The organism is Pseudomonas sp. ICMP 3272, from assembly GCF_001466905.1.
GTDB classification, from domain to species: Bacteria; Pseudomonadota; Gammaproteobacteria; order Pseudomonadales; family Pseudomonadaceae; genus Aquipseudomonas; species Aquipseudomonas amygdali.
This window is the reverse complement of sequence record NZ_LKEK01000049.1, coordinates 1-57,671: the sequence shown is the minus strand read 5'-3', so window position 1 is coordinate 57,671 and position 57,671 is coordinate 1. Positions and strand designations below refer to the sequence as shown.

The window sequence follows — 57,671 nt, the reverse complement described above, 5'->3', positions numbered from 1 at the left end:
ATATGAAGAAATTGATCTTGGCGGGTCGTGGCTCTAGAGCTTGTTTTTTTTGGACGCTACCCCCATCTTGGCTTCAAGCTAATTCCATCTGTCCCGGCCAATTGGCCGCCGTAGAGGCGAAATCATGAAGACCACTATTGAATTGCCTCTCTTGCCATTGCGTGATGTCGTGGTTTATCCGCACATGGTTATCCCGCTGTTCGTGGGGCGCGAGAAGTCTATCGAAGCCCTTGAAGCGGCAATGACGGGCGACAAGCAGATTCTGCTGCTCGCGCAAAGAAACCCGGCTGACGACGATCCTGATGAAAAGGCGTTGTACAACGTCGGCACTATTGCCACCGTATTGCAGTTGCTCAAGCTGCCTGATGGCACCGTCAAGGTGCTGGTCGAAGGTGAGCAGCGTGGTTCGGTAGAGCGTTTCATCGAAGTCGATGGTCATTACCGCGCCGACGTCGCGTTGATCGACGAAGTCGATGCCCCGGATCGCGAATCCGAAGTATTTGTGCGCAGCCTGCTGGCTCAATTCGAGCAGTATGTGCAGCTTGGCAAGAAAGTCCCCGCAGAAGTCCTCTCGTCGCTCAACAGCATCGATGAGCCCGGTCGCCTGGTTGACACCATGGCAGCGCACATGGCGCTCAAGATCGAGCAGAAGCAGGAAATTCTCGAGATTATCGACCTGTCGGCCCGTGTCGAGCACGTGCTGGCCTTGCTGGATGCCGAAATCGACTTGCTGCAGGTTGAAAAGCGCATTCGCGGTCGTGTGAAAAAACAAATGGAGCGCAGCCAGCGCGAGTACTACCTGAATGAGCAGATGAAGGCCATTCAGAAAGAACTGGGCGATGGCGACGAAGGCCATAACGAAATTGAAGAGCTGAAAAAGCGCATCGACGCTGCCGGGCTGCCCAAGGACGCTCTGACCAAGGCGACTGCCGAGCTGAACAAGCTCAAGCAGATGTCGCCGATGTCGGCCGAGGCGACTGTGGTGCGCTCCTACATCGACTGGCTGGTTCAGGTGCCGTGGAAGGCCCAGAGCAAGGTGCGTCTGGACCTTGCGCGCGCTGAAGCGATCCTCGATGCCGACCATTATGGTCTGGATGAGGTCAAGGAACGCATTCTCGAATACCTCGCCGTGCAAAAGCGCGTGAAGAAGATTCGTGGCCCTGTGCTGTGTCTGGTAGGTCCGCCGGGTGTGGGTAAAACTTCCCTGGCCGAGTCCATCGCCAACGCAACCAATCGCAAATTCGTGCGTATGGCACTCGGTGGCGTGCGTGACGAGGCTGAAATTCGTGGTCATCGCCGGACTTACATCGGTTCGATGCCAGGAAGATTGATACAAAAGATGACAAAGGTGGGCGTCCGCAACCCGCTGTTCCTGCTTGATGAAATCGACAAGATGGGCAGCGACATGCGCGGCGATCCGGCGTCGGCATTGCTTGAGGTCCTGGACCCTGAGCAAAACCATAATTTCAATGATCACTACCTCGAGGTCGACTACGATCTTTCCGATGTAATGTTCCTGTGCACGTCGAACTCGATGAATATTCCGCCAGCCTTGCTGGACCGGATGGAAGTCATTCGCCTGCCGGGTTACACCGAAGACGAGAAGATCAACATCGCCGTCAAATACCTCTCGCCCAAGCAGATTCAGGCCAATGGCTTGAAGAAAGGCGAGATCCAGTTCGACGAGGAAGCAATCCGCGACATCATTCGCTACTACACCCGTGAAGCGGGCGTACGCGGTCTAGAGCGCCAGATTGCCAAGGTTTGCCGCAAGGCGGTCAAAGAACACGCCATGGAAAAACGCTTCTCCGTGCAGGTTACTGCCGAGATGCTCGAACACTTCCTGGGCGTGCGTAAATTCCGCTACGGACTGGCCGAGCAACAGGATCAGATCGGTCAGGTCACAGGCCTGGCGTGGACTCAGGTGGGCGGTGAATTGCTGACCATCGAGGCTGCGGTTGTATCGGGCAAGGGCCAGTTGATCAAGACCGGTTCGCTGGGTGATGTCATGGTCGAATCCATTACCGCCGCGCAGACCGTGGTGCGCAGTCGTGCCCGTAGTCTGGGCATTCCAGCCGATTTCCACGAGAAACACGACACGCATATCCACATGCCGGAAGGCGCGACGCCCAAGGATGGACCAAGCGCTGGCGTAGGTATGTGTACTGCCCTGGTATCGGCGCTTACACAGATCCCGGTACGTGCCGATGTGGCAATGACGGGCGAGATTACCCTGCGCGGGCAGGTGCTGGCGATTGGTGGTCTGAAGGAAAAACTTCTGGCTGCGCATCGCGGCGGAATCAAGACGGTGATCATTCCGGAAGAAAACGTGCGTGATTTGAAGGAGATTCCTGACAATATCAAGCAGGATCTGCAAATCAAGCCCGTTAAATGGATTGACGAAGTCCTGCAAATTGCGCTGCAATACGCGCCGGAGCCGTTGCCGGACGTGGCTACAGATCTGGTCGCAAAGGAAGAAAAACGCGAGTCTGACTCTAAGGACAGAATTAGCACGCATTAAGACTGGGCAGGCTTCCTTGACAGCTTTTTAGAGCCCTTGTTATAAAGCGGCTCTTTAAAGCAAGCACCAGCAAGCCTTCCAGCGCTCGTTTTGCTTAACACCTAAAACTTAGAAACATACTCAATATAGAGATAAGGGGACTTAGAGTGAACAAGTCGGAACTGATTGATGCTATCGCTGCATCTGCTGATATCCCGAAAGCTGCTGCTGGCCGTGCGCTGGACGCAGTGATCGAATCCGTCACTGGCGCTCTGAAGGCTGGCGACTCGGTTGTTTTGGTTGGCTTTGGTACGTTCTCCGTGACTGATCGTCCTGCTCGCATCGGTCGCAACCCTCAGACTGGTAAGACGCTGGAAATCGCTGCTGCTAAAAAACCAGGTTTCAAAGCCGGTAAAGCCCTCAAAGAAGCTGTCAACTAAGCCTCTCGATGCCTTTGCCCGCTGGCTCAGGTCTGTCCTGATCCAGTAGCGGAGCGGTGGTGCATTCGGTTGCAACACCGAGGGGTTCGAGCCCTACCGCTCCGTCAGTTACGAGAAGGCGCATCCTCGGATGCGCCTTTCTTCTATCCGCTTTCTACCCACGCTCCGCGGTTGGTTAGTCAGTTCAACCGTTTTGGGGGACGCAATGCTGCAGAACATCAGGGACAATTCACAAGGCTGGATTGCCAAGACAATTATCGGAATCATCATCGCTTTGATGGCCTTCACCGGCATCGAGGCGTTGTTTACCGCTACCAGCAACAAGCAGAACGCGGCTGAAGTGAACGGCGAGGACATCTCTCAGAATGAGTTGAGCCAGGCCGTCGACATGCAGCGCCGCCAGTTGGCTCAGCAGCTCGCGCAGCAGTTGGGCAAGGATTTCGATCCTGCGATGCTGGATGAAAAACTGTTGCGTGAATCAGCCCTCAAAGGTTTGATCGACCGCAAGCTGCTGCTGCAAGGCGCAACGGATGCGAAATTCTCGTTTTCCGACGCGGCACTGGATCAGCAGCTTTTGCAGACGCCCGAGTTTCAGGTCGATGGCAAGTTCAGTGCTGACCGTTTCGATCAGGTGATTCGCCAGCTGGGTTACAGCCGTCTGCAGTTCCGCCAGATGCTTGGCCAGGAAATGCTCATCGGTCAGGTGCGTGCAGGTGTTGCCGGCAGTGCCTTCGTCACCGATGCACAGGTTGACGCTTTTGCCCGTCTGGAAAAGCAGACCCGTGATTTCGCTTCGCTGACCCTGCCTGCCGATACCACGGCTGTCAAAGTGACGGACGACGAAGTCAAGGCTCACTACGACCAGCATGCCAAGGAGTTCATGAGCCCTGAGCAGGTTGTGCTTGATTACATCGAATTGAAGAAGTCGTCTTTCTTCGACAAGGTGCAGGTCAAGGATGAGGACTTGCAGGCGGCTTATCAGAAAGAAATCGCCAATCTGTCAGAACAGCGTCGTGCTGCGCACATCCTGATCGAGGTGAACGACAAGCTGAACGACGAACAGGCCAAGGCGAAGATTGAAGAAATTCAACAGCGTCTGGCCAAGGGTGAAGATTTTGCGGCGCTGGCCAAGGAATATTCGCAGGACCCTGGTTCGTCCAGCAAGGGCGGTGATCTTGGTTACGCAGGCAAGGGTGTCTATGACCCTGCGTTCGAAGACACATTGTATGCCTTGAACAAGGACCAGGTGTCGCAGCCTGTGCGTACCGATTTCGGCTGGCACCTGATCAAGCTGCTGGGCGTCGAGGCTCCATCGGTGCCGACATTTGCCAGTCTGAAAGACAAACTGACCACCGATTTGAAATCGCAGCTGGTCGAGCAGAAGTTTGTCGAAGTGACCAAGCAGCTGGAAGATTCTGCGTTTGAATCGTCCGACCTGTCTCAACCGGCACAGGATCTGGGCCTGAAGGTTCAGACCACTGCGCCATTCGGTCGTGAAGGCGGTGAGGGTATTACAGCCAACCGCGCGGTCATCCAGGCTGCGTTCAGCCCGGAAGTGCTGGAAGAGGGCTCCAACAGCAACACGCTGGAGCTGGATCCGGAGACCGTCGTGGTGGTGCGCTCCAAAGAGCACCTGCAACCTCAGCAGTTGCCGCTTGAGAGCGTTGCCAGCTCGATTCGCGCTCAACTGGTCAAGGAGCACGCCACGGCTGCTGCCAAGGCCAAGGGCGAGGCTCTGCTGGCCGGGCTGCGTGATGGCAAGATCCCGTTGGCTGCGAAGCAGGATGGACGTGACTGGAAATCGATGGAAGCAGTCACTCGCAGTCAGGAAGGCGTTGATCCTCAAGTACTGCAGACGCTGTTCCGCATGCCCAAGCCTGATGGCAAGGGCAAGCCGGAATTCGCCAGCATTACTGCAGCCGATGGCAGCTTCGTGATTGTGCGTCTCAACGGCGTGAATCAGGCTGCTGCACCGACTGATGCGGAAAAGGCGCAATACCGTCGCTTCCTCGCGTCGCGTGCGGGTCAGCAGGATTTCGCTGCGTACCGCGCACAGCTGGAAAGCAAGGCGAAGATCGAGAAGTTCTAAGTATCTCGAAACCCGCACAAAAAAGAAGGCCGCTCACTGAGCGGCCTTCTTTTTGAGTGCAGGAAAGTTGCCTGCCGGAAAATGCCGCTCGCGAGGAGCGGCGCTTGCCGTCTTACTCTTCCATGCTGCCCATCGCGGTGGTGTTGAAACCGCCGTCGACGTACATGATCTCACCACTGATGCCCGACGCCAGGTCAGAGCACAGGAACGCGCCGGCATTGCCGACTTCGTCGATGGTCACGTTGCGGCGCAGAGGGGTCTGCGCTTCGTTGGCAGCCAGCATTTTGCGGAAGTTCTTGATACCCGAAGCAGCCAGTGTGCGGATCGGGCCGGCCGATACGGCATTGACGCGAGTACCTTCCGGGCCGAGGCTGCCGGCCAGGTAACGAACGCCTGCTTCCAGGCTGGCCTTGGCCATGCCCATGACGTTGTAGTTGGGCATGGTGCGCTCTGCGCCCAGGTACGACAGGGTCAGCAGGCTGCCATTGCGGCCTTTCATCATTTCGCGACCAGCCTTGGCCAGGGCCACGAAGCTGTAGGCGCTGATGTCGTGAGCGATGCGGAAACCTTCGCGAGTGGTGGCGTCGGTGAAGTCGCCGTCGAGCTGGTCACCCGGAGCAAAGCCGACCGAGTGAACGATCACGTCCAGGCCGTCCCACTTCTTGCTCAGCTCTTCAAAGACCTTGGTGATCTCTTCGTCGCTGGCCACATCGCAAGGGAAGCACAGCTCAGGACCTGAGCCCCAGCCTGCGGCGAACTCTTCGACACGGCCCTTGAGCTTGTCGTTCTGGTAGGTGAAAGCAAGCTCTGCACCTTCACGATGCATGGCGGCAGCAATGCCGGATGCGATGGACAGTTTACTGGCGACACCGACGATCAGGACGCGCTTACCGGCGAGAAAACCCATGTGTTGTTCCTCTTCAGGTTAATCGACAGCTACCGGTGCCAAAAAGGCGGCTTCCAGCAGCTGCTGTGTATAAGGATGTTGCGGTGCGGCGAAGATGTCCTGCGCTGCACCCTGTTCGACCACTTGGCCTTGCTTGACCACCATCAACTGGTGGCTCAGCGCTTTGACGACAGCCAGGTCATGGCTGATGAACAAATACGTCAGATTGTACTTGGCTTGCAGCGAGCGAAGCAGCTCGACGACCTGACGCTGTACGGTCCGGTCGAGGGCTGATGTCGGCTCGTCCAGCAAGATAAGCGCCGGTTTCAATACCAGCGCACGTGCAATGGCGATCCTCTGCCGTTGGCCACCGGAGAACTCGTGAGGGTAGCGGTGCCGGGTATCCGGATCCAGGCCAACCTCCCTGAGTGCTTCGATGATCGCCGTCTGTTGCTCGGCGGGCGTGCCCATACCGTGGATTCGCAAGCCTTCGCCAACGATTTCACCCACTGACATACGCGGGCTCAAACTGCCAAACGGGTCCTGGAACACCACCTGCATCTGCCTGCGCAGCGGACGGATCTGCTGTTGCGACAGAGATTCTAGCGCGTTGCCCTTGAAACGTATGGTGCCCTGGCTGCCGATCAGTCGAAGAATCGCCAGCCCCAGCGTCGATTTGCCAGACCCGCTTTCACCCACGATGCCCAGTGTTTGCCCTTGCGGCAGGCTGAAGCGTATGCCGTCCACCGCTTTGACGTGGTCGACCGTGCGCTTGAGCAGGCCCTTCTTGATCGGGAACCAGACTTTCAGGTCCTCGACTTCAAGCAGCGGAGCGCCGGCCGGGTTGGTCGAAGGACCGCCGCTGGGCTCTGCGCTGAGTAACACTTTGGTGTAAGGATGTTGCGGCGAACGGAACAATTCTTCGCACGATGCCTGTTCGACGATGCAACCGCGCTGCATGACACATACTCGGTTGGCTATTTGCCTGACCACGTTCAAATCGTGGCTGATAAGCAGCAACGCCATGCCCAGACGAGCCTGCAATTGCTTGAGCAATTCAAGAATTTTCAGCTGTACCGTGACATCCAGTGCAGTGGTCGGTTCGTCGGCAATCAGCAGCTCCGGCTCGTTGGCCAGTGCCATCGCTATCATCACACGCTGGCGCTGGCCGCCTGACAGCTCATGTGGCAAGGCTTTGAGACGTTTGTGTGGCTCTGGGATGCCTACCAGCTCAAGAAGCTCCAGCGTGCGTTTGGTGGCGTCCTTGCCGCTCAGACCCTTATGCAGGCCAAGTACCTCGTTGATTTGTTTTTCGACCGAGTGCAGCGGGTTCAGCGAGGTCATCGGTTCCTGGAAGATCATGGCGATACGGTTGCCACGGATCGAGCGCAGTTTTTTCTCTTCCACCTTCAGCAGGTCTTCACCGGCGTAGCGGACAGTGCCGCTTGGATGACTGGCAATGGGGTAGGGCAGCAGGCGCAGTATCGAGTGCGCTGTCACTGATTTGCCCGAGCCGCTTTCGCCGACCAGTGCGAGGGTTTCACCCCGACGGATGTCAAAGCTGATGTTCTCGACCACCCGTTGCCGTGAGTCGCCCGTCACGAACTCGACCGCCAGATCGCGGATTTCGATCAGATTGTCATTGCTCATCTTATTTCCTTGGGTCGAAAGCATCGCGGGCGGATTCGCCGATGAACACCAGCAGGCTCAGCATGATGGCCAGCACAGCGAACGCGCTGATGCCCAGCCAGGGTGCCTGCAGGTTGGATTTGCCCTGCGCCACCAGTTCGCCCAGCGAAGGCGACCCGGCGGGCAGGCCGAAGCCCAGGAAGTCCAGTGCAGTCAAGGTGCCGATGGCCCCGGTGAGGATGAACGGCATGAAGGTCATGGTCGAGACCATGGCGTTGGGCAGGATATGGCGGAACATGATCGCGCCGTTCTCCATGCCCAGGGCCCGCGCGGCCCTTACGTATTCCAGATTCCTGCCACGCAGGAACTCGGCACGCACCACGTCCACCAGGTTCATCCAGGAAAACAGCAGCATGATGCCCAGCAGCCACCAGAAGTTGGGTTGCACGAAGCTGGCGAGAATGATCAACAGATACAGCACGGGCAGGCCCGACCACACTTCCAGAAAACGCTGGCCCAGCAGGTCGACCCAGCCGCCATAGAAACCCTGCAGGGCACCGGCGATGACGCCGATGATCGAACTGAGGATGGTCAGGGTCAGGGCGAACAGCACGGAAATCCTGAAGCCATAGATCACTCGTGCCAACACATCACGGCCCTGATCGTCGGTGCCCAGCAGGTTTTCCCGGGACGGTGGCGCAGGGGCGGGGACTTTCAGGTCGTAGTTGATGCTCTGGTAACTGAACGGGATGGGCGCCCACAGGGTCCAGCCATCCTTCGCCGCGAGCAATTCCTTGATGTACGGGCTCTTGTAATTGGCTTCCAGCGGGAATTCGCCGCCGAAGGTGGTCTCCGGGTAACGCTCCAGCACCGGGAAGTACCAGTGGCCGTCGTAGCGCACGGCGAGCGGTTTATCGTTGGCGATCAGTTCGGCACCCAGGCTCAGGCCGAACAGGATGAGGAACAGCCACAGTGACCACCAGCCGCGTCGGTTGGCTTTGAAGCGTTCGAAGCGACGGCGATTGAGAGGAGACAGCTTCATATCAATGCTTCCTGCTTTCGAAGTCGATGCGCGGGTCTACCAGGGTGTAGGTGATGTCGCCGATCAGCTTCACCACCAACCCCAGCAGGGTGAAGATGAACAGGGTGCCGAACACCACCGGGTAGTCGCGGTTGATAGCGGCTTCAAAGCTCATCAGACCCAGGCCGTCCAGTGAGAAGATCACTTCCACCAGCAGCGAACCGGTGAAGAAGATACCGATGAACGCCGACGGGAAGCCGGCGATCACCAGCAGCATCGCGTTGCGAAACACATGGCCGTAGAGCACCTTGTGGTTGCTCAGGCCCTTGGCTTTGGCGGTGGTGACATATTGCTTGCTGATTTCATCGAGAAAGCTGTTCTTGGTCAGCAGGGTCATGGTGGCGAAGTTGCCGATCACCAGCGCGGTGACTGGCAGCACCAGATGCCAGAAGTAGTCGAAGATCTTGCCCAGGGTGCTCAGTTCGTCGTAGTTGTTCGAGGTCAGCCCGCGCAGCGGGAACCAGTTGAAGTAGCTGCCACCGGCAAACACCACGATCAGCAGAATCGCGAACAGAAACGCCGGGATGGCGTAGCCGACGATGATCGCCGAGCTGGTCCACACGTCGAACTGACTGCCGTGGCGAGTGGCTTTGGCGATCCCCAGCGGGATCGACACCAGGTACATGATCAGCGTGCTCCATAACCCCAGAGAGATGGAGACCGGCATCTTCTCGACGATCAGGTCGATCACCTTGGCATCGCGAAAGAAGCTGTCGCCGAAATCCAGCGTGGCGTAGTTCTTGATCATGATCCACAGGCGTTCCGGTGCCGATTTATCGAAACCGTACATGCGTTCGATTTCTTTGATCAGTGCCGGGTCCAGGCCCTGCGCGCCACGGTAGTTGGAGCCTGCCACCGAGACCTCGGCACCGCCACCCGCAATTCGGCTGGTAGCGCCATCGAAGCCTTCGATCTTGGCGATCATCTGCTCGACCGGTCCACCGGGTGCGGCCTGAATGATGACGAAGTTGATGACCAGAATGCCGAGCAGGGTAGGGATGATCAGCAGCAGCCGTCGCAGAATATAAGCCAGCATGTTATTGCTCCGCGTTCGCAGGCTTGGCCTGATCAGTGGCTGACGGGGTCGCGGTGGCGGGTTTGACATCCGGCTTCGCCCACCAGGTCATCAGGCCGATATCGGAAAGCGCCTTGGCCTTGGGATGATCGATGTGGTTCCAGTAGGCCACCCGCCAGGTTTTGATGTGCCAGTTGGGTACAACGTAAAAGCCCCACAGTAATACGCGGTCCAGCGCTTTGGTATGGATGATCAGGCTTTCCCGGGAGTCGGCGTTGATCAGACCGTTGACCAGCGTGTCGACTGCCGGGTCCTTGAGGCCCATGAAGTTGCGGCTGCCCGGATTGTCTGCGCTGGATGAGTCGAAGTACACGCGCTGCTCGTTACCGGGTGAGCTGGACTGCGGATAGCCAGTGACGATCATGTCGTAGTCCCGCGAGCGCAGGCGGTTGATGTATTGCGACACGTCGGCGCGGCGAATCACCAGCTCGATGCCCAGATCACTCAGGTTACGTTTGTAAGGCAACAGAATGCGCTCGAACTCGGTCTGGGCGATCAGAAACTCCAGCTTCACCGGGTTGCCCTGGGCATCGACCATCTTGTCGTCGACGATCTTCCAGCCCGCTTCCTGCAACAGCTGGAAGGCCCGGCGTTGCTGTGGACGGATCATGCCGCTGCCATCGGTGACCGGCAGGCTGAAGGGTTCGGTGAACACTCGATCCGGGATCTTGCCGCGCAACGGTTCAAGGATTTTCAGTTCTTCGGCAGACGGCAGACCGCTGGCGGCCATTTCCGAGTTGTCGAAATAGCTTTTGGTGCGGCTGTACGAGCCGTTGAACAGCTGTTTGTTGGTCCACTCGAAGTCCAGCAGCAGAGTCAGCGCCTCACGGACCCTGACGTCTTGAAACACCGGCTTGCGCAGGTTGAAGACAAAACCCTGCATGCCCGTCGGATTGCCATTGGGCAGCTCTTCCTTGATCAGCCTGCCATCCCGGACTGCTGGCGTGTCATATGCAGTTGCCCAGTTCTTGGCGCTGGTTTCCACCCAATAATCGAACTGCCCGGCTTTGCCCGCTTCCAGCGCGACGGTGTTGTCGCGATAGTAGTCGGTGGTCAGCACATCGAAGTTGTAGAAGCCCTTATTGATCGGCAGGTCCTTGGCCCAGTAATCCTTGACCCGTTCATAGCGCACCGAGCGCCCGGCTTTTACATCGGCGACCTTGTACGGCCCGCTGCCCAGCGGGAAGTCCAGGTTGCCCTTGCTGAAGTCGCGATCTGCCCAGAAATGTTTGGGCAGCACGGGTAACTGGCCAAGAATCAGCGGCATCTCCCGATTGCCCTTGTGCTTGAATTTGAACAGCACGCGCAGCGGGTCTTCGACGACCACCTGATCGACGTCGGCGTAGTAACCCTTGTACATGGGCGACCCGTGCTCCATCAGTGTCTTGAAGCTGAACTCCACGTCTTCTGCACGCATCGGGTGGCCGTCATGAAAGCGCGCTTCCGGGCGCAGGTAGAAGCGTACCCAGCTGTTGTCCGGGGCTTTCTCGATTTTACCGGCAACCAGCCCGTACTCACTGAACGGTTCATCCAGGCTTGCACGGGCCAGGGTGTCGTAGATCAGGCCGATGTCATCTGCCGGCACGCCCTTGTTGATGAACGGGTTGAGGCTGTCGAAACCGCCGAAGCCTGCCTGGCGGAACGTGCCACCCTTGGGGGCATCCGGGTTCACGTAGTCGAAGTGCTTGAAGTCGGCCGGGTACTTGGGCGGCTCGTCGTACAGCGTCACGCCATGCTGAGGCGCAGCCTGTACCGTGCAGGCGAGGCTGGCCAACAGCAGGCCGGCCGCTTGCGCGCGCAGGGAATGCAATGGGTTCATCGGGGCTTCTCCAGAGTCTTGAGCCACCACGCACGCAGCCCCAGGGTGTAGGGCGGGGTGGTGACCATGGCGAATCGGTTGCGATAGGCAAGCCGATGATTGTTCAGATACCAGTTGGGAATGCTGTAGTGCTGAGCCAGCAGCACGCGGTCCAGCGCTCGCGCAGCCGCGACCTGTTCATCGCGGGTTTGCGCGCCGAGCAGTTTGTTCAGCAGGGCGTCGACCACCGGGTTGGCAATGCCGGCGTAGTTCTTGCTGCCGTTGATCGCGGCCTGGCTTGAATGAAAATATTGCCACTGCTCAAGACCAGGGCTCAGCGTCTGTTGCAGGGTCATGAGAATCATGTCGAAGTCGAAACGGTCCAGGCGTTGTTTGTACTGGGCGCGATCGACGGTGCGCAGCCCTGCATCGATACCCAGGCGCCGCAGGTCTTCGATGTAGGGTTGCAGGATGCGTTCGAGGTTGGGGTTGACCAGCAGGATCTCGAAACGCAGCGGTTGCTTGTCGGCGTTGAGCAAGCCCTTGTCCGACAGCGTCCAGCCAGCATCGGCAAGCAGTTTCAAGGCCTTGCGCAGGGTGTCGCGCGGGATGCCGCCGCCATCGGTTTTCGATGGGGCAAATGGCTGGGTAAACAGACTGGCGGGCAACTGATCACGATAAGGCGCCAGTAATAACCATTCAGCCCCGCTCGGCAGGCCGGTCGCTGAAAACTCGCTGTTGGGGTAATAGCTGGTCGAGCGCTCATAAGCGTCGCTGAACAGTGTGCGGTTGGTCCATTCGAAATTGAACAGCAGCCCCAGTGCTTCGCGTACGCGGATATCGGCGAAGGCCGCGCGCCGGGTGTTCATGAACAGGCCTTGGGTCTGGGTTGGGATGCGGTGCGGAATCTGCGCCTTGATTACCTGACCGTTTGCGACTGCCGGGAAGTTATAGCCATTGGCCCAGTTCTTGGCCTGATGCTCGATGTAGATATCGAATTCGCCGGCCTTGAATGCTTCGAACGCCACATCGCTGTCGCGGTAGAACTCGACTTCCACCCGGTCGAAATTGTATTTGCCGCGGTTGACCGGCAGGTCCTTACCCCAGTAATCCTTGACCCGCTCGAACACCAGCTGACGTCCGGGCTGCACGCGGGTGATGCGGTAGGGGCCACTGCCCAGCGGCGGTTCGAAGGTAGTCGCCTTGAAGTCTCTGTTCTTCCAGTAATGCTGGGGCAGCACTGGCAGTTCCCCAAGACGCAGAATCAGCAACGGATTGCCAGAGCGCTTGAAGACAAACCGGATGCGATGACGATTGAGGATGTCGACGCGCTGCACTTCCTGCAAGGCGGTGCGGTATTGAGGATGACCGTCCTTGAGCAGCGTTCGGTAGGAAAACGCGACGTCGTAGGCGGTGATGGGCTTGCCATCATGAAAGCGCGCCTGCGGGCGCAGGTTGAACACCACCCAGCTGCGGTCCTCGCTGTATTCAACGGACTGGGCGATCAGCCCGTAACTGGAGGTCGGTTCATCGCCGGACGGGTCGTACTGCCCTGTGCCCACCATCAACGGCTCGTTCAGTTCATTGACGCCGTATTGCAGGAAGTTTCCGGTCGAGACCGGGCTGCTGCCCTTGAATGTGTAAGGATTGAGCGTGTCGAACGTACCAAACGCCATCATTCTCAAGGTGCCACCTTTCGGCGCCTCGGGATTGACCCAGTCGAAATGAGTAAAGCTGGCCGGGTACTTGAGAACACCAAACTGCGCATAGCCATGACTTTCTGTGATGGCTGCGTTGGCGCAGAAGCTCAAGGCCAGGCTGATGGTTAGCAGGAAGGGACGTATCACGATCCGGGCGACTTGGGCTTTCGAGTCGCTAACAGTAACAGCTTGTTCCAGCTGGAAAAAGACTACCGGTGACTGCGCCGCCGGGGCTGCATCGGCCGCCCGCCCCAGGGTTATCGAAGGGCGAGTGGCCGCAGTCATCAATGCGGCAGGTAAACGGTCAGGGTCTGGCCGGGTTTGAGGGCCTGCCCGCTACGTGGATTCCAGCGCTTGAGATGTTGCATCTCGACATTGAAGCGCTTGGCGACCAGGTACATCGAGTCGCCTTTCTGGATCTTGTACTGCATGGATTTCTTTTCGCCATCTTTGGCGCTGGCGACCGCTTTGCTGCTGGATTTACTGCCGGTTTTGCTGGTGTCCTGCATGACCAGCGCCTGCCCGACCTTGAGCTTTTTGCCGGTCAGCTTGTTCCAGCGTTGCAGGTCTTCGACATCAACCTTGTTGGCTTGCGCGATGGTGGTCAGGTTGTCGCCGCTTTTGACCTTGTAGGTGCGGGTGCGGGCAGGCTTGTCATTGTTGGCCAGCGCTTCGAATACCGGTTGTGACGTCTGGACTCCCGGTTTGACCGGAATGCTCAGCGACTGGCCGATCTTCAGCCGGTTGCCTGCCAGCTTGTTATTGCTCTTGAGCGAGCTGACCGTCACCTGATAGCGACTCGCCAGGCTTTCCAGAGTATCGCCCTTGCGTACGCGGTAAGGCTGCCAGGCAACCAGTTCTTCCTGTTTCATGGTCAGCAGGCTGGCAGTCAGCAGTTGCGCCTTGGACGTCGGCACCAGCAGATGCTGAGGCCCATCGACCGTCAGGCGCTTCTTGTAGGCAGGGTTGAGCTGGATAAGCTCGTCTTCGTCAATATCGGCAGCGCTGGCGACTTTGGACAGATCGACGCGCTTGTTGAGTTCGACGACTTCGAAATAGGGCTGGTTGGCGATCGGATTGAGGTTGACGCCATAGGCTTCCGGCGACAGTACCACCTGGGACAAGGCCAGCAGCTTGGGCACATAGTCACGGGTTTCCTGCGGAAGTGGCAGGTTCCAGTAGTCGGTCGGCAGGTTGAGCTTGTCATTGCGCTCGATGGCACGGCTCACTGTGCCTTCGCCCGCGTTGTAGGCCGCGAGGGCCAGCAACCAGTCACCATTGAACATGTCATGCAGACGGGTCAGGTAATCCAGTGCGGCAACGGTCGAAGCCTGGATATCGCGACGTCCGTCGTAAAAACTGGTCTGGCGCAGGTTGAAGTAACGCCCGGTAGAAGGGATGAACTGCCACAGGCCTACAGCCTGGCTGCGTGAAACGGCCATCGGGTTGTAGGCACTTTCGATGACCGGCAGCAGGGCCAGCTCCAGCGGCATGTTGCGTTCTTCAAGGCGCTCGACGATGTAATGCATGTACAGGCTGCCACGCTCGCCAGCGTTTTCCAGAAAGGAAGGGTTGTTGGCGAACCACAGGCGCTGCTGATCGATACGGGGGTTCTGATCGTTGCCTTGTTGCAGTTGAAAGCCCTGACGCATGCGCTCCCACACATCTTGTGGCGGGGCGAGGGGAGTAGTGGGCTTGTGAGACAGGAAAATCGGTTTTTGCTTGATGCCGGCGGCCAGATTAGGCGTGCGATGGCTGCTGACCGGGTCGACGCTGGCAGTGCTCTGGCAACCGGCCAGAAGCGCACTCGCGGTGACAGCCATGGCCTGAGCCAACCGAGTTAATGCGTCCGAATGTGAAGGCTTGCTGATAGATGACGACATTGTTCGGGGGGTACATCCAGACGAAAATGTCGGGCGATTCTAGGAAGCAGCCTGCCGTCGGTCAACCTTTCAGAATTTTATTGCGGTTTTATGGTCGGGTCAGAACTTATCTTTCCATGCCCTCAAGCTGGCAAAGACCGCACTCTGCGAGGTGTTTTGCCCGCCGCTCCGTTCGTCCGCTTTTTCTTTAACAGATGTTTCCCGGGTTCGCAGGAACGGGTTGGTGCGTTTTTCCAAGGCCAGGTTTGAAGGAAGGCTGATGCGATTTTCGTTGCGCCAGCGGGTGACTTCGGCGAGGCGTTGGGCAATATCCTGATTATCTGGCTCGACGGCCTGGGCGAAGCGCAGATTACTCAGCGTGTATTCGTGGGCGCAATAAATCAGCGTGCTGTCCGGCAGTTTGGCCAGACGGTCGAGGGAGTCATGCATCTGCTCTGGCGTACCCTCGAACAGGCGCCCACAGCCTGCAGCGAACAGTGTGTCGCCGCTGAACAGCAAGGGCGTTGTAGCGTCTTCATGATAGAAGGCGATATGACCGAGCGTATGACCGGGAACTGCATGCACCACAAACTCAAGGCCAAGCACTGTCAGTCGGTCATGGTCGACCAGTGCGATATCGCGTGCCGGAATAGTCTCAGCCGCAGGGCCGAGTACGCGTGCCCGGGTCGCCTGCTTGAGTTCCGCCACGCCGCCGACATGATCATTATGGTGGTGGGTGATGAGAATATCGGTCAGCCGGTAGTCCGGATGCTCCGCCAGCCAGCCCAGCACCGGTTTCGCGTCGCCAGGATCGACCACGGCGCATTGCTGGCTCGAAAGGTCTTGTAACAACCATATGTAGTTGTCATTGAAAGCAGGAAGGGCGTGGATCTGTATCATGGCGCAGTTCGCATAGCGGCGGACAATGGTGCATCTTAGAGTCTGTTGCCGCTGTACGCGAGCACCTCTGGAGGAGAACTCATGACCGATGAAGCGTTCGCTCAGGCTGATCCTGAGTGGCTTGCATTGATCCGCGCTGCCCGTGAATGGCTTTCGGGGCCGCTGGGGCAGCTTCTGCTCGAAGAGGAACGGCGTATTCTCGACGAAGAACTGGGGCGGTATTTCGGCGGCTATCTGGTGCATTACGGCCCGTCGGCGCAAGCACCGCCGGTTGCCCCGCAGGTGCAGCGCAATGTGCGGCTCGGCGCACCGTTGCCGGGCGTCGAGATTGTCTGCGAAGAGCAGGCCTGGCCACTGAGCGAGCACGCGGCGGATGTCGTGGTACTGCAACACGGCCTGGATTTCTGCCTCTCGCCCCACGGGCTGCTGCGCGAAGCGGCCAGCAGTGTTCGGCCGGGCGGGCACTTGCTGATTATCGGCATCAACCCCTGGAGCGCCTGGGGTATGCGCCACGTATTCGCTCGGGATGCGCTGCGCAAGGCGCGCTGCATCTCATCCTCGCGGGTCGCCGACTGGCTGAACCTGCTGGGCTTCGCGCTGGAGAAACGGCGCTTCGGATGCTATCGTCCGCCCCTTGCTTCAGCGGCATGGCAGTCACGCCTTTCTGGGCTCGAAAGCCTCGGCGAGGGACGTCAGAGCCCCGGTGGCGGCTTCTATCTTCTGGTGGCGCGCAAACTGGTGGTAGGCCTGAGGCCTGTACGTCAGGTACGCCGCGACCCTATCGGCAAGCTGATTCCCATGCCGATGGCCAAGGTCAGTCGCAACACTCAGGATCATTCCTGAGCAATGCCATGCTGCACACGAAGCCCATCATTCTGGAAAGGTCGTAATGAGCGATAGCGTTGAACTCTTCACCGACGGTGCCTGCAAGGGCAATCCTGGCCCGGGCGGGTGGGGCGCCCTGCTGGTGTGCAAGGGTGTCGAAAAAGAGCTATGGGGTGGCGAAGCCAATACCACCAACAACCGCATGGAGCTGACGGGTGCCATTCGCGGGCTCGAAGAGCTCAAGCGTCCTTGCGAAGTGACGCTGGTGACCGACTCTCAGTACGTGATGAAAGGCATTACCGAGTGGATGGTCAACTGGAAGAAACGCGGCTGGAAAACCGCGGCCAAGGAGCCGGTCAAAAATGCCGATCTGTGGCAGCTTCTGGATGAACAGGTCAACCGGCATACCGTGAAATGGCAGTGGGTACGAGGCCATATCGGCCATCCCGGCAACGAGCGTGCCGACCAGCTCGCCAACCGTGGCGTTGACGAAGTGCGTGGCATAAAGAGCTGATAGTCGTCAGTCGACGTTCAATCAAAGACTCTGTACGAAATCGAGAATGACATTGCCTGCCGCGTGCGGTGCCACGAGCACGCGGCCCGGTATGTCACGATACGGTGTTTCATGACCCTGTATTTCATGGCCCTGTATTTCATGACCCCGTATTTCATGATAAGCCACGTCATTACGCGCCAGTATCGCGCGTAATGCACTGAGGCTCGTGGTGTGCAGCCGAATGGCAATCGCATGGGGGCGCTCACTGGCAATTGCGGGTAGTTCGACGCCCGGAAATTCCAGGGCAGCTGTCGCCGCGTCTATGGCACGCAATACGCCGCATCGGGTATCAGCCTCCAGCACAGTACCGTTGTATTTCACTGCATCGCCATAGATAGCTCGCCAGCGGGGTTCAAGCCGTTTGGGGTCTGCCAGATAAGTGATTGCCAGAATCCCGTCTGCGCCATTGGGGTGGTTCTGCCAGCCACGCACCCAGATCAGTTCAGGACGATGCTGATGGCAGATAAAGTTGGAGGCGTCCGGGAGTTCCGGGTCGATGAAGAGCGCCAACGAAACAACAGCTTCATCGTCGCGACCATCGGGGAGCGTCATTTTTCGACGAAAATCAATACGGCCCTGGCTTTCAAGCCCTGCAGCCGCCATACGCGCGTGGTCAGCGTCGGCATCTTTACTGTGCAGCGCCACCAGCGAAACGCCTTCCTCGCCTCGGTCGAGGAATTGACCCAACTGACGTCCGAAGCAGAAACCGTTTACCGGGTTGGTGCCGAATTTCGAAGCATCTTCGACGCCGATCAATTCGATGAAGTTACTGGGAAACATCATCAACGAGGTGACGGTTCCCCAAGGGTGGTAGCTGACCGGCGAAGGTGCGAAGCCGATTCTGCGGTAGAGCTCCAGAGCCTCGGCATGATTGCGCACGGTGACAAGAGGATGATCGATACCCTGCGCAAATTGAGCAACGGCTGTCATGGTAATAGCTCTTGATTAGCCTTTGGATTTTGTCGTAAAGGTCGCCAGAAAAGCAGGGGCATTACCCACCACCTTTGCCGGTGTGCCAGCGACGACCGTTCCAGCGCCCACAGCTTTGAGTACGACCGAGTTGGCCGCCACAATGGCATTGGCCCCTACTTCGATGTTCCCCAGAACGGTTGCTCCGGCGCAAATCAGTGCGCCTCTGCGGATTTTCGGGTGTCGGTCGCCTGCTTCGTTGAGAGTGCTGCCCAGCGTGACACCGTGCCAAAGGCTCACTTGATCTTCGACTACAGCGGTTTCCCCGATGACAAGGCCGATGCCGTGGTCGACAAACAAGGATTTGCCGAGCCGCGCCGCCGGGTGAATATCGATGCTCCAGGTGTTGGCCGCCCAGTTCTGTACTAGCACCGCGCTTTGCTCATCGCCCTCAGCCCACAGTGCATGGGCGATGCGGTATGCCTGAACGGCCTGTATGCCACGGAAGGTCAGAAAGGCCGTGAGGTGATCCGGGCAGGCAGGATTGACTGTTTCCAGATGGTTGATATCGGCAGCTGCTGCCTGAGCGATGGACGGCCTGGCCTTTATGATCGCCTTGAACCAGTCTTCCAGCGCCACGTTACTCGCTTGGGCCTGCATCTGTCGGGCAAGGTTCGCAGCGAGCGCATCCTCGAAAGTCGAATAGGCCAGCAGGTGGCTTGTCGCATAATCGCCGAGTACCGGGTTGCGCTCGGTCAGTTGCCGGGCTTGATCGCGAAGGCGCTGCCAAAGAGGGCTCATATCGATCTCCTGTTGCCGATGGGTCGAGTATGGACACGCGGCAGACGCGTCAGCAATCATCGCAAACTCGGAACTCTGTTGCCTTTATCGCAACTCATGGTGCAACTCGGGAGGCGTGCGAGTTCCGGGTAAAATCGCCGAATCCGTTGTATCCCTGCAGCGCCCGCTGACGTTTATCCCTTTCAATTGCGGATGGATCCGACAGGCTCGCAGCTTCCATGGCGTGTTAGAATCGCGGCCTGTAGATGAGGCGACAGTCAATGGCATTGCAAAACCTGGATAACAGATCAATCGTTCTCGATACCGAAACCACCGGTATGCCGGTGACAGATGGTCACCGGATCATCGAGATCGGTTGTGTCGAGTTGATTGGCCGGCGCCTGACCGGTCGGCATTTTCACGTGTACCTGCAACCTGATCGCGAAAGTGACGAAGGCGCGATTGGTGTTCACGGTATCACCAACGAATTTCTGGTCGGCAAGCCCCGGTTTGCCGAAGTCGCCGATGAATTTTTCGAATTCATCAAAGGCGCGCAACTGATCATTCACAACGCAGCGTTCGATGTTGGCTTCATCAACAACGAATTTGCCTTGATGGGTTCGCAGGACAGGGCTGATATCACCCAGCACTGTTCGATCCTCGACACCCTGATGATGGCCCGCGAGCGCCATCCGGGGCAGCGCAACAGTCTGGATGCCCTGTGCAAGCGCTACGGCGTCGACAACTCGGGCCGCGAGCTGCACGGCGCACTGCTCGACTCTGAAATTCTGGCCGACGTCTACCTGGCGATGACCGGCGGGCAGACCAGCCTGTCGCTGGCTGGTAATGCCTCTGACGGCAACGGCTCCGGCGAAGGCTCTGGCAACCGAGGCAGCGAAATCCGCCGTTTGCCTGCCGATCGCAAACCTTGCCGCATCATTCGTGCTTCGGAAAGTGAACTGGCCGAGCATGAAGTCCGTATGAGCACCATTGCCAAGGCATCCGGTGCACCTGCTTTGTGGGTACAAATGCTGGAAGCCGCAGCGCAGACGTCCTCCTGACAGCAACCAGCGAGTGGTGACATGAACCTGGCAAACCCTGCCTTGAGCATTCGGATCGCAGACGAATGCTTCGAGGACTACATTCTCAATAGCGAATTCACGTTTACAGTGCTTGGCTATGCCCAACCGCGTATCGGCGAAAGCGTTGATTCATGGCAGGTTGAGCTGGTCGAGCCGTACAGCAAGAATTATGGTATCGATTCTCAGGAGTTTGCCGATCATCGCGATGCCGCCACGAGTTCGGTGATGGTAGCCTGGCTGGATGACCGCCCGGTTGGCCATATCGTGATGAGCACTCACTGGAGCGGGTTCGCCTACATCGATGAATTGGCGGTAGACGAGTCGGCGCGTCGTCATGGGGTCGCGCGCTCATTGCTCGATGTCGCTCAATTCTGGAGCCGCAAGCGCAATCTGCCCGGCATCGTTCTGGAAACCCAGAACAATAACCTGGGTGCCTGCAGGTTGTATGAGCGTTGTGGATACGTGGTAGGCGGGGTGGATCATATGCGCTATAGAGGCATAGATCCCAACACACGTGAAACGGCGATTTTCTGGTATCTGATCTTTTCTGACTAGCAACTTCCCGCTGGCAGCGGCAGCTCGAGCGGGAGTTCTGCCTGTATTACGACGGTGTACGGGTGATTTTTACGCCTGATTGCACCAGTTGAAAGTCTTCACCGCCCAGATGCTTGACCCGGTCACCAATTGCCAGTCTGTAAGTGATTACCGGCTGCCCGCCCTGCACCTCACCCGGCTGCGATTCCTGGAATTCATGGACCGGGTAGACGCGACCTTCGGCGTCTCTGGCATGAAATTGTCCGACGAGAACTGAAGCCATTTGCTCTGTAACCTCTGAAACTGAATATAACTGCTGGTTTACGAATCCATCGAGGCTAGTAGACCACTGATCCATAGGTGAGTTTGCCGACGGGAAAAAAATAATCCGAGCGGTTCTGGCGCGTCGGGGAATTGACCAGAGCAATGGTCGTCTAAACGCGGCTGTTGTTGTATACCTGATCTTCCCTATTAATCAGATGACGGATATTTTCATGAGCCAGGTTCATACCATTGCCGTATTGGTCGGCAGTCTGCGAAAAGACTCCATCAACCGAAAAATTGCGCTTGCCCTCGCGGAGCTGGCACCTGCCAGCCTTAAACTTAATATCGTCGAAATTGGCGATTTGCCTCTGTATAACGAAGACATTGATGGCGCTTCTCCGCCGCCAGCCTACAGTGCATTTCGCGACCAGTTGGGCGCTGCCGACGGCGTGCTTTTTGTAACACCGGAATACAACCGTTCGGTGCCGGGTGCCCTGAAAAATGCCATTGATGTGGGCTCGCGTCCTTACGGCAAAAGCGCTTTCAGCGGCAAACCCGGCGCGGTCATAAGCGCTTCTCCGGGTGCTGTCGGTGGCTTTGGTGCCAACCATCACCTGCGCCAGTCTCTGGTATTTCTGGACGTGCTGTGCCTTCAGCAGCCTGAGGCATACCTGGGTGGCGCTGGAAGCTTTTTCGATGAAGCGGGCGCACTGTCCGACAAGACACGGCCATTTCTGGAGAAGTTCATCAACGCCTTCGCTGCATGGGTTGAAAAGAACGTCCAGCCTTCCGTTAATTGATGTGAGCGACGTGCGCCTGCGGACCCATTGCTTTATGTAACGCAGGCGCGTCGTGCTACCTCAATAAGCTGTTTCCTTTTCCTCTGCCACGTGCCCCGGCGCAGTGAGCGATGAGGGCTATTCAAAGGAAACAGCACATGCCAACAGTACTTCCCTATTTTTTCAGCGACTCTCTGCGCAGCCGATTCACACAGGACATTCATGACGCAGTCGGCAGCTCGCGCATCAGCAGTGAAGATGGCAAGTGGCTGCAATTATTGGTCGGAGTAAGTGTCGAGCCCAACAGCGATGCACCCCGTCCAAGAGCTGATCGGCTGATCATAGGCGACAATTCGCCCGATAACGCCGAACTTGCGGGTGCCTTGTTAATCAGCGACCCCACGCCAGGTGCCGCGCCAGTCTTTTTGAGTACCCTGACCTTCGGGGTTGAGCGATTCGAGAGCCGCACTTCGCTGCTAATTGCCTTGCAGCAGCGGTTTGGCGACGTCAGCGATATATCGACTATCGAGGCAGAGCGTGTCGAGGGCTCGCTCTTCGAAGCGCGTACGCTGGCGATCATGCGCCAGCAGGCCGGGCATCTGGAACGCCTGTTGGTCCAGTTGCAGAAGCTGCCGGACCTGCGAGCTGCGGCAGGCAAGGCCTTGCAGACGGCGTTAGTGCAGAGAGGCGTCGCAGACAGCGTCGACGTTTTCAGTCAGGTGGTGCAGATTCTGGGCACTGACCCCGGAGCCAATCCGGTGGTGTCATCGGTAGTGGGCACTCAGTATCTGGCTGATGCTGCTGTGCAGGCATTTTCCCTGAACGTTCTTCCGACGGGTCTGATACGGCAATTTCTGGATGCGCGGGGCCTTGTCTTGCCGCAAGCGCAGAGCGAGCTTTTCGAGCTGGCGCTGGCTGACGTGGTTTCGGGAGTCCACGCTGCATACGAGCAATTGCTGTCTGATTACTGGATGTCAAAACGGCAGGACGGCCGTACAGTAAGAGACTTTATTGGTCATGCGCTCGCTGAGTGCTTTCTTCAGCATCTTTTATCGAGCCGGGCACATGGCACGATGACTGAAGCAGAGTATCGCTGTTTGCTCAGCCTGTTACCCTCGCAACCTGGCAATGCACAGTCGATACGCGTTCAACGGTTGTCAGTCACCGTTGCTGGACAGGAGCCTGTCAAGCTGGTGGGCGTGTTCCTGATTGATTTTCCCGCAGAACAGCCGTCGAGTGCGTTTCTCTACTTCTCGCTGTCGGGCTTCTTGCGCTTTGATGATCCGGCTCGTGCAATAGCGCACGTACTGAGCGACCCCTCACGTGCCGAGCTGCTGTTTTATTCATCCTTGAACGATCACCTTGCCATTAAAGAGAAGGGTAAGGTCGAGTCGTATCAGGATGCGTTCGCCAACGTGTTTTTCAGTGAATTCGCTGACTCTGTGATCGCTCTGCAAAAGCGCAATCTGCGTTATGTCCTGGGCCTGCCACCGATCCAATATGAAAAAAATCCGGTTCGGGTTGATGATGCACTGGATATTCGCGGACTCCTGGATGGCCGGCTATCAAACCTCCACGACTCAGGGCGCTGGCGTCCGGAAGTGCTGCCTTTTGGCCAAACCTGGGGGGCCTCGATCCAGGCTAACGTGGGGGAGCATCCGGATCTTGTTTCCGAGCCTTCTTACAACTGGATTGGCAAACTGAAGAAGCTTGATGTGTTGCTTGAGCGCGTTGATGTTCTGCATGCCGGTGTAGAGGGCTGCATGCGCCACGCGCTGAACCGTTATCTGGCTGTAATTGGAGGACCACCTCTGGATGCCCGGGCCCTTTGGATCTTGCCGGCTGCCGTGGATGCGGTGCCTGTGCGGCTGCTTTCTTTGGCGCTTGACCGCGTTTGCGGCTACACGCAGGACCCCCTGTCAGACAGCGTGGTGGTGGCAGGGCTGATAACTCCGGTTCTGAATCGGCCGTTGCAACGTCTGCCGTTGGCATTGCTCGAACAAATACTGGTCTGTGTACAGGAAGAGTTTGCTCGCCGTTTCGAAGAGCAAATCAGCCAATTCTATTCACGTACGGTTCGTCAGCTGGATAGCAGCGAGCGCCCCGGTGTGATATCCGGCCTGGTCCGCGAGTATGCACTGCGCCTGGAATTGCTTGTTGAAAAGCGTACAGGTTTGCTTCCCGAGTCGGTCATCGAGAGCGTTCAGCAATTACTGGACCGGCCACTGCCTGCTCTCAGGGAGGCTCTGGGTGAGTCACGGGTCGATGCGTTCACCGTTTCTGTTCAGTTCGATCCTGAATCACCTGCAATCCAGGTGCCCAACGCATTCGTGATCAATAACAGGCTTGCTCACAGCTCGCCCGCTCTGTGGGTACTGAGCAAGGGACTTGTAAGTTTCGAAACCCTGCAGGCACTGAAAGACTATGTTGCTGCGCGGTTGACAGGTTTCGAACTGGTTTCGCACTTGTCAGGGGTTCTTGCCGAGCCGGACAGGCAGAGGCTGCTTGATCATCGTACCCAGACTGGCACGCTGGATCTCAAGGTAAAACTGCAACGCATTGAAGAGCATTTCATCGAAACGTTACAACGTGGCGAGGTGGAACGTCAGCGAAGCACTGTGGCGTATCTTTATCAGCAGGCCGTGACCTGGCGGGTACCGTCAGAACTTTTCGTCAACCTGCTGGGTGCAGGCGAGCGCGATGACCGAAATCGCCAGGCTCTTGGCTATCTGGGCGTTGCCATCCAGTTCATCATCTACAAAGCCATCGTCCCTTCATGGGTCAGCGAAGCGTCGGGGACTGATCAGATTACGCTGGTGAATGCCCTGCAGCGGTTCTATGTGACCTGTGTCGGCCAGAAAGATTTTTTGTTTGATATACCCAGTCTCTACGACTACTCCTGCGAGCGACTGAAAAGCAGGTTCAACACCGATTTCACCGAGCCTCGCCCTGACCCTGAAAGCGTCCGGGTGACAATGGCGCATTACATTCCCGTCCCGGTCGCACCGGGGCAGACACCCCAGTCGATACCGGCGGCCACACAATCAGTCAGCGAAACCCTTGTGGAATATGCCATCGACCGTTTCCTGTCCAGGCAGGACGGGGTCATCCTTCTCTCATCAGCGGACGATAAGCCACTGAACGCGTCGCTCACTCCGGCTTACGTTCGTGATCTGGTGAGGTCGCTGGACATCGCTGCGGGTTACCGGAGCATGCTCGAGCCGATCCTTGCCGCGACTGCTCCTGATTACCTTAAGCGACGCAAACTGTTCGTCGATCAGATCCCTTCGCTGGATATACTGCGAGCGTTTGCCCTCAGGCTCAAGAATGAGTTGTCCGAGCAAGCTTATACGGTTATCGAAAACGTTCTTGATATGCCTGATGCCATTGCACGCCTTCCCGTCAACGGCTGCAAGATGGTATTCAGCCCCCTGCAGTTGCTCCCTGCCAAGGAAGGCTGGGAGCCGACCCTCGTACTCAATACGTATCTGATGGGGCCGCATGAAAGCCAATCGGGACCGTGGGTGCTTTACGCGCCACTGCACGACGAATTTGTTTTCAAGGAGTACACGGACCAGGCTGCGCTGTTGAGGGACATCCATACCTCTACCTATCTTCAAGCGTACATTCTGGATCGTGTTGATCCCCATTTGCGCAAAGTCTATGACAAAGGTGGCTTCGTGGAGCCGCATCTACCTTTCAGTGCAGAATCCTCTTTTGACGTGCCCTTTGATACTCCTGCACCGGTGACCGTGCAAATCGATCCCTATAACGGTAACTGTCTGCTGCTGATGTTCGAGGGTGCTCTGGATACGCTGAAGTTACAAGTGCAACAGCACAGTGTCACTAATGCCGAACAGCGCCGCGCTGCTTCCCGGTACCTGTTCGCTCTGGGGGCCGAGCAAGTCATGGCACTGATGCCGGGGCGTCTGGGTGCATTGGTTGGTATCATCCAGGGGCAGGCGCTATTGAATCTGTCGGTCATCTCGGCCGGGGGGCAGCACTGGGGCAAGGCCCTGTCGGAGTTCATGGCTGCCTTGAGCGTAATGATCTCTTCCGGTCAGAACTCTTCGGCACTCACATCACGTGCGGTTGACGAGACCAGCACGTTACCAGACGACGCTGCTCTGTCCGACACGCTTTTGCAACTGGAAGATGAGCCCAATGAGTCCGGGTTTTCCTGGAGCAATAGCTCACTGACGCAGCAGATACGAGACCGTCTGCGCGAATTCGAAGCTCATGACATCGCCTTGTACACGCTGCAAAGGGATGAGCTGTTAAGTGTCTACCGCGATCCGGCCACCGGTAGAAAGTATGCAGCCATTGGTGGTAAGACCTATGAATTGCAGGCCGATGAGGACGGTTGGTTCATTATTGCGGGCAAGAAGATTGGCCCCTCGGTCAGTCTTGATGCCGATCAGCAATGGAAACTCGATATTCAGGGCGGGCTAAGAGGTGGCGGTGGTGCGCTTACCCGTATTGAAGGCAGCGTCATTGATGATCTGGTTGACGACCTGATAGTCATCAATGCTCGAGGTATGTCCGAGATTCGACATTCCTATCGAGAAATGGCCCAGGCCATCGAAGATGCATATGCTCAGGCTCAGCACTATCTGGAAAACTGTCTGGCCAACCTGACCAGGCGATTGCCGGACGGAAAGGCAGATCCACGGACGGAAAAGATACTGGCTGATTTTTTTGCTCAGAAGGTCCCGGATGAGCATTTATATAAAGTCACCAAAAAGGCCGTTACCAAGATTTATGAGGAGTTGATGAGCCCTTCGATGTCGCCTATCGACTCCACGCGTTACGTGGTCGGCATTAACCGGGTGGGCAACGAGTCCGCCAGTGCATTTATCTTCGAAGCTGACCCATTAAGGCGGGTTTTTCTGACTGAGCAGTTTTTTCGTTTGCCTACCTACCGTTTCAAGCTCAACGTCATTCGCTCGGGTGAATTCAAGCATGGTCCGCATTATCGCGCCACGATCCTGATTCATGAGTTATCTCACCTGGTGCTCAAGACTGACGACATTGCCTATCTCGAATCTCAGGCGCCGTTTGTTGATTTACTGGATGATGCATCGGAGTATCGACTGCGCATCAGAAACGAGCTGACCTATCAACAGCAGAAGACCCTGTCCTACCACACTGACCGCGACAAACTGTTCAGGCAGCTGGATGAAGACGCGTGGCGCGACTTGAGGCGAACGGACGGTAATGGTAAGCAGACGATTCTGCGGATAGCGGGTAAGAAGACCCTAGATGAGGCTCGAGACGTGTTTTACGACGATGTTCGCAAGCGTATCGACATCACGCTTAAAAACGCCGACTCGGTCGCGTTGCTGGTGACACTGCTTGGGCGGGAGCGATTCACGACGCGCTGACAGCATGCCCCGGCGACAGGCATCGCCGGGGCAGTCGCGTTTATCAGACCAGGTAGTGACGCAGTTCGCGGGCAATCAGCAGACGCTGGATCTCACTGGAGCCTTCGTAGATCTGGGTGATGCGCGCGTCGCGGTAGTACCTTTCGACAGGGTAGTCTTCCAGGTAGCCGTAGCCGCCATGAATCTGGATTGCTTTGGAACACACCCACTCGGCCATTTCCGAAGCGAACAGCTTGGCTTGCGAGGCTTCGGACAGGCACGGCTGCCCGGCGCTGCGCAGGCGTGCGGCATGCAGAATCAATAGCCGCGAGGCATTGATGCGGGTGTGCATATCGGCCAACAGGTTGGCGATGCTCTGGTGCTCGATGATCGGCTTGTCGAACTGCACGCGTTCACGCGCATAGGCCAGCGCGGCCTCAAACGCTGCGCGGGCGATACCCAGCGCCTGCGCCGCGATGCCGATACGGCCACCTTCCAGGTTGGAGAGGGCAATGGACAGCCCCTTGCCGCGCTCACCCAGCAGATTGGCCGCCGGGATACGGCAATTGTTAAGCGTGACGGCGCAGGTGTCGGACGCCCTGATGCCCATCTTGTGTTCGCTGCGGTCAACCACGAAACCGGGGTTTTCGGTGGGTACCAGAAACGCTGACAGGCCCTTTTTACCAAGCTGCGGGTCGGTCACGGCAAACACAATGGCCAGTTGTGCGCGTTTGCCGTTACTGACGAACTGTTTGGCACCATTGATGACCCACTCATCACCTTGCAGCTCGGCACGAGTGCGCAGGTTATGGGCTTCGGAGCCCGCATGCGGTTCGGTCAGGCAAAAGCAGCCTATCGCCCGACCGGTGGCGAGCTTTTCCAGCCAGGTGTGTTTCTGCTCATCAGTCCCGTAATTGAGCACCGGCCCGCAGCCGACTGAGCTGTGTACGCTCATCAGCGTGCCGGTAGCTGCGTCGGCGGCGGAGATCTCCTCAACCGCCAGCGCATAGGCGACGTAGTCGATGTAAGTGCCGCCCCATTGCTCCGGCACCACCATGCCTAAAAGGCCCAGCTCGCCAAGTTTGGCGACCAGTGCATCATCGATCCAGCCAGCCTTTTCCCAGGCCTGGGCGTGCGGAGCGATTTCGTTGCGGGCAAAGTCGCGCGCCATGTCGCGAATCATTACCTGTTCTTCGGTCAATTCAAGGTCGTGCACGACTTAATTCTCCACACCGCTGAAGAAACTCTGCACATGCGCGCTGCTGACGTCCTGCGCGCTGGCGTGTTTCCATTGCGGCTTCTTGTCTTTATCGATTATCAGGGCGCGTATGCCCTCAATCAGGTCGCCGCGCTCGAACCATTGGCGGTCCAGGTGCAGTTCCATGGCAAAGCAGTCCTGTAGTGGCAAGTGACGGCCACGACGGAGCATTTCCAGGGTCACGGCCATCGCCAGCGGCGAGTGACGCTTCATGCGGCCGACGGTATCCAGCGCCCACTCACGGGTGTCGCCGATGACCACCTCCTGCAACTGCTCGAGCATGCTGGGGATATCCGGCAAGCCAAAAAAATGATCAATGGCCGGGCGCAGGGTTTCCAGAGGCGGGTAGGGCAGGCGTTGGGTCGCCAGCTTGGCGAGGGCACCCTGCAGGTCCTTGAGTGGTGTCGATTTCCATTTCAGGTGGTCGAGCATATGGTCGAGGCGCGGCAGCAGTTCGCTGTTCATCGACCAGTTGGCAAGCCCGCAGTACAAGGCATCGGCAGCGCCGATCTGTGACCCGGTCACGCCCAGCCAGGTGCCCAGCTCGCCAGGAAGACGCGACAGGAAATAACTGCCGCCGACATCCGGAAAGTAGCCAATGGCGACTTCCGGCATGCCCAGCCGGCTGCGTTCGGTCACCACGCGCAGGTCTGCGCCCTGGACCAGGCCCATGCCGCCGCCCAGCACCAGACCGTCCATCAGGGCCAGTATCGGTTTGCGGTAACGGTGAATGGTCAGGTCCAGCTCATACTCTTCGGCAAAGAACGTGTAGTGCAGGTCCTGGCCGTTCTGATGGCTTTCGTACAGTGAACGGATATCGCCGCCTGCGCAGAATGCCTTGCTACCTGCGCCGCGCAGAACCACTGCATGAACAGACGGGTCGTCAGCCCAGAGATCAAGCTGCTGGCGAAGTGTGCGGACCATGTCCAGATCGATTGCGTTCAGGCCTTCCGGGCGATTGAGGGTCAGGTGACCCACGTGGTTACGCACCTCGACAACGATCGAATCCCGGCTGGTGGGTTGTCGAACCGGGCGGGCCGATGAAACCTGTGAACTCATTCTGAACTCCTTGTTCGGTTGCGCTTTCTTCTTGTTCGAGTCTTGTTGGAGCGTCGCAGAAGATCCTAGCAGCGCAAATGTGCAAAGCAAAACTGCGTTTAAGCATAGCCTGAAGTTTTACAAAGCCACTATTTAGAGCGTTTGCGGGGGACTGAGCTTTACTGCGCCGGGCTGGCTGAGGTGAATCATTGCCTGGCTGATGAGTATTATGACTGTCATTAGTGTCACAAAAGGGAATTCCTCGGGTGCACCCATGAAAGCCTCCATGACCGTTCTTTATGACCGATAAATATGCCCCGCGCGAGTGGGCCGCCCATGAGCGTCCGACCATGCCCGGCTCGCCTTCGACGCCGCTGCATTCCGATGCGCGGCGCTGGGCATTTGCGCTGGTGGGGGTGATCGTCGCGCTGACTGGCGGGCTCGGCAACGCGCTGGTGGTTGCCAACCTGCCGTATTTGCAGGGTGCGCTGGGTGCGACGTCGCAAGACATCGCCTGGTTGCCCGCTGCGTACATCATGACCAATGTGTCAATGAATCTGCTGCTGGTGAAGTTTCGTCAGCAGTTCGGTTTGCGCGCGTTCACCGAACTGTTTCTGGTGCTTTATGCGCTGGTGACGCTGGCGCACCTGTTCGTCAACGATATTGACTCGGCCATCGCCGTGCGTGCGGCGCACGGCATGGTCGGTGCTGCGCTCAGTACCCTTGGGCTGTACTACATGATTCAGGCGTTTCCGCAGAAGTGGCGGCTCAAGGCGCTGGTACTCGGGCTTGGCACCGCCCAGCTGGCGACGCCGCTGGCCCGGCTGGTGTCCGAAGACTTGTTGCAGATCGCCCAGTGGCGCGGTTTGTACCTGTTTGAACTGGGTATGGCGCTACTCTCGCTGGGTTGCGTACTGCTGCTCAAGCTGCCACCGGGTGATCGTTTCAAGGCGTTCGAAAAACTGGATTTTCTGACCTTCGGCCTGCTGGCCGGCGGCTTTGCGCTGCTCTGTGCGGTTCTCTCACTGGGGCGTATCGAATGGTGGCTGGAAGCGCAGTGGATAGGCCTGGCGTCGGCGGCCTCCATTGTGCTGATCTGCGCCGGACTGGCCATTGAGCATAATCGCAGCAATCCGTTGCTGATCACGCGCTGGCTCGGCAGCGGGGCGATTCTGCGTCTCGGGCTGGCCGTTATCCTGTTTCGCGTGGTGCTGTCCGAGCAGTCAGTGGGCGCGGTAGGTTTTCTTCAGGCGCTGAACATGGGCAGTCAGCAACTGCACACGCTGTATATGGTGATGTTGCTGGGCAGTGTCGCCGGGTTGGCGGTCAGTGCGCTGACCATCAACCCCGCGCACCTGATCAAGCCGTTGCTGATTTCTCTGGCGATGATGGCCGTCGGTGCCTGGATGGACAGCCATTCGACCAATCTGACCCGTCAGTCGAACATGTACCTCAGTCAATTCCTGCTGGCGTTCGGCGGTACGTTTTTTCTCGGTCCGACGCTGGTGCTGGGGATCAGCGGGGTACTGGCCAACCCGCGCAACATGGTGAGTTTTTCGGTGTTGTTCGGGATCACACAAAACATTGGCGGCCTGATCGGGTCTGCTGCACTGGGCACTTTCCAGATCGTGCGCGAGAAGTTTCACTCCAGTCATATCGTTGAACACCTGACCCTGATTGACCCGCTGGTTCAGGCGCGATTGCAGAGCTACAGCGCCAGTTACAGTTCGGTTATTGCCGACCCGGCGCTGCGCAACACTCAAGGCATGCGCGCAATGGCTACGGCTGCGACCCGAGAAGCCAACGTGCTGGCCTATAACGATGTGTTCATGCTGATCGCCCTGATTGCCGTGCTGACCATGATCTGGATTTCAGCCCGGGTCCTGTGGCTGAAAATGACCACTCAACCTTTGGCGCTGGCGCCTGTAGCACCTGCCGCTTCGCCCTCCGTATCCAATTCCGGCGTTAAATCTTCATGAACGAATCCACGACCTCAGATACAGAAACAACCCGCAGCGCGCCGCCACCGGCACCGTTGACGTCCCCGGTGACCAGCAAGCCGCGCTCGACCCGCAAGCGAGTCGTGTCTTCGGTGATCTTCGCTGCCGTCGCGCTGATCGGGGTAATGGTTGTGCTGTATGCCTGGCAACTGCCGCCGTTTGCCAGCCCGATAGAGAGCACCGAGAACGCCCAGGTAAAGGGCCAGACCACGCTGATCGGGCCGCAGTTGAGCGGGTATGTGTACGAAGTGCCGGTTCAGGATTTCCAGTTCGTCAAGGCCGGCGACTTGCTGGTGCGCCTGGATGACCGTATTTATCGCCAGCGCCTGGATCAGGCCATTGCGCAACTGGCGGTACAGAAAGCCTCGCTGGCCAATAACCTGCAACAGCGACGCAGTGCCGAAGCGACCATTGGCCAGCGCCAGGCTGAACTGCAGAACAGCATCGCCCAGAGCCGCAAGAGCGCTGCCGATCTGCGTCGCAATCAGGCACTGGTGACCGATGGCTCGGTATCGAAAAGCGAGCTTGATGTGACCCGTGCTGCCGATGCGCAGGCAAACGCTGCGGTTGCTGAAGCCAAGGCGGTATTGCAGATCGCCCGCGAGGACCTGCAAACGGTGATCGTCAACCGTGGCTCGCTGGAAGCTTCAGTGGCCAATGCGCAGGCAGCCATCGAGCTGGCGCGCATCGACCTGGACAACACTCGCATTGTCGCCCCGCGTGACGGGCAGTTGGGGCAGATCGGCGTGCGCCTTGGTGCCTACGTCAACTCGGGCGCACAATTGATGGCGCTGGTACCCGAGCAGCGCTGGATCGTGGCCAACATGAAAGAGACCCAGATGGCCCATGTGCGCCTTGGCCAGCCGGTAAGCTTTACCGTTGATGCTCTGGACGGCCACCAGATGCGCGGCCACGTACAACGAATTTCGCCTGCCGCAGGTTCTGAGTTCAGTCTGCTGCCTGCCGATAACGCGACCGGCAACTTCGTGAAGATTTCCCAGCGCATCCCCGTGCGCATCGTGGTCGATGCCGATCAGCCCATGCTTGAGCACCTGCGGCCTGGGATGTCGGTGGTGGTGAGCATCGACACCAGCGTAGAGGGTGATCAACCACCGGATCCTGAGGCACGATAATCGCAACTATCGTGCGACGCTCCGCGTCGCATGCCTTTCTGGACGCTCCGCGTCCTCTTTGCGACCTGCATCAAGACTTGATGGCAGCAGGCACCGCTCGCCGAAGACCTCAAAACAGTTTGCTGAACACCCAGTACAGCGAACCCGAAAGCAGGATGGCAGCCGGCAGGGTCAATACCCAGGCGGTGGCCAGATTGCGCAAGGTGCGCATTTGCAGACCTGAACCGTTGGCGACCATCGAACCCGCGACCCCGGACGACAGCACATGGGTGGTCGAAACTGGCAGCCCGTACATGTCCGCCGCGCCGATGGTGAACATCGCCACGACTTCTGCCGACGCGCCTTGTGCGTAGGTCATGTGCGTCTTGCCTATGCGCTCACCTACGGTCACGACGATGCGTTTCCAGCCGACCATCGTGCCCAGCCCCAGGGCAATAGCGACCACAATCTTGACCCAGGTCGGAATAAAACGCGTCGCACTGTCGATCTGCCCTTTGAACGCATCGAGCTTGGTCTGGGTATCGGCGTCGAAATTGCCTACCTTGTTCTTATCCATCACCCGGATGGTTTCCGAGGTCAGGTACATGTCGTTACGCACGTTGGTCACCGCTTCGGCAGGCACCTTCGAGAGCGAGCCGTAACTGGCGACCTGATTGCCGATCTTGCCGGTCATGACCGCCAGCGCAGGGATCAGGTCGGGGCCTGCCTGTTTGCTGACCAGATAATCCGACAGGGTCTGGCGCGAGTCAGCCGGGGCAGGCAGGGGAGCACTGCGCATCAGTGCCTGTTGGGTGACCTCTGCCACTGCGCCGAACTGAGTGGCCTGATCGGCCGGCATGGTGCGGTTGAGCGCATAGGCCATCGGCAGGGTACCGACCAGAATCAGCATGATCAGCCCCATGCCTTTCTGCCCGTCATTGGAGCCATGAGCAAATGATACGCCGGTGCAGGTCACGATCAGCATGGCGCGAATCCACAGCGGTGGCGGTGCGTTGCCTTCCGGTGCCTTGTACAGCGCACGGTTCTTGATGAACATGCGCATGGCCAGCAACAGCAAGGCGGCACAGCCGAAACCCACCAGCGGCGACAGCAACAGCGAGTAGCCTATTTTGGTCGCCTGAGACCAGTCCACGCCACTGGTGCCGTCCCGTCCGTGCATCAGGGCGTTGGCGATGCCGACACCGATGATCGAGCCGATCAGCGTATGCGACGAGGACGCTGGCAAGCCCAGCCACCAGGTGCCCAAGTTCCAGATGATCGCCGCGATCAGCAGGGCGAAGATCATGGCAAAGCCTGCCGATGAGCCGGTTTGCAGAATCAGTTCCACTGGCAGCAGCGCGATGATGCCGAACGCCACCGCACCACTGGAGAGCATCACGCCGAGAAAGTTGAAGAACCCCGACCAGACCACCGCAAAGCCCGGTGGCAGGGAGTGGGTATAGATCACGGTGGCGACCGCGTTGGCGGTGTCATGGAAACCGTTGACGAATTCGAACCCCAGTGCAATCAGCAACGCCACGCCCAGCAGCACGAACGGGGTCCAGGTGGTGACCACCGTGCCCATGTCGTCGACATCCTGCTTGAGGCTGTAGCCAGTGAAAAGCAGGCCGGCGATGAGTATCGCGAAGAAGATGACCATGGTCAGTCGACCCGGTTTGCGCCCGAAGTGAGTTGCCGACAGGCCCGCCCGGCCCGTCGCATCGGGAGAAAGTGCGTTTATAGCCATGTTCGCAATCCTGATTGAAAGAATATTGACATGGTCATTGCAAAATGTGACAGAGATGCGACATGCGAGTAATCAGTGGCCTTTTGCGCCAGATTTCTGACAACCGGCAGGCCGGGTCAATAATCGCCACGCTTGCGAAACGCCCAGCGTCCCGCGACCAGCGTAAACGTCGCGACCAGTGCCACCAGAATCCAGAAGCCTTCAGGATCGGATGCCAGTGGCACACCCCCCACGTTCATGCCGAAAAAGCCCGCGACAATGTTGATCGGCAATGCCAGAACCGTTACCACGGTCAGGGTAAACAGGGTTCTGCTGCTCTGTTCGTTGAGGTTGGCGGCAATCTCTTCCTGCAACAGTTTGATGCGCTCGCCCAGTGCCGTGAGGTCGTTGATCACCAGCGAGGACTCTTCGATGGACTGACGTAGCGCCTGGACATCCTGCTCGCGCAGCCATTGCGGAGGCTTGTGCAACAACCGCATCAACGAACCCGGTTCCAGCGCCAGCAGGCGTTGCAGACGTACCAGCACCCGGCGCATGGCGCCGAGTTCGGAGCGATTGTTGCTCAGTCGCTGCGAAAGCAACTGGTCCTCAATGCGGTCGACGTTGACGCTGGTCTTGCGCAGAAACTGGGTCAGCACTTCGCCCTGATCGCTCAGCAGGTGCGCGAGCAGTTCCAGCGGTGAATCAAACTGTTCGCCGCGTTTGACCGCCGAGCGCAACTTGTCTACCGAACGCAGTGGCTGCAGCCGGGCGGTGATCAGCAAGCGCTGGCGGGCGCAGACCCACAAGGTCGAGATGTCGGTCGAGAGCCTGTTGAAATCGAACACCACATCGTTGACTACTGCCAGCAACGTGGCGTCGACGTGCTCGATTCGGGTGGAACGCGAACCCTCGTGCAGGGCCTCGAAAAACTCTTCCGGAAGGTCTAGATGGGTTTTCATCCAGCGCTCGCAGGCTGCGTGCGACAGGTTCAGGTGCAGCCAGATGAAGTCGTTCTCTTCGGGAGGGTTTTGCAGGTAATCCAGCGCGGCGGCCGAACCGATCTCCTGGCCACTTTCAGCGTGGCGAAAACGGAAGCCGTAGAGCAGACCGAAAAGGTCGGAGTCCTGATGGTGGTGAGCAATACTGTGGTTCATGGCTGTCCACGTGCGGCCTGGCCCGGGCAGGGAGGCGAAGGCCGCATGATGACAAGGCGTTATTTCATATTTGTGACAGCTTGTTGCCGGGTGTGTCATCTGCCACATGAAGAGACGGCCGCATTGGCGGCCGTTCAGTCAATCGACAGCTGCTACTGTATCGACACCGGTCAGATCATTGCCAGCGGTACTTTGCGAGTCGGCGCTGGCCAGGCCAGATCAATGTCGGCCAGGTCGCGCTCGGTGAGGCGAATCTGCTCGGCAGCGATATTCAGACGGATATGCTCCGGGTTGGTCGCCTTGGGAATAGCGATCATGTTGTCCTGACGCAGCACCCACGCCAGGGAAATCTGCGCCGGTGTTGCGTCATGGCGTTTGGCGATTTCGTGCAGGGCAGGGTGGTAAAGCAGATCGCCGGCCTGGCCAATCGGGCAGTACGCCATCATCGGTAAGTGGCGGTCTGCGCTCCACAGCATCAGGTCGAACTCGATGCCGCGTTGTTCCGGGTTGTACAACACCTGGTTGGTCGCGCAACGCGGGTTGTTCAGCTCGATCATGTCCGGGACATCAAAGTTGGAAACGCCCCAAGCGCCGATTTTTCCGGATTCCTGCAGGCGTTCGAAGGCTTCGACGGTTTCGGTCAGTGGGTACTGACCCGGCCAGTGCAGCAGATAAAGGTCGATGTAGTCGGTGTTCATCCGGCGCAGGCTTGCTTCGCATGCAGCCGGGATACCGCTACGGCTGGCATTGTGCGGATAGACCTTGCTGACCACGAATACCTTGTCGCGTTGCCCGGCGATGGCTTGCCCGACGATCTCTTCGGCAGCGCCGTCGGCGTACATCTCGGCGGTGTCAATCAGGGTCAGGCCCTGTTCGATACCCAGGCAAAGGCCAGCAATTTCTGCCGAGCGCAGGTGCCCTTTTTCACCCATGTGCCAGGTGCCCTGACCCAGCACTGGTACAGTTCTGCCTGCCAATTCCAGTGTGCGCATATGACCCCCTGCAATAAATAAGCAGCTAAATGAGCGATTGATTAAGCAGGTGTCAGGCAACAAGAGGCGCACTAGGTTCCGTGCACCCCATCGCAATGCAGATTTAAACCCGGAACTGCTTCAGCAGCCCGTTCAGTTCTTCGCTCAAGTCGCGCAGGTGCAGGCTGGCCGAAGTCGATTGTTCAGCGGCCAGTGCGGTGCTTTGGGACAGTTGCGCGGCCTGGGTCACGTTCTGGTTGATGTCGTCCACCACATGCGTCTGCTGCAGAGTCGCGCTGGCAATGGAGGTGTTCAGGCTGTTGAGGTTGCGTAGCGCCTGGCTGATGGACGTCAGGCTCTGGCCTGCCTGATTGGCCTGCTCGATGGTCAGTTGCGAGGAACGGCTGCTGTCGCCGATTACCTTGACTGCCGCGTCGGAATGCTTTTGCAGGCGTTCGATCATGGCCTGGATTTCTGCGGTCGACTTCTGGGTGCGCTGGGCCAGCAGGCGCACTTCATCAGCCACCACGGCAAAGCCGCGGCCCTGTTCGCCGGCGCGCGCCGCTTCGATGGCTGCGTTCAGCGCCAGCAGGTTGGTCTGCTCGGCAATCGAACTGATGACTTCCAGTACGCTGCCGATCTGCGTGCTCTCGCCGGCCAGACTCTGCATTACTTCAACGGCCTGACCGATGGTGGCGGACAGGTGCCCGATCTGGCGCAGGCTGTTATCGATGTTGACCTGACCCTGCTGTGCCTGTGACTCGGCATCACGCATTTCGTTGGCGGCATGCTCGGCGTTCTTGGCCACGTCCTGTACGCCATAGGTCACTTCGTTGACCGCGGTGGCAACCAGGTCCATTTGTTGGGACTGCTGCTCGCTGCGTTTCTGCGCTTGCTCGGCATTGCTGCCCAGATCCGTCGAGGCCTGGCCCAGCGCCACGGCCGAATTCTGCAACTGGCCGACGACATTGCGCAGCTTGGCGACAAAGGCGTTGAAGTGCACGCCCAGCTCGGTGATTTCATCCTTGCCGTGGGTTTCCAGCGTGCGGGTCAGGTCACTTTCGCCACTGGCGATATTGGCCATTGCACCGACTGCCGCTCTCAGCGGTCGCACGATACTGCGCACAATCATGACCAGCAGCAGGATCATGACCAGCACGATGCCTGCGATGAAGATGCCGGCGTTCCATAGCTGTGCCTTGAACTCTGCGGCTACGTCGTCCACATACACGCCCGAGCCCAGAATCCAGCCCCAGGGTTGAAACAATTGCACGTAGGAGGTCTTTTTCACCGGCTCGCTGGCACCCGGTTTGGGCCAACGATAATTCACCATCCCGGCACCCTTGGCTTTGACCAGCGTGACCATTTCGTTGAACACTGCAAAGCCGTCCGGGTCTCTGATGGTCGATATATCCTGGCCTTCGAGCTTGGCGTTGGTGGGGTGCATGATCATCACCGGGCGCAGGTCGTTGATCCAGAAGTAGTCGTTCTGGCTGTAACGCAGGCCCTTTATCTCTTTCAGGGCCTGTTGTTGCGCGGCTTCGCGCGTCATGCTGCCCGCGGCCTCAAGCCCTTGGTAATAGGTGAGTATGCCGCTGGCGGTCTGGACCACATGCATGGTTTTTTCGGCCTTGGCCTGATACAGATCGTTATGGATCTGTCTGAGCAAGGTCGCCGACAAAACAAAAAGCATCAGCACTGAAACCACAAGGATCAGCCACAAACGGCGGCTGATGGAAAAACTGCGCATACTCATGATCGTCATCCCGTGCATTATTTTTTCTTTTTATGGCAACCGAGCCGCGCAGCACGCGATGCAGAGCCTTTTAAGCTTCTCGGCGCATCATGACCAAACATGAGATGACAGTCACATTTTTTTACAGACCTACACGGGTATAGCGAAAGGCTTACACCAACAGACGCGATTGGCTCTATCGACTGACCCGGAGTGAATGTAGGATCCAATTCAACAGCTGCAGCGAAGGAACGCCGCAGCGATCAGGGAAGATCGACCATTGCCAGGAGGCTACTGACAGGATGTCGGAATGGTCATGTTGCAAAACCACCCGCTTCGGCGGGTTTTTTGCGTCTGCAGGAAAGCAGGGTGGGGTTCAGCAATCCGGCTCGCAACCCTTGAGCACCAGCCTGAGAATGGTCCGGGTCGCGGCCTCGTAATCGGCGTCTTCCAGTTTCGCCTTGCCGGTGACGGTTGCGATCTGCCAGTCGAAATCTGCGTAGGTCTGGGTCGCGGCCCAGATGGTGAACATCAGGTGATGGGGGTCGAGCGGGGCGATCTGCCCGCTGTCGATCCAGGCCTGAATGCATTCGATATTGTGCCGCGCCTGCCCATTGAGCTGTTCGATCTGCTCTGACGTAAGGTGCGGAGCGCCATGCATGATCTCGCTGGCGAACACTTTCGAGGCAAAGGGCAGGTCACGGGAAATCTGGATCTTCGAGCGGATATAGCTGCTCAGTACATCGGCCGGTACACCTTGAGGATTGAACGGCGTCGACGCTTGCAGGATGGGCTCGATGATGCTTTCCAGCACCTCGCGATAGAGGTTTTCCTTGGATTTGAAGTAGTAATAGACGTTGGGTTTGGGAACACCGGCCTTGGCCGCGATATCGCTGGTCTTGCTGGCGGCGAAGCCCTTGTCGGCGAATTCCTCGCTGGCAGCGCGCAGGATGAGTTCTTTGTTGCGCTCGCGGATACTGCTCATGACCCGGTTATTCCCTTGCCTGCATGGCGGTCGCGCATGTTAGCACCGGGTTTGCGCAGCGCTCAATGTCGAAGGCCCGAAGCACGATTGCAACGAGCCGGTTGCATCAGGCACTCATCAATTCCTGGACTCGGGCAGCCAGAGCATCAATCGCAAACGGCTTGGTCAATACCCGCATGCCGGGTCCGAGTTGCTCGTCACCAATGGCTGCGTTTTCTGCATAACCGGTGATGAACAGGGTTTTCAGATGCGGACGTACTTCGCGTCCGGCGTCGGCCATTTGTCGCCCGTTCATGCCACCGGGCAATCCTACGTCGGTGATGAGCAGATCGATATGCACGTCCGAGCGCAGCAGTTTGAGGCCGGCCAGGCTGTCGGCCGCCTCGATCAGGGTATAACCCAGATCGCCGAGCGCATCGGTAAGCAACATGCGTACCGTCGGTTCGTCGTCCACGATCAGAATGGTCTCTCCAGACTGGGTGACTTCGAACGGCGCCTGGTGCACATCGCTCTCGTCTCTGGTCGCCTTACCGTCGTAACGCGGCAGATAAAGGGATATCGATGTTCCCTTGCCCACCTGCGACTGAATGCGCACCCGGCCGCCGGACTGGTTGGCGAACCCGTAAATCATCGACAGACCAAGACCGGTGCCCTGACCAATGGGCTTGGTGGTGAAGAAGGGGTCGAATGCCTTGGCGATGACATCGGGCGTCATGCCTGTGCCGGTGTCGGTTACGCACAGCGACAGATAGTGACCCTCAGGCATATCGTGACCCTGCGCCACCTCACCCTCTATCCACTGGTTGCTGGCCTCGATCGTGATGCGGCCGCCGTCCGGCATCGCGTCGCGGGCGTTGATACACAGATTCAGCAGCGCGTTCTCCAGCTGGCTTGCATCGACCAGCGTTGCCCATAGCCCCATGGCCCCGATGGTTTCGACCACGATGCTGGGGCCGACCGTACGCTGGATCAGGTCCGTCATGCCTTTCATCAGCCTGTTAACGTCGGTCGGCTGCGGGTCCAGCGTCTGACGTCGAGAGAAGGCCAGCAGCCTGTGGGTCAAGGCCGCTGCGCGCTTGGCGGCGCCCTGTGCGGTGACGATGTATTTGTCTACATCGTTCCAGCGCCCTTGCGCAATACGGGTACTCATCAGTTCCAGAGCACCGGAAATGCCTGCCAGCAGGTTGTTGAAATCATGGGCGAGACCGCCAGTCAGTTGCCCGACAGCTTCCATTTTCTGCGACTGACGCAGTTTTTCTTCAGCCTGCATCAGTTCCGCAGTGCGTGCTGCCACGCGCTGTTCAAGCGTGTCGTTGAGCGAGCGCAGCGCCGCAGTGGCCCGGTCGCGCTCGGCCGCCACAGCGCGTCGTTCATCGACGTTGATGAGCACGCCCGGGAAGCTCAGGGGAGTGCCGTCATCGGCACGGTCGACGCGGCCGTTGGCTTCGATCCAGTAGTAGACCCCGTCAGTACGACGAACGCGGTACTGGTGGGCGTAAACACGTCCGTTGGTGATGACCGCATTGATCGCATGGATCAGGCATTGCTTGTCTTCCGGGTGAACAGTGGCAATGACCTGTTCCAGACTCAAACCATCGAAGCCCAGAGCGGGATCAAGATCAAACGCCTTGGCGAAGGCTTCGTCGACGGTAAAGCGGTTGGCCGTCAAGTCCCAATGCCAGGTACCGATAATCGCACCCGCGGCGAGTGCGAGCTGAACGCGGTCGACGTTCGCGCGTGCGACGGCTTCGCTGGTGCGCAGTCGCTCCTCGGCGTCCCGTCGCTCCGTCACGTCACTGAAGATGACGGCGATCTGTCGGTCAGCCGGCTCTCCGACACGCACCGCTCTGACTTCGAACCAGCGCTCGAACGCCTTGGCGTAATTCTCGAAATTGGCAGGCTCGCCGGTTTTGGCGACATGACCATAAGCCTCAAACCAGAAACGCTCCAGGTCCGGGGCAAACTCGGTCACCCACTTGCCACGCAAATCGACACCCGCCTGACGTTCAAAGGCAGGGTTGACCTCGATGAAGCGGTAGTCTACCGGGCTGTCGTCTGCATCGAACTTGACCTGGATGATGGCGAACGCTGCTTCGATGGTCTCCAGCATGGCCCTGGAGCGCTCTTCGCTCCTGCGCAGCGCGTTTTCTGCCTGCTGCATCTGTGACAGGTCGAGCATCGCGCCGATCATGCGTACGGCCTTGCCCTCGTTGTTGCGTATCACATGGCCACGGTCCAGAACATCGGCGTAAGTACCATCGAGCCGACGAAAACGGTATTCATCGGTCCAGGCAGTGCCGTGGCCGTCGATCACAGCATGGATAGAGTGGTAAATGCGTGTCCGGTCATCGGGATGGATCTGGGCTATCCACCAGTCACCCGAGGTGTCCAGTGTTGCCAGCGGGTGGCCGTATGCCTGTTCCAGTGCGTCATTCCAGAGCACGTGGTTGGCGGCAAAATCCCAATCCCATATTGCGTCATTGGTAGCCTTGGCGGCCAACCGGTAACGTTCCTGGGCTTCTTCGGTGGCGCGTGCCACCAGATGCTCGCGGGTGCGGTCGCGCAGGATCTTGACGAAGCCAAGGTGAGTATTTTCCTCGCCATACAGCGGCATCATTTCGCCGGACGCCCAGAACAGCTGACCGTCCTTGCGCAGGTGCCAGCGTTCGTCCGACGCTCGGCCGACGCTCAGGGCGAGTTGCATTTCATGTTCGATCCGGCCGCAGGCGCGGTCCTCCGGCGTGAAGAAGCACTCTGCATCCTGCCCGACCATTTGCGCAGCGGACCAGCCTAACACCTGTTCTGCACCCGGATTCCAGTCGGTAATGATGCCGGCTGGATCCGTGAGGATCATGGCAAAGTCCAGCGCGCTGTCAAAGGCCGCACGCTTGCGCACCTCCGGGCTGGGCAGTGCTGCTGCGCCGTTGTCCGGCCCAGCGTCGATACCGGCTTCTTCAAGTGCTGCGCGCAGGTGCGCTACCTGTGCTTCCAGCTCTTCTCTTGTCAGGTATTTCAGAGCGCCTCCGGCTCACATGTTAATTGTCTGCATGGGCGGGCACTTGCCCGTAGCCTGCCTTGCGTACTGCAATCAGTCACTGTCGAGGTTTGCCAGTCCTCCTGCGCGTCCGGGTGTCAGATGCCGTACTTTGGGTATGTCTCTCTATGGCGATCGACATACCGTCGGGCTTCGGTATGCATCGGCATTCGCGTGGGTTTCTTTAAAGGGCGTCAATATCGGCGGTCAGGCCTTTTTTCCGGTTTTCTCTCGAGCGCATGCTACGATTTATCCTTTCGTTGTGCGAACAGTGCCCTTCGTATGTCCGTGAATTCAAACAGTTCTGGTACACCCGCCACAGTCAAGCAGCCTGCGGTGAAGCGACGTCTGCCCAAGGGGGAGGTACGCAAGGCAGAGATCATTCAGGCAGCCATGACCATCTTTGCCCGGGATGGCTATGCGGGTGCCTCGCTGTCTAACATTGCCAAGGTTGCAGGTCTCTCTCAGGTCGGATTGCTGCATCATTTCCCGACCAAACTGGTGTTGCTGCAAGCTGTTCTTGAGCATCGGGATCAGTACGTTGTTGCCAGGTTGCAGGACGCCGGGCAAGTCGCTTCGCTGGAGGGGTTCATGGCCTTTCTGAGGCAGGTCATGAGTTTCAGCATCGAAGACGCCTCCATCAGCCAGGCACTGATGATCATCAACACTGAAAGTCTGTCGGTCACGCACCCTGCACACCGCTGGTTCAGTGAGCGTTTCCAGATTGTGCACAGTCATCTTCAGACGCATCTGAATGTGCTGGTTCAGGCAGGTGAAATTCGCCAGGACGTTGATGTCAGGCAAATCAGCCTCGAGATAGCTGCGATGATGGACGGCATGCAGATTCAGTGGCTTCGATCGCCAGCAGACGTGCAGATAGACAGTGCATTTGCCAGGTTTCTCGAACGACTGGCGCAGGATCTGACAGGGCGCTGATCAACGATCCATTGCATGAGAGTAATAGGTGGTCGCATCGACCACCGATTACCGCTACTCAGGGTTACTGTTGCTTAGTAAGCCTGTTCTGCCTTGACTTGTACTGCCTTGCGCAGGGGGACTGGAAGGGGGTTTGAATCACGTGTGGTCAGTTGCTCCGGGTAAAGCGCTACTACCGTGCGGTCGAGTGTCAGGTTTTCCGAGTCCTTGCCAACCAGGACCTTGAACTTGCCAGGGTCGACGTTCCAGCTCACCGAGTCGGGTGAGTAATAAGCGAAAGAACGCGAGTCCAGTGCAATCGTGACGGTTTTGCTTTCGCCTGGCTTCAGGTAAACCTTGGTAAAGCCCTTCAACTCTTTCTCCGGGCGATCAACCTGAGGCCTGGATGGCTGCACGTAAAGCTGAGCCACTTCAAACCCTGCCTTGTCACCGGTATTGGTGACCTTGAAAGAGGCCTGAATGGTCGCGCCCGGAGCCAATACGTTGCTCGACAGTTTCAGATCACTGTACTCGTACGTGGTATAGGAAAGCCCGAAACCGAATGGATAGAGCGGTTTGGTGTGCTTTTTGTCGTAACCGCGATAGCCCATGTACAGGCCTTCGCTGTAGCTCATTTCGACAGGGGGATTAGCGCTGCTGAAATAGTACGGCACCGGGTTCGAGTAGGAAGCATAGCTGGGGTTGTCCTGCGCCTTCTTGTCCAGGGTGATCGGAAGCTTGCCCGACGGGTTGACCTTGCCATACAGAATTTCGGCCAGTGCCTGACCACCCTGTTGCCCCGGATACCATGCGTGCAGAGATGCAGCTACCTTGTCAGCCCAGGGCTGCATATCCATACCACCGCCACCGTGCAGTACGACGATGGTTTTGGGGTTGGCTTTCTGAATGAAGCTGATCAACTCGGACTGGAATTGCGGCAGTTCGAACGGCCGATCAAGCGACTCACCCTCGTATTCGAAGTTATTGCCGGCGGCTACCACGACAGCGTCGTAATCTCCCAGGTTCTTCGGTGGACGCAACGATGCCCAGCTCATCTGCACACCGTTCATGCCACCCAGCACCGGAGTGAAGTTGCCTTTAAGCCGGCGATATTCCAGGCGCACGTTGTACTCGGTACCGGCCTTGAGACTGGCCGTTTTGACAGTGCGCGGCACCACTGGAATCAGGTCGAACGAGACTTGCGAGCCCTCATCCTCAAGCACCAGCTCGTCATTGATCCAGAGTTTATAGGCACCGTCCGCGCGTACCTTGAACACCTGAGGGCCGCTGATCGTCGGTTTGATCTTGCCGGTGAAACGCGCCGAGAACGCGCCTGCTGACGGGGTATAGCCGTTGACTGTGCTGGTGCCGTTATCGGTCTGATTGGTGTTGGTAATCCAGTCCAGATTGATGCCGGGTTCGACGCGGGTTGCAACCGGGTCGCCGGACAGCGAGGTATTGGCGTAATACTCGGCTTTTACACCGGTATTGCTGATGGCCTGTTGGTCTTTAGCTGGCTGATACCAGACCGACGACTTCGGGTTCAGGCTCATCTGTGAAAGGTATTCCACGTTGGATGTGTTCGACGCCAGTTGCTTGAGCCCGCTCAGTTCAGTGACATAGCTTGCGGGCGCCGAATAAGCCGTACCAAACGGCGCGGTCGGCGGCTGCATGGCCAGATCACCGATGACGGCTATCTTTGCGTTTCTGGGCAGTGGCAGCAGAGGTTTGTTTCCGTCTACCGGCTGGTTGCGCAGCAGGACTATCGACTCCCTGGCCACGTTCAATGCCGCCAATTGCCCGTATTCACGATGCTCCAGCGGTTGCGCCTTGTTGATTCCCTTGTCAAAGCCGTAGCTGACCAGTGCTCTCAGGTTCCTGCGCACCTTGTCGTCGATCACGTTCTGGTGCAACTGACCATTCCAGACATAAGGCAGCAGTTTGGCTTCGGTGAATTGAAGGCCGCTTGGCATGTCGATATCGGTGCCGGCCCAGGCACCCTTGAAGGCGTCCTGAACCGAGTTGAAATCGCTCATGACGTTACCTTGAAAGCCCCATTGGCCTTTCAGGATGTCGGTGATGAGGTGGTGGTTTTCACACGCATATTCGCCGTTGATCTTGTTGTAGCCGCACATGATCGAGGCGATATTGGCGTTCTTGACCAGTGACTCGAAGCCAGGCAGATACAGCTCTTGCATCGCTCGCTCGTCAATTTTCACGTCCAGATAATGGCGATTCGCTTCCTGCTCGTTCATCAGGTAATGCTTGGCGGCCGCCTGTATGCCTTGAACCTGGATACCGTTGGTGACTGCCGGTGCCAGTACTGCGCCGAGAAACGGATCTTCGCCGCTCATGTACTCAGCCGCTCGCCCGTTGAAAGGCGTACGGTACAGGTTGATGGCTGGCGAGAGCATTTGCTGTCCACCTGCTATGCGGGTTTCGTAGCCGATCGCCAGACCGAATTCCTTGGCCCGGTTGATGCTCCAGGTGGCTGCGAGTGCTGACGGGGAAGGGTACTGCGCACCGAACGTCTTGCCGCCGACCAGCACGCCCATCGCCGAATCATAGGCGACCGTACCCTGCAGGTTGAACTTGTCCAGCTTCGGAATCATCCGGCCGTCGTCAACGCGCGAGAAATTGATTTTTTCCGATTGCGTCATGTTGTCGAGCATTGCGCCTACGCGCGCTTCGACTTCGTTGCCTGTCATCGGCGTCACAGCGAACACGCTGCCTGCCTGGGCGATACCGAGCGCCAACAGGCTCAGGCCCAGGCCTTGTTTGATCATGGACACGGAGTTATTCCTTACGTCATTCATTGATTGATCGTTTGTGTGTCAGCGGGGAAATCAGTGGTCTGCATCGCTGCCAGGGGCGTCTGCGGTATCAATCGGGGCATCCACAACCGTTTGTGCTCCACCAGGTGTTTTCTGCACGGCAAGGTCGGCACCTGTGATGTGTTCGCGCTGGTCGTCGACTTCTGCACGCCGCTCGCTCGAGGTTGATGGCAGCGGGTTCTGCCGGTCAGCGGCAGACACGGCAAAGGTGGAAAGGGATATCAGCAACGTGGTAACAACAGGCAGCAGGGGGCTGGCCATCGGGAGAGTCTCCAAATAGAAATATGAAACAGGCAGACAGGCAAGTCGGCAGCCGGGGCGGCCGACAGGTTCTTCAAGACGTGCGTGACAAGCAGGAAATTGCTGAACGGTAAAATACACTAATGCAATTTTATATAGTTGATGGCATGTAAATTCAGATATCAACTATACGGATTTAGCTTTGCTTTAATTACATAAAATTCATTTTTATGGCAATAAATTAGTGGTTTTTATTGTTTTACAGGAATTAATATTCTTTTTTAAAAGCAGAGTGATCACTCTGTTTTCGGCATTGTTTACTGTTTTTCATGTGGCCGCGTGCTGATGAGGATAAGTATCGCTGCCGCCTGAATACTGGCAGCAAGTGCCAGCGCTATCAGGTCGCTGTCAGGCCCGTTGAATAAAGTCCGGACACCACCGAAGAGTGCTGGCGCAAAGGCGTAGCAGCCTTGAGCGATGGCGACGATCAACGTCACCACGCGCGCAACCTGATGCCTGGGAAATTCCGCTTGGGCAATTAGCGGAGGCAGTGATGTCGCATTGCCGATACCCACACCGAAAAGAATCATGCCGACCCATAACAGGACAGAGCTTGCGCCGATAAACATCAGCGCCACACAGCCCAGGCACTGGCAGGCGTAACTCAGGCTGGCTATGTGGCGTCGACAGGCGCCTGGCACTAACAGCCTGCTGGACAGGAACCTGCCGAAGATAGCGCTGCAGGTAGAAACACCCATGGCCATACCTGCGGTTTGTTGTGTGATGTGATCAATCAGCAGCAGGAACAACTGGCTGATCAGGCCGATCTGCGCAAACAGCCCGAGCGACATGGCCGCCGCCAGCGTGAGGAATGGTCGGTTACTCCGTAGCGTTAAGGGCGCAGTGTCCTGGAATGGAGGCAGTTCAGTGGTTGTCTGGCGAATGTCATCGGGGTGCTGACCCAGATGTTCAGGCCTGAACCGGAACACACCGAAAGCGAGGAGCGCAATCACGCCTGTTGAAAGTACACCCACCACGACCGCAGCGAGGCTGAACCCGAACCGCTCGATCAGGTACACCCAGCCCGATGAAAAGACTACACCGCCGATGCTCGCGCCGTTATAGGCCATCGCCAATGCGCCAGGGCGCTTGCTGACAAACCATGGCGAGATGGTAGCGTTGACTGCCGCCGCGCCCATGGTTACCCAACCGAACCCGCTCAGCGCCGCGGCGATGAACAATTGCCAGGGCTGATTGGCGATCGACCAGCCGTACACGCCGACAGCGAGGGTTGCCGCCCCTGAAACCGTAATCGATGGGAGGCCATACCTCTTGTACAACGCAGGCAGGTTGACCACGACAAACGTACCTGCCAGAAAATGCACCGTGACCGCAGCCGAGCACAGCGCGGTCGACCAGCCGGTTCTCTGAATCACGGCATACATGAATATCGGCGGACCGTAAAAGCCGATGCCCCAGCCAAACACAGCCATCAGAAATGTAGCTGCGACGACTTTTCTGCCAAAAAAACTCGATTGATGCATGGGTGAATCCCTTCAAGTGGTTTGGCAGCAGTATGATGGCCGCCTACCAGAACACTTCAGGGATGGCTGAACTATGGATGTTGAAGCGGCAGACCTCTCGCTGGCGGCAGTGGCGGGTGCCATTGCTGACCCTGCACGATCCAAAATGCTTTGTGCGCTACTGGACGGGCACGCACGAACCGCGACCGAGCTGGCGGCGCTGGCCGATATAGGCGCATCGAGTGCCAGCGGGCATTTCGCGCGTTTGCGTGAGCAGGGGCTGGTGGAAATGCTCGTGCAGGGCCGGCATCGTTACTATCGACTGGCCAATGCGCAGGTGGCGCAAGCGCTGGAGTCCTTGCTGTTACTGACTCAGCACAGCGCTGCGCCCTTCAAACCCAACACGCCTTCTGCCTTGAGACAGGCTCGAACCTGTTACGACCACTGCGCCGGTGAAGTCGCCGTCAAGTTGCACGACGCCTTACTGAAGGCCGGCTGGTTAAATGAGCAGGGCAAGGACTATGTGATCAGTGAACGGGGTGTCGAATCACTGAACTCGCTGGGCATCGACGTGGACGCAGTACGTCAGCAACGCAGACGTCTGGCCTACGCCTGTCTGGACTGGAGCGAACGCGCCCCGCACATCGGTGGCGCTCTGGGGGCGGCGCTGCTGGAGCTGATGCTCACGCGCGGCTGGGTAAGCCGCCATCTGGATTCCAGAGCACTGAAGCTGACACCCAAAGGGGTGGGCGGTATGGCGAAGGCGTTTGGGGTGTGAGGCGTAACCACGCTGCTACCGAGCATGCCTGGTAGCAGCGTGGCTCAGGCTCAAAAACTGTACTTGGCCGTCAACGCATAGCTGCGCGGGTTGCCGTAGACGTCGGTGGAGCCCCATACCGAGCTTGCGCCAATCGCCGTGTAGTAGGAGCGGTCAAAGATGTTGTTGGCGTTAAGTTGCAAGTCGAGGTTCTTGCTCACCTGATACCCCGCCATCAAGTCTGCGACGGCGTAGCTGCCTTGTTCCAGACGGTAGCTGCCGTCTGTGAGCGCGATGTCGTTGTACATGCGACTCTGCCAGTAGACGTTGCCGCCGACGCGCATTTTTTCCAGTGCGCCTTGCAGGCGGTAGACGGTCGATACCTTGAACAGGTGCTCGGGTGTGTCGGTGTTGAATTGCTGGTTCTTGTTCGCCGGATCGGTGTCCTTGAGATAGTGGGTGCGGGCATAGGTGTAGCCTGCGCCGACTTGCCAGTTCTCGGTCAATGCGCCTTGCAGCTCCATCTCGATACCCTGACTGCGTACCAGACCGGCTGCGTCGTAACAGGTCAGGACCGCGCAGCCCGCCTGGGTCGGTGACTCGGTCTTGAGATTTTTCTGATCGATCCGGAACACTGCCAGGCTGGCATTGAGGGCACCGTTGAAATATTCGCCCTTGATGCCGACTTCATAGTTTTCGCCCACGACGGGGTCGAGTACCTTGCCGGACAGGCTTTGCGCGCTCTGTGGCTGGAAGACATCGGTGTAGCTGGTGTACAGGGAATGGTGTTCATCGAGCTTGTAGATCAGCCCCGCGTAGCGCGTCAGGTTGCGGGTGACCTTGTAGTCTTCATCACCAGAGCGATCATCGTAGTCGTACCAGTCCAGACGGCCGCCGAGGATCAGGGTCAGCGGGTCGGCCAGGCTCAGACGTGTAGTGAGGTAAACCGCATCCTGGGTGGCGATGCTATGCGTCTTGCCATCGCGGACGAAGTCCGGCTTCGGCGCGCCAATCGGCAGTCCTGTGTCATAGGGGCTGTACTCCTTGCTGGTCTTGTCGTACACGCGCCTGCTGGTCCCGACCACCACTTCATGGGTGCGCCCAAAGGCTTCGACCGGCCCGCTGGCGTAGACATCGAACGCAGTCTGCTGCTCCTCAGGCTTGGACTGATAGGCCGTCGTTTCCAGCGGGCCGTTGTAGCGCGACAGGTAAGTGCCTGAAAACAGACCGTCCAGCGACGAGCTCGAGCCTGCTACGCGCAGTTTCCAGTCGTTGTCGAAACGGTGCTCCAGCTCACCGAACACGGTGTCTATGCGGATTTTCTTGTTTTCCCAATCCGAGCCGGAATAGGTCGAACGCGGCAGGTTCAGGTGATGGCCGTCAGTGCCGAGTGGCAGGCCACCCCAGAAGTAATTGGTCTGATCTTCCTGACGAGACAAGCCCAGAGTGGCGGTCGTGGCATCGTTCAGATCTGCCTCGACCACCCCGTAGAACACGCTGTGATCACTTTTTTCCTTGTCGCGGAAACTGTTGGCATCCTGGTAGGAACCGACTATTCGGCCGCGTACCGTGCGGCTGTCATTCAGTGGTCCGGAGGCATCGAATACGCCGCGGTAGTCGTCCCAGCTTCCGACCGTGCCGGTGAGGGTGACCTGTGGAACGGCGGTAGGGCGTTTGCGCACCATATTGATCGCCGCTGAAGGGTTGCCAGACCCTGTCGCCAGGCCTGTAGCGCCTCTGATCACCTCGACATGATCGAACATGGCCAGGTTGGGTTGAACGCCTGCCGTGTAGCCCGAGTACGAGGCGGGCAGGCCGTCGTACATGATGTTGTCGATGTCGAAACCGCGAGAGGTGTAGGTTTGCCGGCCCGGTCCGCTGGATTGGTCCAAAAACAGACCTGGGGTGTATTTCACCACGTCGTTGATGCTGGTCATGGCCTGGTCGTCCATGCGCTGACGAGTGACGACGGTCACCGCCTGCGGGGTTTCACGAATGGTGAGCGGCAATTTGGTCGCCGTCTGCATCGGGCCCGTGGTGTAGGACTGACTGTCTTCGGTGGTAGAGCCAAGTTGATCGCTGCTGATTTGCGTCGCGCCCAGCTCCATTGTCGTCGTCGATGACGCTTCGGTGGCTTGCGTTTCAGCGCCGTAGGCAGCCTGAGAAGTTGCGATCCAGATGCCCATTGTCAGCAGGGCAGGGGTGAAAAGAAAACGGCTTTGCGATTGCTGGCCCGGCATGAACCCGACACTCCCTGAAGCCGTCCGTGGCTGGATGATAATAATGTTGATAACTGTTCGCATTATTGTGGCAGGTTGTTTCTGTCAGAAAAAGACACTGCGAACAAATAGTTAACAAAATTTTCACATTTCCACCGCGAGCACAGGTGCGCGTCTGCGCGCGCATCAGTTGAGTTTTCGGCAGCGCTATCGATCTTGAAGAGAGGGATCAGGCAGACATTTTTCCAGCTGTGGAATTGCCCATTCGACGAATGCCTTGACCCGGGGTGAGAGCTGCAAGGTGTGCGGATAAACCAGTTGAATCGGCAGATCTGCCGTTTCGAAGTCATTGAGTACCCTGATCAGGCGACCGTCAGCCAGTTCATCTGCAACCTGATAATGCATCAGCCGGGTCACGCCCAGACCCTGCACGCAGGCCAGGCTGGCAGCGCGGACCTGATTACAGACCAGCCTGGGGGTAATGTCCTGTATCAACTCTTTGCCCTGATGCCGGAAGTACCACTGCCGGCCGTGCGAAGCCAGCGTGATACACGCGTGCTCAGGCAGTGATTTCGGCGTGTCCAGAAGCGCGGCGGTGCGCAGGTAGCCCGGGCTTGCACAGGTCACCAGCCGGGTCGCCCCGATCCTGCGCGCGACCATCGCCGAGTCCGGGAGATGGCCGATGCGCAACGCCAGATCAAGGCGCTCGTCGAGCAAAGGCACGATCTGGTCATTGAGGTTCAGCTCGACGTTGATGTCCTGATGCTCGCTGAGAAAGGCGTTTACCAGCGGAGCGATATAACGCTGCCCGAACTCGACAGGTGCCGTCACCCGAAGTAGGCCCCGCACGATGCCGTCGCGGCCATCAAGGCGCTGTTCCATGTCATCGAAGTCCGCGAGCATGCGCCGGGTCCAGCGCAGATACTCCTCGCCCTCATCGGTCAGGGCCATGCGCCGCGTGCTGCGGTTCAACAAGCGTACGCCCAGATGACTTTCCAGAGCGGCCAGCGAGCGGACTAGCGACGCGACCGATTGCCCGGTGACATCCGCCGCCGAACTCAGACTGCCGCTGTCGACGATCCGCACGAAATTGGCCATTGCCTTGAGCCTGTCCATTGCCACCTTCTGATTTGTGCGATTAGTGCATAGGTCTTGTCAGGTCCGCAGCATAGGTGAAACCACTGCCGTGGCCGACACTGGCGAAACTGCTTCCAATCGGAGTTTCAACCTCATGAGCCTGCAACCCAACCCCGCCCGGATTCTCGCATACGACCATATCGGTATTCGCGTCAGCGACCAAAACCGCGCACTGGCTTTCTACCAGGCGCTTGGTTTTGTCGAGAGTGCACGTTTTCCACGTTACGAAGCCAACGAGATGCTCAGCCCGGACGGCGTGCGCATCAACCTGATCTTCAATGGCGTTCGCGTGCCCCGTGCTCACAACGTGTTGCTGGATGCCCCACTGAAACTGCCCGGTATGACGCATCCGGCGTTTATCGTCGATGACCTGCAGGCACTCGAGCGCTGGCTGGGCGCGCAGGGAATTGTCGTCACTGAAGGGCCGCACCCCATCGGCCCGCGACGAATCGCACTGTTCATCCGCGACCCTGATGGCAACGTTCTGGAATTCAATCAACTCGTCGATGGAGACACACAATGAAACTGTACGATCTGCAAGCCTCCGGCAACTGCTACAAAGTACGCCTGTTCGCTGCCCTGGCCCATATCGAGCTTGACGTGGTCGCCGTGGATTTTCTGAACGGCGAGCATAAAAAGCCACCACTGTCCGACCTGAATCCACTGGGCGAATTGCCGGTTCTGCAGGATGGTCCGGTCGTCCTGCGTGACTCGCAGGCCATTCTGATTTACCTCGCTGGCGAATATGGCGGTCTGGCGTGGTGGCCCGCTCACCCTCAGGGACAGGCCGAAATCGCCCAATGGCTGTCGTTCGCCGGCAACGAAATCCAGCACAGCCTTTGCGCGGCGCGGCTGGTGCAGAAATTCGGCGCTGCGCTGAACAAGGCCGAGGCCCTGCAGAAATCTTCTGTTGTGTTGGGGCTGCTCGACAAACATCTTGCACAGCATGACTGGCTGGCAATGGGGCGGCCTACGATTGCCGAGTGTGCGGTTTATCCGTATGTGGTGCTGGCACCGGAAGGCGGTGTGGAGCTGGGTGCGTATCCGAGTGTTTTGCGGTGGCTTGAACGGGTGGAGGGGCTGGCGGGGTATTTGATGAGGCCATAACAGGCGGGGCGCGGCACGAATTCCAGGCTATTGGGCAGCTTCGACTATCTTGATCGCTGGGCTTAACATCCTCCTGAAGGTTGTATGCAGTATGAGTTTTCGGCGGTACTGAGCGATCTGAACGATTACTTTTTCTCGGTGATTTACTGCTGCTTAAGGCTTCAAGGAGGATCATCAACTGCCCGACGATCTAGTCGGGGAGTTCATAGCCCTGTGTTCACGCTAGCTGGCTCGACTCCCGATTTTCTCAAACCCCATAGACGAATAGGGCACAGGCGCGATGGTCAGATTTTGCGTTTAGAGCATGGTTGTACCCACCTCTTTAAAATCACGAAATTCAATATCGTTTTACTGTGCCCTCGTTGCATGGCCTGATTGCAAATAAAATCCCTAGACCACTCGCACATTCATGGCATGGCTGGCCACGCCCTGGCAACCGCACGCCAGTCGATGGCCGTGCAGGACCACCGGGATACCGTTCAGTTTTCGGGTGGGGTGGCCTTCGATAAAGGCGAACTCACCCGCATGAAGCGGGCAGGTGGCTTTGTCGCCCAGCGCGGCCGGTGGCTTGCCGTTGAGTGTGTGGGTGCCTGCCAATTGGCAGGACACCACTCGGCCACCACTGCTGGTGGCGTCGCCCAGGCAGACGGGATAACTCACTCTGCGGGTGCCCCGCCGGTTGGCGAGCCGAAGGTAAACGGGTCTGCGCCGCGGTTCTGGCTATTCTTCGCCTTGCGGGCTTCATCGGGCGGGCGGACCATTTGTACGCTCAGGCTGCCATCGGTGCCAGCGTAAACCACGGCACTGACGCCGCCATCCTTGTAACTGGCGATGGTAGCCAGATTGATCTCGACCAGCGCACCGCTGACCCCGGTATTGCCCAGACGGCGACCGATGTCGTAGCCCTCTTCGACGTTGCCCAGCTCAAGACCGTGGCCGTCCTTGTTCAGGTCGTGCAGGGCGTTGTTCAGGGCGATTTCGGCTTCCGGGTTGTTGGTGCTGTCGTAGAACACCCGTACAGGTTTCTGACCGTCGGGCAAGGTATCCAACGCCTGCACCCATGCGGCTTGCAAGGCTTTGGCTTGTAAAGCAGGTTTCAAGCGCTTGCCGTTTTCATCCTGCATGGGCGCCTTGATCGGGCGGTGCAAATAGCCGAGTACCGGCGCAGCGTCGAACTCCTTGACCTGATGCTGACCCCAGCGGATGGGCAGCCACGGGGAGGGCTCGAAGTTGCCAGGGCCGCGATTGCTGATGGTTTTCCAGAGGGTAGGGAGCTGGGCTTGCCAGTAGGCGGTGGACATGGTGCCTGGAGCGTAGGGGCTTTCAATCCCCTTGGCGCTCTCCGCGCTTTCGTACCAGTCTGAAAATGCTTTATCACGGCTCCAATAAAAAGCCCAAAGTTTGCCCAGATCGGTATTTTTGTTTTGATTGTCTTCTTTTTCGCTTATCGCATAAGGACGAATATACCGGTCTACACGATCCGAACGGGTGACAAGTAGGCCTGTCATGCTTTCGAACACGGTCGGTACGACCTGAGCATTTTTGGGCAGGCCGGGGGTACCACGTTTACGATAAATATTTCGTGTGACGTCGCCGTCCTGACTTGCGATCAATGCTTGTGGGACCTGCGGATTATCGTTGAAGAACTTGAAAAGTCGCTCAATCATGGCTTGAGCATTGCTCGTGCTCTCATCGTCCTGCCATAGGAATAGCGTGACGCCGAGAGTAGCAGCATTGCGACCGGCGTTGATCAGGTTTGCGGCTCTGTAGGGTTTTTCATATGGATTAGGTGGGCCAAGCGCGAAGACTGGAATCGGCCAATAGGCTACGGATTCAGACGCTGAATGTTTGAAAGCGACTTGTAATTTTATATCTGCGCTGATCTCTTTAGCGTCGAGTGAGGGGTCATAATCCTTGGGATCCCGTGAAAAGATAGAGACAAAATTATTGTTTTTCTTTTTTATGAAATCCCAGATTTCAGACTGATGATCTTCATAGATGCCAATTCCGGCACCTCTTATCTCCAGTGAATAGGTTCGCTGTCGAGCAGCCTCCTGTTCTGCATTCTGAGTGATCACTTCGGATTTATAAGCGGCCAGTTCAGCTTTTTCATGAGCGACGGCGTTGCCCCACCAATGCCCGCTGTACGCCAATAGTGCAGCAGCCAAAATCCCTGTAATACTCCAGCGTACCACTGAATGTATATCACGAAGTTCCACGTCGGTTTCCTGTGCTTTCAAATAAACAATGATGACAAAGCCGAGCCACAGCACCAGCGTTAGTCCGATCGTCCAGAGGTAGGGTCTTAGTGACGGGCGAAGTGAAGATTTTTGTTTGGTGTCCGTCACTGCTTTGCCCCTTTATTCAAGACATTCTTGACCAAGGCCGGTGGGGACAGAGGGACCAATCCATAGGGTGGAAATATACCTTTTTGATAGTACTGATGACTGGCCTTTACCAATGCCTGGGCACGTGGACTGAGACGGCCCCACGCTGGGGATTCGGTTGTATTGAGAAATTTTTTTGCATCCATTCGCCAGTCCCCAATAGCCACCAGCAATTCACACATTGCTGGGTCGTCCAGGCTTTTGCATTGGCCAATCGCTATGTCCATTGCAGTGACCCAACGGTGATTCTCCGGACTCCGTAGCAAACCGGAGTGATAGGAGTTGTCTCCCCATGTACTGTTGTCGTGTTCCATACGTTTACGGACTTCGGACGGTGTTTCTTCTCGCTGAAAGCTTCGACGATTGTTGGAGATGCGTACCGATCTGGTATGTTCTTCGGGGTCATTGGACAGGCTGTTATAACGTGCCAGAGCTTGCTCCTTATCAATCTTGTACGGGTCATACTCACCAGGCATCTGTATCCAGAGAAACGTGGCCGCATCTTTGCCGAGTGCAACGCTTTTCCCGACATCGTCAGGCCTATCTCGGCCAGCGGTCGTGGGTGTCCCTTTGATTGCTTCGCCGCCAAACATCTGCGGTTCGTGAGGGGGATTCAATGCCTCTGCATTGATCAGGCGTTCTTGCCCTTCTGATACGGGTGCCTGAGAGACAAGCCCGACAAAGAAAGAACCGCCTGGGTAACGGCTCTCGCCCTCCGCACGCAGAAACTCGGGCTGAGGTGTCTTGCCTACCAAAACCGGCTCTCCGTCGCGATGGCGTTTTGTCCACATCCGCTGATAAAAGCGTCTTGCCTGCAGGATCATCATAGCCATTCGCCCATCCGGCAAAGCGTCAGGTACGCCATACGTGCCGATGCCCTGCACATCGTCCAGCGCCACGGTGGTGTCATCAGGACAGAAGTAGAGATACACTTTGCCGCGATTATCTCGTTCGGGGAAGACGGTCAAGTTACCTAGCTTATTCTTTCGGGTACCTTGAGCGGGCGACCATTTAGGCCCACTTCTGCCTGCATAGGTAGCGGGGTTTCTCAGGTCTGACAATGGCGGCTGTGTGTGAGGGTTTTTTGTAACCGCGCTGACGATATTGATCAGCGTTGAGAGGGTGTCATGGTCTTTGGGTGTTACGTCTGGCAGCACACTGTAGGGTGAGTCAACCATGATCACAGTGTCCGCGCAACGCTGGCCTTCATCGACCAACAAGGCTTGCGCCAATAACGTTATAAGCGTGCCTTGGCTATGGCCCATGATGGTGATGGTTTCATCGGGCGATAGGCGGCGAATCTCGCGGACCAGCATCGCCAAACGATGCGCTGCCAGCACAAAGTAGTGCCTTGAAGGCGCTTTTCCAAAGTATAAAGAGTTATCCGCACTCAAGAATTCTACTGAATGAGTTTTGAAGTTTGGCTCGAAGCCTTCTCCATACATTTCTTGTAAATTGTTTGTCGCGTTGGCGAAAAAACCACCGCCCTTGGCAAAATGACGATCCAGACGGTTGCCGTTGATGTCTTGAAACTGATTGCGCATTCTGAGCGGGTCGCCCGCATCATCGCGTTTTATATCCTCAGGTGCTGCTCGATAGCCCCAGTAAAAAGGGATGAGAAGGCTGTGGGTTTTAGGGTCAGTGGTGTCGCGCCGATAAAGATAAGTGTCAGAATCATCGATTATTACCTTCTGGTCACTGCTCCGTTTTTCAGGCGCTGTTTTTTCAGCTGCCTTGTACTTGGCCCCATACCGCCCAGCCACCAGATCCGGCCGATCCAGCCGCTCATTCACGCCCTGACACAACCCGGTCTCCACCGACTCATAAGAAGCCCCCGGGTCATTCACACCATGCAGAAAGATCACTACGCCGGGCAAGTCGGCGGGAACTTCCATTTTGCTGGTGGTATTTAGGTTGGGGATCAGGCGTGTGTTGCCTTGGGCAACGGCGTATTCATCGGCGCCGTTCATTGGGCACCTCCTTTCGGTGTGCCGCTGCGTAATGCCGATACCTGTGCCTGATGCATCATTTCGCGTTCCACGCGCTCGGTCAGTCCGTCTGCGTTCGTCATTCCTTTCATCAGGCTGCCATCTTCCAGTTTGATTTCATACGAGTGGTCCGCTGCTGCCCGCGGGCTTTGTTCGACAGGCTGCCATCTTCCAGTTTGATTTCATACGAGTGGTCCGCTGCTGCCCGCGGGCTTTGTTCGCTGTGGCCGGGGTAGTGGAAGGTGACCTGCTGGGCGGCGGGGTCGCGGCCGAAAGAGGGGATCGCAGCGCTGTCGGTCTTGGGGCCGATCCAGTCGTGTTCGCTGGCGTGCACGGTGACTTTGCCTTGCGAGCCGATCTCGACGCCGCCGCCAATCTTGATGTAACTGCCGTCATCGGCGACCAGGCGGATGGTCGGCGCGGTGATGACCACTTCGCCTTCGACGGCCGAGACATGCAGGTTTTTCTGGGCATTGAGGGCGATGTCGTCTTCCTG

Annotated in this window: 42 protein-coding genes and 1 pseudogene; 15 read left to right on the top strand and 28 right to left on the bottom strand. The window is 57.8% G+C overall.

Features of this window, described 5'->3' with window-relative positions; genetic code table 11:
- Positions 1–124 precede the first annotated feature (124 nt).
- From lon to AO068_RS12185, 3 genes are all read left to right on the top strand, one after another.
- The gene (gene lon, locus AO068_RS12195) at positions 125–2,521 is read left to right on the top strand and encodes an endopeptidase La (protein ID WP_002552736.1); all 2,397 of its coding nucleotides are present in this window, start codon (positions 125–127) and stop codon (positions 2,519–2,521) included.
- Positions 2,522–2,667: 146 nt separating this feature from the next.
- Positions 2,668–2,940 (top strand): HU family DNA-binding protein, encoded by a 273-nt coding sequence (locus tag AO068_RS12190; RefSeq protein WP_002552737.1) that lies wholly within the window; start codon positions 2,668–2,670, stop codon positions 2,938–2,940.
- 205 nt (positions 2,941–3,145) lie between these two features.
- On the top strand, positions 3,146–5,029 hold the full coding sequence (locus AO068_RS12185; protein WP_058401923.1) for a SurA N-terminal domain-containing protein: 1,884 nt from the start codon (positions 3,146–3,148) through the stop codon (positions 5,027–5,029).
- A gap of 112 nt (positions 5,030–5,141) precedes the next feature.
- On the opposite strand, the gene fabI is transcribed toward AO068_RS12185, so the two are convergent.
- From fabI to gloB, 8 genes are all read right to left on the bottom strand, one after another.
- Positions 5,142–5,936, bottom strand: coding sequence for an enoyl-ACP reductase FabI (gene fabI / locus AO068_RS12180; RefSeq protein ID WP_004660733.1), 795 nt, complete (start codon positions 5,934–5,936; stop codon positions 5,142–5,144).
- An 18-nt stretch (positions 5,937–5,954) separates the two neighbouring features.
- On the bottom strand, positions 5,955–7,565 hold the full coding sequence (locus tag AO068_RS12175) for an ABC transporter ATP-binding protein (RefSeq protein WP_058401924.1): 1,611 nt from the start codon (positions 7,563–7,565) through the stop codon (positions 5,955–5,957).
- A 1-nt stretch (position 7,566) separates the two neighbouring features.
- Positions 7,567–8,586: an ABC transporter permease gene (locus AO068_RS12170; protein ID WP_002552741.1), complete on the bottom strand. Its 1,020-nt coding sequence runs from the start codon at positions 8,584–8,586 to the stop codon at positions 7,567–7,569.
- A gap of 1 nt (position 8,587) precedes the next feature.
- The gene (locus AO068_RS12165; protein ID WP_058408477.1) at positions 8,588–9,661 is read right to left on the bottom strand and encodes a microcin C ABC transporter permease YejB; all 1,074 of its coding nucleotides are present in this window, start codon (positions 9,659–9,661) and stop codon (positions 8,588–8,590) included.
- 1 nt (position 9,662) lies between these two features.
- The gene (locus tag AO068_RS12160; protein WP_058408476.1) at positions 9,663–11,519 is read right to left on the bottom strand and encodes an extracellular solute-binding protein; all 1,857 of its coding nucleotides are present in this window, start codon (positions 11,517–11,519) and stop codon (positions 9,663–9,665) included.
- Positions 11,516–13,345, bottom strand: coding sequence for an extracellular solute-binding protein (locus AO068_RS12155; protein ID WP_029241053.1), 1,830 nt, complete (start codon positions 13,343–13,345; stop codon positions 11,516–11,518). Before AO068_RS12155 ends, AO068_RS12160 begins: the two co-directional genes overlap by 4 nt.
- Before the next feature lie 137 nt (positions 13,346–13,482).
- The gene (locus AO068_RS12150) at positions 13,483–15,081 is read right to left on the bottom strand and encodes a LysM peptidoglycan-binding domain-containing protein (RefSeq protein WP_058408475.1); all 1,599 of its coding nucleotides are present in this window, start codon (positions 15,079–15,081) and stop codon (positions 13,483–13,485) included.
- 99 nt (positions 15,082–15,180) lie between these two features.
- On the bottom strand, positions 15,181–15,960 hold the full coding sequence (gene gloB / locus AO068_RS12145) for a hydroxyacylglutathione hydrolase (RefSeq protein ID WP_058401928.1): 780 nt from the start codon (positions 15,958–15,960) through the stop codon (positions 15,181–15,183).
- Positions 15,961–16,041: 81 nt separating this feature from the next.
- Between gloB and AO068_RS12140 the strand changes: the two genes are divergently transcribed.
- Together AO068_RS12140 and rnhA are read left to right on the top strand one after the other, a co-directional pair.
- Complete coding sequence (locus tag AO068_RS12140) at positions 16,042–16,803, top strand: methyltransferase domain-containing protein (protein ID WP_058401929.1); 762 nt, start codon at positions 16,042–16,044, stop codon at positions 16,801–16,803.
- A gap of 46 nt (positions 16,804–16,849) precedes the next feature.
- Positions 16,850–17,299 (top strand): ribonuclease HI, encoded by a 450-nt coding sequence (gene rnhA, locus AO068_RS12135; protein WP_058401930.1) that lies wholly within the window; start codon positions 16,850–16,852, stop codon positions 17,297–17,299.
- Positions 17,300–17,320: 21 nt separating this feature from the next.
- On the opposite strand, the gene AO068_RS12130 is transcribed toward rnhA, so the two are convergent.
- On the bottom strand, positions 17,321–18,271 hold the full coding sequence (locus AO068_RS12130) for a VOC family protein (protein WP_058401931.1): 951 nt from the start codon (positions 18,269–18,271) through the stop codon (positions 17,321–17,323).
- A 15-nt stretch (positions 18,272–18,286) separates the two neighbouring features.
- Positions 18,287–19,051, bottom strand: a complete 765-nt coding sequence (gene epsC / locus AO068_RS12125; protein WP_005782269.1) for a serine O-acetyltransferase EpsC — start codon at positions 19,049–19,051, stop codon at positions 18,287–18,289.
- A 260-nt stretch (positions 19,052–19,311) separates the two neighbouring features.
- On the opposite strand from epsC, the gene dnaQ reads away from it, so the two are divergent.
- Together dnaQ and AO068_RS12115 are read left to right on the top strand one after the other, a co-directional pair.
- A complete protein-coding gene (gene dnaQ / locus AO068_RS12120) occupies positions 19,312–20,091 on the top strand; it encodes a DNA polymerase III subunit epsilon (RefSeq protein ID WP_002552751.1) in 780 nt (259 codons plus the stop codon).
- A 21-nt stretch (positions 20,092–20,112) separates the two neighbouring features.
- On the top strand, positions 20,113–20,667 hold the full coding sequence (locus tag AO068_RS12115) for a GNAT family N-acetyltransferase (protein WP_002552752.1): 555 nt from the start codon (positions 20,113–20,115) through the stop codon (positions 20,665–20,667).
- A 46-nt stretch (positions 20,668–20,713) separates the two neighbouring features.
- Here the strand turns inward: AO068_RS12115 and AO068_RS12110 are convergent, their stop codons facing one another.
- Positions 20,714–20,929: a hypothetical protein gene (locus AO068_RS12110; protein ID WP_005743892.1), complete on the bottom strand. Its 216-nt coding sequence runs from the start codon at positions 20,927–20,929 to the stop codon at positions 20,714–20,716.
- 211 nt (positions 20,930–21,140) lie between these two features.
- On the opposite strand from AO068_RS12110, the gene AO068_RS12105 reads away from it, so the two are divergent.
- Both AO068_RS12105 and AO068_RS12100 read left to right on the top strand, forming a co-directional pair.
- Positions 21,141–21,710, top strand: a complete 570-nt coding sequence (locus tag AO068_RS12105) for an NADPH-dependent FMN reductase (RefSeq protein WP_004660698.1) — start codon at positions 21,141–21,143, stop codon at positions 21,708–21,710.
- 137 nt (positions 21,711–21,847) lie between these two features.
- Positions 21,848–27,073 carry a dermonecrotic toxin domain-containing protein gene (locus AO068_RS12100; RefSeq protein ID WP_058408474.1) on the top strand — a complete coding sequence of 1,742 codons (5,226 nt, stop codon included), beginning with the start codon at positions 21,848–21,850 and terminating at the stop codon, positions 27,071–27,073.
- 43 nt (positions 27,074–27,116) lie between these two features.
- Here AO068_RS12100 and AO068_RS12095 read toward each other — a convergent pair whose 3' ends face one another.
- Both AO068_RS12095 and AO068_RS12090 read right to left on the bottom strand, forming a co-directional pair.
- Positions 27,117–28,268: an acyl-CoA dehydrogenase family protein gene (locus AO068_RS12095; protein ID WP_004664374.1), complete on the bottom strand. Its 1,152-nt coding sequence runs from the start codon at positions 28,266–28,268 to the stop codon at positions 27,117–27,119.
- 3 nt (positions 28,269–28,271) lie between these two features.
- The gene (locus AO068_RS12090; RefSeq protein ID WP_058401935.1) at positions 28,272–29,369 is read right to left on the bottom strand and encodes an enoyl-CoA hydratase/isomerase family protein; all 1,098 of its coding nucleotides are present in this window, start codon (positions 29,367–29,369) and stop codon (positions 28,272–28,274) included.
- A 278-nt stretch (positions 29,370–29,647) separates the two neighbouring features.
- Here AO068_RS12090 and AO068_RS12085 point away from each other — a divergent pair, with 278 nt between their 5' ends.
- Together AO068_RS12085 and AO068_RS12080 are read left to right on the top strand one after the other, a co-directional pair.
- Entirely contained in the window at positions 29,648–31,327 is a 1,680-nt protein-coding gene (locus AO068_RS12085) for an MFS transporter (protein WP_058408473.1), read from the top strand.
- Positions 31,324–32,481: an HlyD family secretion protein gene (locus AO068_RS12080; protein ID WP_058408472.1), complete on the top strand. Its 1,158-nt coding sequence runs from the start codon at positions 31,324–31,326 to the stop codon at positions 32,479–32,481. Before AO068_RS12085 ends, AO068_RS12080 begins: the two co-directional genes overlap by 4 nt.
- A 109-nt stretch (positions 32,482–32,590) precedes the next feature.
- Here AO068_RS12080 and AO068_RS12075 read toward each other — a convergent pair whose 3' ends face one another.
- The 6 genes from AO068_RS12075 to AO068_RS12050 all read right to left on the bottom strand — a co-directional run bounded on the left by AO068_RS12075 (position 32,591) and on the right by AO068_RS12050 (position 42,026).
- Positions 32,591–34,207, bottom strand: a complete 1,617-nt coding sequence (locus AO068_RS12075; RefSeq protein WP_005733138.1) for an inorganic phosphate transporter — start codon at positions 34,205–34,207, stop codon at positions 32,591–32,593.
- A 116-nt stretch (positions 34,208–34,323) separates the two neighbouring features.
- On the bottom strand, positions 34,324–35,343 hold the full coding sequence (locus AO068_RS12070) for a transporter (protein WP_002552763.1): 1,020 nt from the start codon (positions 35,341–35,343) through the stop codon (positions 34,324–34,326).
- A 170-nt stretch (positions 35,344–35,513) separates the two neighbouring features.
- Positions 35,514–36,335 carry an aldo/keto reductase gene (locus tag AO068_RS12065; RefSeq protein WP_058408471.1) on the bottom strand — a complete coding sequence of 274 codons (822 nt, stop codon included), beginning with the start codon at positions 36,333–36,335 and terminating at the stop codon, positions 35,514–35,516.
- Between the two features lie 103 nt (positions 36,336–36,438).
- Complete coding sequence (locus AO068_RS12060; protein WP_080394892.1) at positions 36,439–38,070, bottom strand: methyl-accepting chemotaxis protein; 1,632 nt, start codon at positions 38,068–38,070, stop codon at positions 36,439–36,441.
- 355 nt (positions 38,071–38,425) lie between these two features.
- A complete protein-coding gene (locus AO068_RS12055) occupies positions 38,426–39,034 on the bottom strand; it encodes a TetR/AcrR family transcriptional regulator (RefSeq protein ID WP_058401939.1) in 609 nt (202 codons plus the stop codon).
- A gap of 106 nt (positions 39,035–39,140) precedes the next feature.
- Positions 39,141–42,026, bottom strand: a complete 2,886-nt coding sequence (locus AO068_RS12050; RefSeq protein ID WP_058408470.1) for a PAS domain-containing hybrid sensor histidine kinase/response regulator — start codon at positions 42,024–42,026, stop codon at positions 39,141–39,143.
- Between the two features lie 324 nt (positions 42,027–42,350).
- Between AO068_RS12050 and AO068_RS12045 the strand changes: the two genes are divergently transcribed.
- On the top strand, positions 42,351–43,004 hold the full coding sequence (locus tag AO068_RS12045; RefSeq protein WP_058408469.1) for a TetR/AcrR family transcriptional regulator: 654 nt from the start codon (positions 42,351–42,353) through the stop codon (positions 43,002–43,004).
- 74 nt (positions 43,005–43,078) lie between these two features.
- Here AO068_RS12045 and AO068_RS12040 read toward each other — a convergent pair whose 3' ends face one another.
- From AO068_RS12040 to AO068_RS12030, 3 genes are all read right to left on the bottom strand, one after another.
- A complete protein-coding gene (locus AO068_RS12040; protein WP_058408468.1) occupies positions 43,079–45,769 on the bottom strand; it encodes a beta-glucosidase in 2,691 nt (896 codons plus the stop codon).
- Between the two features lie 60 nt (positions 45,770–45,829).
- Positions 45,830–46,078 carry a hypothetical protein gene (locus AO068_RS12035; RefSeq protein ID WP_057402487.1) on the bottom strand — a complete coding sequence of 83 codons (249 nt, stop codon included), beginning with the start codon at positions 46,076–46,078 and terminating at the stop codon, positions 45,830–45,832.
- 296 nt (positions 46,079–46,374) lie between these two features.
- Positions 46,375–47,601, bottom strand: coding sequence for an MFS transporter (locus tag AO068_RS12030; RefSeq protein WP_058408467.1), 1,227 nt, complete (start codon positions 47,599–47,601; stop codon positions 46,375–46,377).
- A 73-nt stretch (positions 47,602–47,674) separates the two neighbouring features.
- Here AO068_RS12030 and AO068_RS12025 point away from each other — a divergent pair, with 73 nt between their 5' ends.
- A complete protein-coding gene (locus AO068_RS12025) occupies positions 47,675–48,358 on the top strand; it encodes an ArsR/SmtB family transcription factor (protein ID WP_058408466.1) in 684 nt (227 codons plus the stop codon).
- Positions 48,359–48,408: 50 nt separating this feature from the next.
- On the opposite strand, the gene AO068_RS12020 is transcribed toward AO068_RS12025, so the two are convergent.
- The gene (locus AO068_RS12020; RefSeq protein WP_058408465.1) at positions 48,409–50,577 is read right to left on the bottom strand and encodes a TonB-dependent siderophore receptor; all 2,169 of its coding nucleotides are present in this window, start codon (positions 50,575–50,577) and stop codon (positions 48,409–48,411) included.
- 186 nt (positions 50,578–50,763) lie between these two features.
- Positions 50,764–51,672, bottom strand: a complete 909-nt coding sequence (locus AO068_RS12015; protein WP_058408464.1) for a LysR family transcriptional regulator — start codon at positions 51,670–51,672, stop codon at positions 50,764–50,766.
- Between the two features lie 115 nt (positions 51,673–51,787).
- Between AO068_RS12015 and AO068_RS12010 the strand changes: the two genes are divergently transcribed.
- A complete protein-coding gene (locus AO068_RS12010; protein ID WP_058408463.1) occupies positions 51,788–52,216 on the top strand; it encodes a VOC family protein in 429 nt (142 codons plus the stop codon).
- The gene (locus AO068_RS12005; protein ID WP_058408462.1) at positions 52,213–52,800 is read left to right on the top strand and encodes a glutathione S-transferase; all 588 of its coding nucleotides are present in this window, start codon (positions 52,213–52,215) and stop codon (positions 52,798–52,800) included. Before AO068_RS12010 ends, AO068_RS12005 begins: the two co-directional genes overlap by 4 nt.
- A 390-nt stretch (positions 52,801–53,190) precedes the next feature.
- Here AO068_RS12005 and AO068_RS12000 read toward each other — a convergent pair whose 3' ends face one another.
- From AO068_RS12000 to AO068_RS11985, 4 genes and pseudogenes are all read right to left on the bottom strand, one after another.
- Positions 53,191–53,460 (bottom strand): PAAR domain-containing protein, encoded by a 270-nt coding sequence (locus AO068_RS12000; RefSeq protein WP_058408461.1) that lies wholly within the window; start codon positions 53,458–53,460, stop codon positions 53,191–53,193.
- The gene (locus tag AO068_RS11995) at positions 53,457–55,148 is read right to left on the bottom strand and encodes a type VI lipase adapter Tla3 domain-containing protein (protein WP_161936584.1); all 1,692 of its coding nucleotides are present in this window, start codon (positions 55,146–55,148) and stop codon (positions 53,457–53,459) included. Before AO068_RS11995 ends, AO068_RS12000 begins: the two co-directional genes overlap by 4 nt.
- Entirely contained in the window at positions 55,145–57,157 is a 2,013-nt protein-coding gene (locus AO068_RS11990; protein ID WP_058408460.1) for a T6SS effector phospholipase Tle3 domain-containing protein, read from the bottom strand. Before AO068_RS11990 ends, AO068_RS11995 begins: the two co-directional genes overlap by 4 nt.
- Positions 57,154–57,671: pseudogene (locus AO068_RS11985) on the bottom strand (DUF2345 domain-containing protein); the annotation flags it as partial. The gene AO068_RS11990 and the pseudogene AO068_RS11985, both read right to left, overlap by 4 nt.

Bases quoted from the DNA above. Each gene is read 5' to 3' on its own strand.
- lon (WP_002552736.1), top strand. From the start codon at position 125: ATGAAGACCACTATTGAATTGCCTCTCTTGCCATTGCGTGATGTCGTG.
- AO068_RS12185 (WP_058401923.1), top strand. From the start codon at position 3,146: ATGCTGCAGAACATCAGGGACAATTCACAAGGCTGGATTGCCAAGACA.
- fabI (WP_004660733.1), bottom strand. From the start codon at position 5,936: ATGGGTTTTCTCGCCGGTAAGCGCGTCCTGATCGTCGGTGTCGCCAGT.
- AO068_RS12175 (WP_058401924.1), bottom strand. From the start codon at position 7,565: ATGAGCAATGACAATCTGATCGAAATCCGCGATCTGGCGGTCGAGTTC.
- AO068_RS12170 (WP_002552741.1), bottom strand. From the start codon at position 8,586: ATGAAGCTGTCTCCTCTCAATCGCCGTCGCTTCGAACGCTTCAAAGCC.
- AO068_RS12165 (WP_058408477.1), bottom strand. From the start codon at position 9,661: ATGCTGGCTTATATTCTGCGACGGCTGCTGCTGATCATCCCTACCCTG.
- AO068_RS12160 (WP_058408476.1), bottom strand. From the start codon at position 11,519: ATGAACCCATTGCATTCCCTGCGCGCGCAAGCGGCCGGCCTGCTGTTG.
- AO068_RS12150 (WP_058408475.1), bottom strand. From the start codon at position 15,081: ATGTCGTCATCTATCAGCAAGCCTTCACATTCGGACGCATTAACTCGG.
- gloB (WP_058401928.1), bottom strand. From the start codon at position 15,960: ATGATACAGATCCACGCCCTTCCTGCTTTCAATGACAACTACATATGG.
- AO068_RS12140 (WP_058401929.1), top strand. From the start codon at position 16,042: ATGACCGATGAAGCGTTCGCTCAGGCTGATCCTGAGTGGCTTGCATTG.
- rnhA (WP_058401930.1), top strand. From the start codon at position 16,850: ATGAGCGATAGCGTTGAACTCTTCACCGACGGTGCCTGCAAGGGCAAT.
- AO068_RS12130 (WP_058401931.1), bottom strand. From the start codon at position 18,271: ATGACAGCCGTTGCTCAATTTGCGCAGGGTATCGATCATCCTCTTGTC.
- epsC (WP_005782269.1), bottom strand. From the start codon at position 19,051: ATGAGCCCTCTTTGGCAGCGCCTTCGCGATCAAGCCCGGCAACTGACC.
- dnaQ (WP_002552751.1), top strand. From the start codon at position 19,312: ATGGCATTGCAAAACCTGGATAACAGATCAATCGTTCTCGATACCGAA.
- AO068_RS12115 (WP_002552752.1), top strand. From the start codon at position 20,113: ATGAACCTGGCAAACCCTGCCTTGAGCATTCGGATCGCAGACGAATGC.
- AO068_RS12110 (WP_005743892.1), bottom strand. From the start codon at position 20,929: ATGGCTTCAGTTCTCGTCGGACAATTTCATGCCAGAGACGCCGAAGGT.
- AO068_RS12105 (WP_004660698.1), top strand. From the start codon at position 21,141: ATGAGCCAGGTTCATACCATTGCCGTATTGGTCGGCAGTCTGCGAAAA.
- AO068_RS12100 (WP_058408474.1), top strand. From the start codon at position 21,848: ATGCCAACAGTACTTCCCTATTTTTTCAGCGACTCTCTGCGCAGCCGA.
- AO068_RS12090 (WP_058401935.1), bottom strand. From the start codon at position 29,369: ATGAGTTCACAGGTTTCATCGGCCCGCCCGGTTCGACAACCCACCAGC.
- AO068_RS12085 (WP_058408473.1), top strand. From the start codon at position 29,648: ATGACCGATAAATATGCCCCGCGCGAGTGGGCCGCCCATGAGCGTCCG.
- AO068_RS12080 (WP_058408472.1), top strand. From the start codon at position 31,324: ATGAACGAATCCACGACCTCAGATACAGAAACAACCCGCAGCGCGCCG.
- AO068_RS12075 (WP_005733138.1), bottom strand. From the start codon at position 34,207: ATGGCTATAAACGCACTTTCTCCCGATGCGACGGGCCGGGCGGGCCTG.
- AO068_RS12070 (WP_002552763.1), bottom strand. From the start codon at position 35,343: ATGAACCACAGTATTGCTCACCACCATCAGGACTCCGACCTTTTCGGT.
- AO068_RS12065 (WP_058408471.1), bottom strand. From the start codon at position 36,335: ATGCGCACACTGGAATTGGCAGGCAGAACTGTACCAGTGCTGGGTCAG.
- AO068_RS12060 (WP_080394892.1), bottom strand. From the start codon at position 38,070: ATGAGTATGCGCAGTTTTTCCATCAGCCGCCGTTTGTGGCTGATCCTT.
- AO068_RS12055 (WP_058401939.1), bottom strand. From the start codon at position 39,034: ATGAGCAGTATCCGCGAGCGCAACAAAGAACTCATCCTGCGCGCTGCC.
- AO068_RS12045 (WP_058408469.1), top strand. From the start codon at position 42,351: ATGTCCGTGAATTCAAACAGTTCTGGTACACCCGCCACAGTCAAGCAG.
- AO068_RS12040 (WP_058408468.1), bottom strand. From the start codon at position 45,769: ATGATCAAACAAGGCCTGGGCCTGAGCCTGTTGGCGCTCGGTATCGCC.
- AO068_RS12035 (WP_057402487.1), bottom strand. From the start codon at position 46,078: ATGGCCAGCCCCCTGCTGCCTGTTGTTACCACGTTGCTGATATCCCTT.
- AO068_RS12030 (WP_058408467.1), bottom strand. From the start codon at position 47,601: ATGCATCAATCGAGTTTTTTTGGCAGAAAAGTCGTCGCAGCTACATTT.
- AO068_RS12025 (WP_058408466.1), top strand. From the start codon at position 47,675: ATGGATGTTGAAGCGGCAGACCTCTCGCTGGCGGCAGTGGCGGGTGCC.
- AO068_RS12020 (WP_058408465.1), bottom strand. From the start codon at position 50,577: ATGCCGGGCCAGCAATCGCAAAGCCGTTTTCTTTTCACCCCTGCCCTG.
- AO068_RS12015 (WP_058408464.1), bottom strand. From the start codon at position 51,672: ATGGACAGGCTCAAGGCAATGGCCAATTTCGTGCGGATCGTCGACAGC.
- AO068_RS12010 (WP_058408463.1), top strand. From the start codon at position 51,788: ATGAGCCTGCAACCCAACCCCGCCCGGATTCTCGCATACGACCATATC.
- AO068_RS12005 (WP_058408462.1), top strand. From the start codon at position 52,213: ATGAAACTGTACGATCTGCAAGCCTCCGGCAACTGCTACAAAGTACGC.
- AO068_RS11990 (WP_058408460.1), bottom strand. From the start codon at position 57,157: ATGAACGGCGCCGATGAATACGCCGTTGCCCAAGGCAACACACGCCTG.